This window comes from Kitasatospora sp. GAS204B, assembly GCF_029892155.1.
Taxonomy (GTDB): domain Bacteria; phylum Actinomycetota; class Actinomycetes; order Streptomycetales; family Streptomycetaceae; genus Kitasatospora.
Genome location: NZ_JARZAG010000015.1, coordinates 1 through 57,671 on the forward strand (window position 1 = coordinate 1; position 57,671 = coordinate 57,671).

Sequence of the window (57,671 nt, forward strand, 5' to 3'; positions counted from 1 at the left end):
AGATGTCCAACTGGAAGCTCAAACGCACCGAACATCGCAACCCGACGGCACCCGACACTCCAACCGTCCGGCTGGTCGCACCCACCAGAGCCAGCCCGACCAGCCGGAAAACGACCTAAATCACCGGTATTGGCCTTAGGACCTCTCTTACGGATCTTGCCGGGCGCGCAGCCGCACAGGCTTTGACGCACCGGCTCGGCGCGCGGTCTGGCGCGCGAGCGATCAGTCGCGTCACAGTGGCGGCATCCGGGCGACCGGCTCCCGGGCGCCCACCCGGGTGGAGTTCCGCGCCGCGTCAGCGCGCGAGCCGCAACGGGCCGGCCGCAAGCGCGGCGGCAACAGACGAGGGAGTGGCAGATGACCGAGATCGCCGCACTACTGGCGGACCTGCGCGCCGAGAGCGAGGAACTGGCGGCGCTGGTGGTGCCGTTGGACGAGGACCGGTGGACGACTCCGACGCCCGCGCCGGGTTGGACCATCGCCCACCAGATCGCCCACCTGGCCTGGACGGACGACTGGACGCTGCGGTCCGTCCGTGATCCGGCCGGGTTCCATTCGGCGGCAGTCGAACTGCTGGCCGGCCCGGTTGAGTTCGACGGGATCGTGGACCGGGGCGCGGCCGACGGCGCGGCGCTGCCGCCGACCGAACTGCTGGAGCGGTGGCGGACCGGCTGCGCCGAGGTGCTGGCGGCGCTGGCCGAGGTGCCGCCGGGCAGCCGCCTGCCGTGGTTCGGCCCGCCGATGAAGGCCGCCTCGATGGCCACCGCGCGGATCATGGAGACCTGGGCGCACGGCGAGGACGTGGCCGAAGCGCTCCACGTCGAGCGCAAGCCCACCGCCCGGCTGCGGCACGTGGCGCACCTGGGCGTGCGGACCTTCGGCTTCGCGTTCTCCGCGCACGGCCTGCCGGTGCCGACCGAGCCGGTGCGGGTCGAGTTGGCCGGGCCGGATGGCGAAGTGTGGACCTGGGGGCCCGAGCAGGCGCTGGACCGGATCACCGGACCCGCGTTGGACTTCTGCCTCCTGGTGACCCAGCGGCGGCATCCGGACGACCTGGCACTGACGGTGACCGGCCCGGTCGCCACCGCCTGGGTGCCGCTCGCCCAGGTCTTCGCCGGCCCGCCGGGGGTCGGGCGGGAGCCACGCGAGATGTGACGACAAGTCAGCCACCGCCCCTACAGCAGGACCGGCGCCCGGGCGGGAACCTCACCACGAAGTGACGCCAAGTCAACTTCCGCTCATGGCGCGGCGTTGCCACCCTTGGGCACGAGCCCGTTGAGCAGCAACCGCAGGGCCAGCTCGAATCCCCGCTCGTCCAGGTCGCCGGGGCCACCGCCCCGGACGGCCGAGGCGGACAACGCCTCGGCCAGGTCCGGGTACTGCCTGCGGTACTCCTCGGCCGGGCGGGCGAAGCCCTCGGTGAACGTCTCCAGCGCTGCGCCGAGCACCAGGTAGTCGAGCGCGGCGGCGGCCTCGGCGGCGTCCGCCGGGTCGAGACCGGCCCGGCGCAGCGCGGCGAGCAGCGCGTCGTAACCGAGCAACTGGCGCTCGGCCTCGACCCGGCGGCGGGCGAGGAGCGCGATGGTGTTGGGGTGACGGAGGAAGACCCGCCGGTAGCCGCGGGCGTACTCCGCCACGCCCGCGCGCCAGTCCTGCTCCGATGCCGCCGCTCCGGCGTCGCCACTGCGGCCGCCGGCGCCCGGTCGCAGTGGACCGTGGTCGATCTCGGCGTTGACCAGCTCGGCCAGCGCGTCGAGCAGTTCGTCCTTACCGGCCACGTGGTTGTAGAGCGAGGCGGCCTTGACCCCGAGCCGCTCGGCCAGCGCCCGCATGGTGAGACCGGCCGGGCCGTGCTCGTCGACCAGATCCAGCGCCGCCCGGGCGATGACCTCCCTGCTCAGCAGCGCCTTGCCCGGTCGCCCCACGCCCCGCCCTCTCGTCTGGCCACGCATCCATCCGGCACCCGTCGTACCGGTCCGGTCCACCTCACACCCGCCGGGCGCACGTGACACCCGTCCGTCGCAGGTCGCGCCCGTCCGGTCGACGTCAGGTTACAGCCCGGTGTCGAGGGCTTCCGCCGGCCGGGGTCGGTGGTCTACGGTCCCCGACTAACTAAGTTAGTTTTCCCTCGCGACCCTCACAGGCGGACCGTATGAGTGAACTCCCGACGCCCCCGGCCACCGGCGACAGCGAACGCCTGGCCGCCCTCGGCTATCGCCAGGAACTGCGCCGCAGCCTGGGCATCCTCGGCAACATCGCGATGGGCTTCGCGGTGGTCTCCCCCGTGGTCGGCCTCTACGCGGTCGCCCAGGTCGGCATGAGCATCGACGGCGGCGCCTGGGTCTGGGCGCTGCCGATCTGCCTGCTCGGCCAGGCCCTGGTGGTGTGCGTCTACGCCGAGTTGGCCAGCCAGTGGCCGCTGGCCGGCGGCGCCTACCAGTGGACCCGGCGGCTGGCCCGGCCGTCGTTCGCCTGGCTGAGCGGCTGGCTCTGGCAGTTCGCCGTGATGTTCGCCAACACCACCGTCGCCTACCTGGCCTCCCCCTGGGTCTTCGCACTCTTCGGCGCCACCCCCACCGCGACCCAACTGGTACTGGTCTCAGCCGCGTTCACGCTGCTCTGCGCGCTGGTGAACGCCTACGGGATCAACATCCTGCGCTGGTTCGTCTCGCTCGGCATCGCCGCCGAGGCGGTCGCCTCGGTGCTGGTCGGGGTCTCGTTGCTGCTCTTCTTCCGCAAGCACGGCCTCTCGCTTCTCACCGACACGCTCGGCGCCCCGTCGGCCAACGGCACCAGCGGCACGCTGGCCTTCCTGGCCGTGATCGCGGTCGGCGGCTGGGCGTTCATCGGGTTCGACGCCTGCGTCTCGACCGCCGAGGAGACCAAGGACGCGGGCCGCCAGGTGCCGCGCGCGATGTGGTACGCGCTGCTCAGCGTGGGCGCGGCGGTGATCCTGAACGCGGTGGGCGTCGCGCTGGCCCACCCCGACCCGGCCGCCGTTGTGGCCGGCAAGGACCTCGACCCGGTGACCACGGCGGTGACCAGCGCGTTCGGCGACTGGTCGGCCAAGCCCTTCGTGGTCGTGGTCCTGGTCAGCTTCACCGCCTGCCTGATGGCCTCGCAGGGCGGCGCGGCGCGCGGCCTGTACTCGCTGGCCCGAGATGGCGTCTTCCCGTACTCGGCCCAGGTGCGCAAGGTCAACAGGCACCAGGCACCGATCGGCGGGCTGGTCGCGACCACCCTGATCAGCTGTGCGGCACTGCCGCTGGGCCTGAAGAGCGCCGCGATGGGCAGCCTGATCACCTTCGGCAGCGCGGCGACCTTCCTGCCGTTCTTCCTGCTCACGCTGGCGGCGCTGATCGCCCGGGTGCGCGGCAGTTGGCGGCCGGCCGGCCAGGTGGGCTACGGGCGGTTCGGGACGGCGCTGAACGCGCTGGCAGTGCTCTGGACCGGTGGCGAGGTGCTGAACATCTGCTGGCCCCGGACCATCCTGGCGCCGCCCGGGGCACCGTGGTATCAAGTGTGGGCCGCCCTGATCGGCGTGGGCACGGTCACCCTGATCGGCGTCGGCTACCTGCTGGTCAGGCGGCCGCAGGACCGGATGTCGGCGGACCACATGACGGCGAACCAGGCTCCGGCAGCCAGGCCGGCAGACCAGGAGCGCCGACCGAACATCCCGTTGACCTGATCATCACAAGATCTACTTGAAGAGGGGCAGCCTAGTGTGTCGCGAGGGGAATGTGTGCGAGGTTTGCCCACACTCGGCCGCTGAGCTGCCGCTTCGGGTATCCATAGGGGCGGAAAGGACGTCTCTGTGATCTTCGACCGGATACGCGCCCGCAAGGCCATCCCCACCCCCGCTCCAGTCGCGCCCGGTTGCCCGGTGAGCCACGACCGTCCGGCCACCGCCGCATGGGCCGCCGTGCCGACGGTCCCGGAGCAGGCCCGACGGATGCCGTCGAACCTCTTCACCCCCGCGTTCACCGATCCGGACCGGGCGAGCGAGTTCATCCGGCAGTACCACGCGGAGATCCCGGGCGCCGGCGACCCGACGGCGCGGCTCGACGAGGTGCTGGACGAGATCTCGCGGACCGGCACCTACCGGCACACCACCGAGGAACTGGCCTTCGGGGCCAAGGTGGCCTGGCGCAACTCCGCCCGCTGCATCGGCCGTCTCTACTGGCGCAGCCTGCTGGTCCGCGACCTGCGCGAGGTCGGCTCGGCCGACGACATCGCCGAGGAGTGCTTCGAGCACCTGCGGCTGGCCACCAACGGCGGCCGGATCCGCCCGATGATCAGCATCTTCGCCCCGGACCGTCCCGGCCGTCCGGCCGCCCGGATCGTCAACGCCCAACTGGTCCGCTACGCCGGCTACCCCGACGGCTACGGCGGCTGGATCGGCGACCCGGCGGGCGGTCAACTCGCCGCCCGGGCCGCCGATCTGGGCTGGAAGCCGGGCGAGGGCCGGTTCGACGTGCTGCCCCTGCTGGTGCAGGAGCGGACCGGTGAGCGGCCGTACTGGTACGAAGTGCCGGACGACGCCACTCTGGAGGTGCCACTCAGTCACCCCGAGTACGCCTGGTTCGCCGCGTTGGGCCTGCGCTGGTACGCCGTGCCGGCGATCAGCGACCAGACGCTGGAGATCGGCGGCATCCGCTACCCCGCCGCGCCCTTCAACGGCTGGTACATGGGGACCGAGATCGGCGCCCGCAACCTCGCCGACGCCGACCGCTACGACCTGCTGGCCGAGGTCGCCGGGCGGCTGGGCCTGGACACCTCCAACGAACGCACGCTCTGGAAGGACCGGGCGCTGATCGAGCTCAACCGGGCCGTGCTGCACTCCTACGAGGTGGCGGGCGTGACGATGACCGACCACCACACCGAGTCGGAGCGGTTCCTGAAGCACATCGCCCAGGAGAAGCGGCTGGGGCGGGAGACGCCGGCGGACTGGAGCTGGATCGTGCCGCCGGTGTCGGGCGGGGTCACGCCGGTGTTCCACCGCTACTACGACCCGGTGGACCCCGAGACCCGGCCCGCGTTCGTGGCGCGCGAACCCTGGTGAGGCGGTTAGGGCCTCTCTTACGGATCTTGTCGGATCAGCGTGCGGCGTTGGGCGCCCGGCTGGGCGTGCCGGCGGATCGTCCTCGTACTGGGTCGTACTTGGATGATTCGCCGGTGCGTCCGTGGGGGCACCTCCCGGCCGAAGGCTGGGGGAGGGATGCCCAGCGTCGCGCGCCCGGCAAGATCCGTAAGAGAGGCCCTAGGCGGGCCCGCTGACTGAGTGCGGGGAGGGCGCGGTCGGTGCCGTTGCGGTCGGACCTTCGGAGCCGTTGTGGTCGGTGCCGCCGCGCTCGAAACGCAGTGCCAACCCGTCCAGCAGCGCCTCCAGACCCGTCTCGAACGCGCCCTCGTCGACCGCGCGCCGGTGCTCGGCCAGCCGGTGCGCCTCGCCCAGGTGCGGGTAGTCGCCCGCGTAGAGCTGCACGTCCTCGGGGAAGCCGGCCGCGAAGGAGCCGAGCGCCGAGCCGGTGATGAAGTAGCGCATCAGCGCGCCGATCCGGGTGGCCTGGCCACGCGGCCAGCCCGCCTCGACCAGGCACCCGTAGACCGCGTCGGCCAGCCGTAGCGCGTTCGGGCGCCGGCCGGGACCTTGGGCGAGTACCGGGACGATGTGCGGGTGCCCGGCGAGGGCGGCCCGGTAGGAACGGGCCCAGTCGCGCAGCGCGGTGCGCCAGTCGCCGCCGCTCCCGGCGCCCCCGCCGCTCCGGGTGTCCGGGGCGAACATGCCGAGGTCGACCTCGCCCATCACGCTGTCCACCACCGCGTCGAGCAGCTCGTCCTTGGTGGCGAAGTGGTTGTAGAGCGACGGACCGCTGACCGAGAGTTCGGCGGCCAGGCGCCGGGTGGAAAGCGCTTCCAGCCCCTCGGCGTCCACCAGCGCCAGTGCGGCCTCGACGATCCGCTCGCGACTGAGCAGCGGGGTGCGGGGCCGGGCCATGGGGGGCTCCTCCGGTCGGGTGGTGGGGCGGCCATTCTCGCAGGGGCCCCTTCCCAGCGGGGTCGCGGCCGAGCTAGAGTCCAAAAAACTTGCACCGCTAGTTTAAGGACCCCAGGGCGACCCCAGGAAGGGACCTGACCGATGGACTTGGCACTCACCGAGGAACAGGCCGCGGTCCGCGCGCTCGCCGCCGAGTTCACCGACCGCGAGATCGCCCCGTACGCCACCGACTGGGACCGTGCCGAGTCGGTCGACCGGGCCGTCATCGGCAAGTTGGGCAAGCTCGGCTTCCTCGGCCTGACCATTCCCGAGGAGTACGGCGGCAGCGGCGGCGACCACCTGGCGTACTGCCTGGTGCTGGAGGAACTGGGCCGCGGCGACTCGGCGGTGCGCGGGATCGTCTCGGTCTCGCTCGGCCTGGTCGCCAAGTCGATCAACAGCTATGGCACGCAGGAGCAGAAGCGGCACTGGCTGCCCCGGCTCTGCGACGGGCAGGCACTTGCCTGCTTCGCGCTCACCGAGCCCGGCACCGGCTCGGACGCCGCGAACCTGACCACCCGCGCGGTGCGGGACGGCGCGGACTGGCTGATCAGCGGCACCAAGATGTTCATCACGAACGGGACTTGGGCCAATGTCGCACTGGTCTTCGCGCGTACCGGCGAGGCGGGCCACAAGGGGGTGAGCGCCTTCCTGGTCCCCACCGACACCCCAGGACTCGAACGGCGGGAGATCCACGGCAAACTCGGCCTGCGCGGTCAGGCCACCGCGGAACTGAGCTTCGACCAGGTCCGGGTGCCGGACAGCGCCCGACTCGGCGCCGAGGGCAAGGGCTTCTCGGTGGCGATGTCCGCGCTCGCCAAGGGGCGGATGTCGGTGGCCGCCGGCTGCGTCGGGATCATCCAGGCCGCACTGGACGCCGCCGTCCGCTACGCCACCGAGCGTGAGCAGTTCGGAAAGCCGATCGCCTCCTACCAGTTGGTGCAGGAGCTGATCTCCGACATCGCGGTCGACCTGGACGCCGCCCGGCTGCTCACCTGGCGGGTCGCCGACCACATCGAGCGCGGGCTGCCGTTCGCCACCGAGTCCTCGACGGCCAAGCTCTTCGCCAGCGAAGCCGCCGTCCGGGCGGCCAACAACGCGCTGCAGGTGTTCGGCGGTTACGGCTTCATCGACGAGTACCCCGTGGGCAAGCTGGTGCGCGACGCGCGCGTGATGACCCTGTACGAGGGGACCAGCCAGGTGCAGAAGCTGCTCATCGGCAGGTCCCTGACCGGCGTCAACGCGTTCTGACGACCGAGCCGGTCGTTCGACCGAGCCAGCCGTTTCCCGTACCAGCCGTTTCCCGTACCGGCCGTTCCCAGTACCAGCCGTTCCCAGTAGAGGAGCCCAACGAAGTGCGTCCTGTCTACTTCGCCGCCGCCCGCCGCACCCCGATCGGGCGGCTGCGCGGCGCGCTGTCCACCGTCCGACCCGACGACCTGTCGGCAGCCGTACTGCGCGGCCTGCTCGCCGAGGTCCCGAACCTCGACCCGGCCCGGATCGACGACGTCTACTGGGGCGCCGCCAACCAGGCCGGCGAGGACAACCGCAACGCCGCCCGGATGGCCGTGCTGCTCGCCGGCCTGCCCGACAGCGTCCCCGGCGCCACCGTCAACCGGCTCTGCGCCTCGGGCCTGGAGGCCGTCACCATGGCCGCCCGGACCATCGCGGCCGGCGAGGCCGAGATCGTGGTGGCCGGTGGCTGCGAGTCGATGAGCCGCGCGCCGTTCGTGCTGGCCCGGCCGGACGAAGCGCTGCCGCACACCATGTCGACCTACGACACCCGGCTCGGCTGGCGGCTGACCAACCCGCTGATGAAGGACCTGCACGGGGTGCTCAGCATGGGCGAGACCGCCGAGGAGGTGGCCGGCCGCTTCGGCATCGCCCGCGAACGGCAGGACGCCTTCGCGCTGCGCAGTCACCAGCGCGCGGCGGCCGCACGCAAGGACGGCCACTTCGACGCCGAACTGCTGCCGGTCACCCGTCCGGACGGGGTGACGGTCAGTCAGGACGAGGGCATCCGCGAGGACACCAGCCTGGAGCGGCTGGCGCGGCTGAAGCCGGCCTTCCGCCCCGGCGGCACGGTGACCGCCGGCAACGCGTCCCCGATGAACGACGGCGCGGCCGCCCTGCTGCTGGTCAGCGAGCAGGCGCTGGGCGAGCTCGGCCTGGAGCCGCTGGGCCGCTACGCCGCCGGTGCCTCGGCCGGCGTGCACCCGGACGTGATGGGCATCGGCCCGGTGCCGGCCACCCGGAAGGCGCTCTCCCGCCTCGGCTGGCAGATCGGCGACCTGGACGAAGCCGAGCTGAACGAAGCCTTCGCCGCCCAAGTACTGGCCAGCATCGACCAGTTGGGCATCGACCCGGAGCTGGTGAACCCGACCGGCGGTGCGATCGCACTCGGCCACCCGCTGGGCGGCTCGGGCGCCCGGATCCTCACCACCCTGCTGCACCGGATGCGGCGCACCGGCGCCCGCCGGGGTCTGGCCACCATGTGCGTCGGCGTGGGTCAGGGCAGCGCAGTCCTGATCGAGAACAGCTGAAGGAGCAATCGGAGATGTCACGTTTCACCGGCAAGGTCGCCATCGTGACCGGTGCCGCCCAGGGCATCGGTGCCGCCACCGCCAAGCTGCTGGCCGAGGACGGCGCAACCGTCGCCGTCCTCGACCTGAGCGCCGAGCGCGCCCAGCAGACCGCCGACGCGATCACCGCCAAGGGCGGCACGGCCCGCGCCTACGCCTGCGACGTCAGCGACTACGACGCCGTGGAAAACGCTTTCGCCAAGGTCGTCGAGGACCTGGGCGGCCTGCACATCCTGGTCAACAACGCCGGGATCACCCGGGACAACCTCTTCTTCAAGATGCCCAAGGCCGACTGGGACGCCGTCCTGACGGTCAATCTGACCAGCGCCTACAACTGCAGCCACGTGGCGCAGAAGTACCTGGTGGCACAGAAGTACGGCAAGATCGTCTCGCTCAGCTCGCGTTCCGCCCTCGGCAACCGCGGCCAGGCCAACTACGCCGCGGCCAAGGCCGGTATCCAGGGCCTGACCGCGACGCTGGCCATCGAGCTGGGCCCGTTCAACATCAACGTCAACGCGGTGGCCCCCGGCTACGTCGTCACCGCCATGACCGCCGCCACCGCCGAGCGGGTCGGCGCCAGCCCCGAGGACCACCAGGCCGAGGTCGCCGCCCGCACCCCGCTGCGCCGCCCCGGCCGACCGGAGGAGATCGCCGCGGTGGTGGCCTTCCTGGCCAGCGAGGAGGCCTCGTACGTGAGCGGGCAGACGCTCTACGTGAACGGCGGGGCGCGCTGACCGCCTCGACCTGGAGGACCGGCCCGTAGTACCTCGGTACTACGGGCCGGTCACTCTTCAGCCCTGGAGTACCACGGTTTCGGGGCCTGCGGCTCCTAGCGTTGAGCTTGACGCCGGCCGGAACGTCCGTCGGCCCGAGGCTAGGGGAACACCCGATGATCGAGGCGCAGCAACTGACCAAGCGGTACGGGGAGAAGACCGCCGTTGACCGGCTGGACTTCACCGTGAAGCCGGGCATGGTGACCGGCTTCCTGGGCCCCAACGGGGCCGGCAAGTCGACCACGATGCGCATGATCGTGGGCCTGGACGCGCCGAGCAACGGTTCGGTCACCGTCAACGGCCGCCGCTACGCCGAGCACGGCGCCCCCTTGCAGGAGGTCGGCGCGCTGCTGGAGGCGAAGTCGATCCACCCGGGGCGCTCCGCCTTCAACCACCTCAACACCCTGGCGCTGACCCACGGGATCCCGCGCCGCCGGGTGGACGAGGTGATCGAGCTGACCGGTCTGCAGTCCGTGGCACGCAAGCGCGCGGGCGCCTTCTCGCTGGGCATGGGCCAGCGCCTCGGCATCGCGGCCGCGCTGCTGGGCGACCCGGCCACCGTGATGCTGGACGAGCCGGTCAACGGCCTGGACCCGGAGGGCGTGCTGTGGATCCGCAACCTGCTCACCGGGCTGGCGGCCGAGGGCCGCACGGTCTTCGTCTCCTCGCACCTGATGAGCGAGATGGCGCTCACCGCCGAGCACCTGATCATCGTCGGGCGCGGCCGCCTGCTGGCCGACACCACCGTCAAGGACCTGATCCGGCAGTCCGGCGGTGACACCGTGAAGGTGGCCAGCTCCGACCCGGCGCGGCTGCGCGAGGTGCTGGCCGGTCCCGGCGTCGACATCACCGGACGCTCCGGCTCCGAGGAACTCCTGGTCACCGGGCTGGCGGCGCGGGCGATCGGGCTCAAGGCCGCCGAGCACAACATCGCGCTGTTCGAGCTGGCCACCAAGGGCGTCTCGCTCGAGGAGGCGTTCATGGAGCTGACCCGGGACGCCGTCGAGTACCACGGCAACACCACCGCCCCGAGCCTGCAGACCGCCGAGCCCGCCGAGAACACCGAGACGGCCGAGCCCGTTGGGAGCGCAGCATGAGCACCGCCACCACCACGCAGGTCGCCCCCGTGCGCGCCGAGCGTCCCGCCTACAAGGTCACCGCGGCCCGCGTGCTGCGCTCGGAGTGGGCCAAGTTCTGGTCGCTGCGCTCCAGTTGGATCACGCTGACGCTGGCGCTGGTCTTCGTCCTGTTCTTCGGGCTGATCCGGGCCTGGCGCTACAAGGTCAACATCACGGCCGGTAACCCCATGGACGCCCCCGAGATGCTGGCGGCCAATGCGGTCAGCCTCTCGCTGTTCGGGCTGAACTTCGGCCAGCTGGCCGTCGGCGTCCTGGGCGTGCTGGTCGCCGCGGGCGAGTACTCGACCGGGATGATCCGCTCCACCCTCGCCGCCGTGCCGCGGCGCCTGCCGGTGCTCTGGTCCAAGGCCGCCGTCTTCGCCCTGGTCGCCTTCGTCGTCGGCATCGTCGGCGCGTTCGCCGCCTTCGGCTTCGGCAGCGGCATCGTCTCCGGCACCCGGGCGGCCCTGACCTTCTCCGACGCCGGGGTGCTGCGCAGCCTGGTCATGGCCGGGGTCTACCTGGCCCTGATCGGAGTGTGCGGCGTGGCCCTGGGCGCGCTGCTGCGCTCCGTTGCCGGCGGCATCGCCGTCCTGGTCGGCACCCTGCTGCTGGTCCCCGGGCTGATCACGCTGCTGCCGACCAGCTGGCAGAACAACGTCAGCCAGTACCTGCCCAGCCACGCCGGTGACTCGATGTACGCGCTGCACCAGGACGCGCACACCCTCTCCTCCGGGATGGGCCTGCTGGTCCTCGGGCTCTGGACGGCGCTCGCGCTGGCCGGCGCCGCGTACCGGCTCAAGCGCGCCGACGCCTGACCGGCGTGACCGCGACGGCGGCCGGGGCCGCGGGTGGCCCCCGGGCCCCCGGCCGCCGTCGCGCTGCCGACTGCGCTCCGCGGTTGCGGCTGGCATGACGGACAGGCTGCGATGATGGACGGGTGACACCCATGACCAGCGCGACCACCGCGCCCACCGCCTTCGACGGCGACACGGGGGACCCGATCTGGGGTCACCCCCTGGTGGCCGGTCTGATGCGGGTGTGCCGACGGCTCCAGCGATCCGACCGGGCCCGGCCCTGGCTGCTGGACGCCACGCTGGTCACCGCCGTCCTGCTGCTGTTCGGCCTGCCGGACCTGCTGCACGGCGAGAACCGGCCGGGGATCGTGCACGCCAACGGTCTGCCGGTGGGCGCGGTGGTCGGCCTGCAACTGGGGTTGGCACTGCCGCTGCTGTGGCGGCGCCGCCGCCCCACCGCGGTCTTCGCCGCCATCGCGGCCGTCTTCGTCGCGCAGTGGTCGCTGAACGTGTGGCTGCACGCCGACATCGCCCTCTTCCTGGCCCTGTACAGCGTGGCCCGGCACGACCGCCTGCGTCGGCTGCCCTGGGTGGGCGCGGCGACGGCGGCCGCGCTGCTGCTGGCCGCCGCCCGGGTGTCGGTGGTGATCTCCCCGCTCGTCGCGCTCTTCTTCCTGTGCTGCACGGCCACCGCGGCGGCCGCCCTGGGCCTGGCGCTACGCGTCGGCACGGCCTACCTGGCCGCGCTGCGCGAACGCGCGGCACGGCTGGAGATCGAGCGCGACCAGCGCAGCCGGCTGGCCGCCGCCACCGAACGGACCAGGGTCGCCCGCGAGATGCACGACATCATCGGCCACAACCTGTCCGTCATCATCGGCTTGGCCGACGGCGGCGCCTACGCCGCCGAAGTCGCTCCACAGCGCAGCAAGGAGGCGCTGCAGCTGATCGCCGGCACCGGGCGCCAAGCCCTGGGCGAGCTGCGCCGGATGCTGGGTGTGCTGCGCGAGGAGCGAACGGACGGTCCGGAACTCACCCCGCAGCCGGGCGTCGCCGATCTGGCGGCTCTCTGCGCGCGGGTACGAGCGGCCGGCCCCGAGGTCACCTACCGGACGGTCGGCGACGTGGAGGCGTTGGACCGCGGGCTGCAGCTGACGGTCTACCGGATCGCGCAGGAGGCGCTCACCAACACCCTCAAGCACGCGGGCCCGGAAACCAGCGCGAAGCTCACGCTGCGGGTGACCGACCGCGAGATCCGGATCAGGATCGAGGACAGCGGCCGTGCCAGCGGCGCGGCTCCCGCCACCACCGGCCTCGACGCGAACGGGAACGCGAACGGGGACGGCAGCGGGGACGGGGACGGCCAGGGCATCACCGGAATGAAGGAGCGCGCCACCCTGTACGGCGGGCGGGTGACCGCGGGCAGGCGCCCGGGCGGCGGCTGGACCGTGGAAGCCGTACTCGATCCCGCGCCCCTCGGCCAGCCCGCCGCCCCCACCACCGTTCAGGCGGCGTCATGACGACCGTGGTCATCGTCGACGACCAGCCCCTGCAGCGCTTCGGCTTCCGGATGCTGCTGGAGAGCGCCCCCGGCACCGAAGTGCTCGGCGAGGCGGAGAACGGAGTCCAGGCCGTGCGGCAGGTCGCCGAACTGCGTCCGGACGTCGTGCTGATGGATGTGCGAATGCCCGGCATGGACGGCATCGAGGCGACCCGCCGGATCGTCGCCGCCGGCGGCCGCTCGCGCGTGCTGGTGCTCACCACCTTCGACCTCGACGAATACGCGCACGCCGCACTGCGCGCCGGAGCCAGCGGCTTCCTGCTCAAGGACGCCCTCCCCGAGGAACTGCTGGCCGGGATCCGGGCGGTGGCGTCGGGCGACGCCGTGATCGCCCCCGGGCTCACCCGACGCCTGCTCGACACCTACGCCCACCGCCTGCCCGCCCACTCGGCCGACCAGCAGCCGAGCGATCCGCGGCTGCGCGCACTGACCGAGCGCGAGCACGAGATCCTGCTGGCCATCGGCCAGGGCTGGAGCAACGGTGAGATCGCCGAGCGCCTGGTGCTCTCCGAGAGCACGGTCAAGACCCACGTCGGCCGGGTGCTGGCGAAGATCGGTGCCCGCGACCGGATCCAGGCCGTGATCCTCGCCTACGACCTCGGCCTGACCCGACCCCAGCCGGACCGGGCCGCCGAGCGCTGAGCCGCCGGCGGCGCAACCGTCAGCCGACCGGGCGTCCAACGCCTGGCCTCCAATTGTCCGAGCGGGCTGCGATGCTGTGATCCGCGAGGCCCATGGTGGGCCGGGTAAGGGGATCGACATGTCGACCGGACAGCCGGAGTCGAAGCAGCGAGCACTGGTCCTGGGCGGCGGCGGACTGGCCGGGATCGCCTGGGAGACCGGGGTGTTGGCCGGGCTCGCGGCGGCAGGGGCGGACGTCACGGGGGCGGACCACATCGTCGGGACCTCGGCCGGGTCGGCGGTGGCCGGGCAGCTGGGCAGTGGGCTGCCGCTGCCGGAGCTGTTCCGGCGCCAGGCCGAACCTGAGCTGCAGAACGCCGAGTTGACGCCGACCGGGATGACGACGGCCGAACTGTTCGCGTTCTGGGGCAAGCTGCTGGAGGAGGTCACCGACCCTGCCGAACGGCGCAGGCGGGCAGCCGAGTTGGCGCTGACGGCGCGGACGGTGACACCCACGGCGCGACGCCGGGTGATCGAGAACCGGCTGCCGGTGCACACGTGGCCGCAGCGGAGCATCACGCTGGTCGCGGTCGACACCCGCGACTGCGAGCCCCGACTGTTCGACCAGGCCGGCGGGGTCGGCCTGGTGGACGCGGTCGCCGCCAGCTGCGCGGTACCGGGGATCTGGCCGCCGGTCACCATCGACGGCTCGCGGTACATGGACGGCGGTGTCCGTTCCTCCAACAACGCCGACCTGGCGGCCGGTTACCAGCGGGTGCTGGTGCTCGCCCCGATGGCGGACCCGGCTCTGGCCGACGAGGTGGCCCTGCTGGAGCGCTCCGGCCGGGTCGAGGTGATCACCCCGGACGAGGCATCCCTGGCCGCCTTCGGCACCGACCCGCTGGATCCCGCCTCCCGCACCCCGGCCGCCCACGCGGGCCTGGCTCAGGGACGGCAGCTGGCCGAGACGGTACGCGCACTCTGGAGCTGAGGGGGCCGGACATGGATCCGCCCCGTCCGGGATCAGGGCGCCGGGCGGGGCGGATCGGTTCATGGCGGGCCGGGGGCGACTGGCTCAGCCCTTCGGGCCCTTGGTGACGGTGGACGGCGCGGCGACGGCAGCGGCTGACGCCGCGCCGTCGCGCACCTTTCCTCGGGTGCGGCGTCCGCGAGGTGCGCCACAGATCCCAGAACGGCGAACGCAGCCGCGCCCAGCAGCACGGCAGCCGCTACACGAACCGGAGACTCCGGCACGCAGACCACCTGGGATTCACACCTGTTTGGCCGTTACCCGATGTGGTTCATTGTGGCTTACTCACCGTCAGTTGGTCCAGTGCGGCTTCAGAGTGACGCTCAGAATGGTGCGGTACTCGGCCGGCTGCACGGCCGGGACGGTGAACTGGGCCGCCAGGTCGGTGCCGTAGACGCTGCCGGTGCCGGGCAGCGGCTTGGGGGTCGAGTAGCCGGCGAAGAGCATGGTGAGGCTGCCGTTGTCGTTCTGCACCACGGTCGGGTCGTAGACCCGGCCGCTGTAGTAGCCCGAGACACCGAGCGCGCCGCCGGTGGCCGCCTGCTGGGTGAGGGCCGAGAAGCCGTAGTCGGTGGAGATCAGCTTCTGCGGGGCCGACCAGGTCTTCCCGTCCCTGGAGGAGGAGTAGAAGATCTGGTTGAACGCGTCGCTGTCGCCGTCCGCGGCGTAGGCGCCGGAGAGGAAGAGGCCGTAGCTGCCGTCGGGGTTGGTGATCACGGTGCCGCGCGAGCCGATCCAGCGCAGCACGGAGTCGCTGTTGCTGGTCGGGTCGGCCAGGCCGTTCACCTGGCCGAGGTCCGTGAAGTGCAGCCCGTCGGTGGTGTAGGCGGCGCGCACCACGGTGTAGTCCTCGTTGTTGCCGAACAGCGACTTGGGCTTGTTCTTGCCCTCACCGATCTTCGCCAGCTGCGCGTACGGGGCGACGGCCGCGCCGGGCGCTGCCACGTCGCTGCCCTTGGCGACCGTCCCGGTTCCGCCGGTGCAGCCGGTCAGTTGGGCGGCGTCGGCACCGGTGCAGGTGACCTGGACGATCCCGGCGGCGGTGCCCAGGCTGACGGTGACCGAGGCACCGGCGGCCGGCTTCAGCGCGGAGCTGTCGGCCACCGGGAGGGTGGCGGCCGGCAGGGTGACGGCGGCCGTGGTGGTGGTCGGCGTGAAGTAGTTGACGATCTTCTCGGTGTAGAGCACCGCGACGCTGCCCTTGGGCGCGCCCGGGTAGCTCGGGACCGTGCTGATGATGCCGTCGGGCGCGATCAGGCCGCTGGTCTGCTGGGCGGTGGCGGGGATCACGCGGTCGGCGGTGACGGGGTCGCCGGCCTTGATGGTCACGCCGCCCGGGGTGCGGGTGGTGCAGCCGGTGAAAGCGCTGGCCGTGGCGCTGGCGTCGTTGCAGTCCACCGTGACGCCGTCGACCGTGAAGTGGCCCGGCTGCTCGAACGCGGCGGTGCTGCCCACGGTGATGGTGACGCCCGCGCCGCCGGGGCCGGCCGGCACGCTCACGCCGGCGGTCGCCGCGGTGCTGCCGCCCATGCCGACCGGCTCGGCGGCCGGCAGGCCGGCCAACGGGTCGCCGCCCTCGGGCGTGAGGTGATGGACGATCAGGTTGGTGCCGAGCGTGTCGCCCGAGGGACGGGAGAGCGTGTACAGCACCTGGCCGTGGTGGCCGGTGCCGGCGTAGTTCGGCACGTTCAGCACGAAGGCGTGGCCCTGGCCGTCGTCGTTGGTGTTGCCGTTCGGGCACAGGCCGGCGTTCTGCTCCAGCGCCTGGCCCGCGTACTTCCAGGTCTTGCCGTGGTCCGTGGAGGTGGCCGCGACCACCGCCTCGTCACCGTCCTTGGGGCGGTAGTCAAAGAGCCCGGAGAGCGTGTCGCCGCCGTCCTGGCTGGTGACGAAGGGGAAGTAGTACGGCTGCATCGGCAGCACGCTGCCCTTGGGCTGCCGCACCACGCTGCCGGTCTCGGGCGTGGCGCCACCGCTGGAGCAGTAGCCGTCGAGCGGACCGGGCGTGCCGGTGACGCCGCTGGCCGCCGGCACGCTGCCGGAGCCGGCCGGGTCGAGGGCCAGGTTCGGGTACGTCACCCCGCCCACCGTGACGTTGCCGCTGCCCCCACCGGCGTAGACCGGCAGGCTGTTGCCGTAGGACGCGCCGAGGGTCAGGTCGCCCTGGCCGAGCGTCCACGGACCGCCCTTGACCTTGTCGACCACCGGCGTGCCGACGCTGTAGGTCAGCGAGCCGTGCCGGTGGTGGTGCCCGCCCCAGCCCGGGACGCCCTGGGCGTCGAAGGTGTTGCCGTCGGCGTCGGCCAGTGCGGGGCCGGCGGTGGCGGTGAGCGCGGCGATCGTGGTGACCGCGAGCGCGGCGGTGGTCGCGATACGGCGACGTGGCATGAAGTCTTCCTCCCGATAGCGCCCGCGCGGGGGAAGACGGCGCGGGCCGATGCGACCGTGCGGGGAGTTGCACGGGTCAGCCGAGATCCTGCACACCGGCGCCGACCGGTGGGAGCGGATCGAACGAGAGTTCACCGACCGTTCCCCGAGGGTCCGCCGTTCGCCCCCGCGATGGTCCCGACACACCGGAGAGACCGCCGTCACGTCCGGTCAGCGGCGTCCGGTTGCACCAAGTGGACGTTCCTTGACCGGCACTTGACGGTCCGTCGGGCGATCCCGGCCGGACCACGAAGACCGACGCGGACCCCACGAAGACCCCGCTGGGACCCGGGAAGGCCCCGCGAAGGCCTACGAGGACTCGCGGAGAGCGCCGCCGACCTGGGCCGTTCGGTCCATTGCGAACACTCGCACGGATTTTTTCGGCATGCTCTCAGGGCATGTCAAGAGTCCGAAATGACTATAGATCCATCGGCTCTCCACACGATGGGATATCCGGGCCGACATGGTTTCGGCACGACCCTCCCCCATTCGAAGGAGTTCCATGGGAACCTCCCCCGCCACCGCGGGCCCCCGACGCTCCGCGACCGCTCGTGCCCTGGCCTTCCTTGCCGTCGGGGCGACCGCCCTGACCGCGGGCACGGTCACCGCGCAGAGCACCGCGGCCTTCGCGGCCGGCGCCCCGGTCCAGGCCGCGTTCAAGCTGCACCCCGCCTCCGAGGGGCACATCGACGCGACCGCGCGGACGGCACCGATCAGCACCAGCGACTGCGTGGCGCAGATCGGCATCCACTGCTACTCCCCGCTGCAGTACCGCGCCGCGTACAACCTCAACCCGCTGTACCAGCAGGGCATCACCGGCAAGGGCCGGACCATCGTCATCGTGGACTCCTTCGGTTCGCCGACGATCCAGCACGACCTGGAGACCTTCGACAAGCAGTGGGGCATCCAGGACACCAACGTCGAGGTCGTCAAGTGGGGCAACGTCCCGACCTTCGACCCGAAGAACGCGGACCAGGTCAGCTGGGCCGGTGAGACCACCCTCGACGTCGAGTACGCGCACTCGATCGCGCCCGACGCCCACATCGTGCTGGTCGAGACCGCGGTCTCGGAGAACGAGGGCACCAGCGGCCTGCCCGAGATGATGTCCGCCGAGCAGTCGCTGATCAAGCAGGGCAAGGGCGACGTCATCACGCAGAGCTTCGGGGCCACCGAGAACACCTTCCCGGGCTTCGACAAGGGCGACTACTCCTCGCTCACCGACCTGCGGTACGCGTTCAAGGCCGCGGCCGCGCACAACGTCACGGTGCTCGCCTCCTCCGGCGACAACGGTGTGACGGACTCGGACAACAACAACACCCTGTACCCGTACAAGGTGAACTCCTGGCCGTCCTCCGACCCGCTGGTCACCTCGGTCGGCGGCACCCAGCTGACCCTGGACAACAACGGCAACCGCACCGCGCCCGACCAGGTCTGGCACGACGCGTACGGCGCCGGCGGCGGCGGCGAGTCCGCCGTCTTCGACCGCCCGTGGTACCAGACCGGCGTGGCGAACGTGGTGGGCGACCACCGCGGCACGCCCGACATCAGCATGAGCGCGGCGGTGGACGGCGCGGCCTGGACGTACGACTCGTACGACCCGACCGCTGTCGGCTGGCACCTGACCGGCGGCACCAGCGAGGCCTCGCCGCTCTTCTCCGGCGTCGTCGCGCTCGCCGACCAGGCCGCGGGCCACCGCCTCGGCCAGATCAACTGGCGGCTCTACGGCCTGTCGATGCTCCCCTCCCAGTGGAGCGGCATCAACAGCGTGACCAAGGGCGACAACGGCTGGAACAACGTCGCGGGTTACCAGGCGACGCCGGGCTACAACATGGCGGCGGGCCTCGGGACGATCGACGGCTACACCTTCGTGCACGCGATCGCGGGTCGCTGACCTAGGACCGCTTGCCCGGTCGGGGCACTCGCCGCTGTGCGGCGGGTGCCCCGTTCGTGCTGTCTGCCCAGGGGGTTCGGGCGACTGCCTACCCGGCCTGCTCGGCCCTACTCGGCTGCCCGGCCCTACCCGGCCTGCCCGGCGGCGCCGGTCAGCTTCGCCAGATAGCGCTCGGCCGAGCGGAGCTTGCGGCCGTCCTCGCCCGGCAGTTGGGCGCGCAGTTCCAGGATGAGGGCGCCGACCTGCAACGCCCGGCGCGGGTCCGCGATGGCCCGCCAGCACGCCTCGGCATTGGTCGCCACCCGATGCACTTCCGGATCCTCCGGCCCCTCCACCGCCAGCAGCACCAGGGCCACTTGGCGGTAGAGCTCGGCCGCCAGCACCGGGTCACCCGCCAATCTGGCTACATGGGCGCGTACTTGACGAACCATCAGCACCGGTGGAGCGATGGCACCGTGGACGGCCACCACCTGCTCCTCGAGGGCGAGGGCGAGTTCGGCGGCGGAGTCATGCGCGCCCGCGTCGGCGGTGCTGACGATCCGGCCGAGCGCCTCGCGGTAGTCCTCGGGGGGCGCGGCAGGCGCGTCGGTGGGCGGGGCGGCAGGCGTGTCGGTGGGAACGTCCCCGGGCGGGTCGACAGGTGCTGCGGCGGGCGGGTCGAGGGGCGCCGCACCGGCGGGCGGCACGTCGACCGGCGATGGCGTGTCCACCGGCGATGGCGTATCCGCCGGCGACTCCGCGACCGCCGCTGCCTTCAGCAGCGAGACCGGACGGCTGGACCGGACCGTCGGCGGCACGCCCGGCTTCAGCAGCGACACCGGCCCACGGTCCGCCGCCGGCCGGGGCAGCGGAACCGTCGCCGCTGTCGCGGCGGTCGCGGCGGTCACAGCCGTCGCCACGCTCGGGGCACCCGACCCGGCGGCGAGCGCCTGAGCCTGCACCCCCGGCGCGGCCTGCTGGCGCGCCGTGTTGCGGAACACCGGGCGCTCCGGACCGTAGGAGCCGAAGATCAGCGCGTTCGGACGGAGCACCGAATGCACCTGCCCGCGCAGCTGCTCCGGCGTCAGCAGCGGCCCGGCGCCCGGGCGGCCGCCGTGCAACGCCTCGATCAGCGCTCTGGTGAAGGTGCCGATCTGCTCCACGTCCGGTCCGATCACCGCCCAGAGCGGGATCGCCTCGGTGAGCAGCGCCGGTCCGCCGCCGCCCTGAAGCAGCGGCCAGGCGCCCGGGTCGGCGCTGAGGTCGGCGATCACCAGGGTGTCCCAGTCGGTGGGCCGGGTGCGCAGCTCGCCGACGATCGCCGACCACGCCACGCCCTCCTGGCGGATCGTCGCGGCCTTGGACTCACGCAGCGTCAGGTGCAGCCCGCCACCGCGCTTGTCGGCCACCAGCTGGCCGCCGAGGTGGACCAGCAGCGGCCCCGGATGCCGGGCGGCGGCGCGCAGGTGGGCGAGGACGGTCTGCGGGTCGCTGGCCGCCGGCAGGTGCACGGCGTCGACCGCCTCGGCCGCGAGCAGGGTCTGCGGGGCGACGGCGGCGAGCATCGCGGAGAGCACCTGCGGCTGCCCCGAGCCACCGCGCGCCCAGGGACGGCGGCCGCCGCTGCCGTAGCCGCCCTCGACCGCGAGGATCCGGCCGCGCAGCCCACCGCCGACGGTGGCGCCCGTGGCTGCGGACGCGGGCACGGACGTGTCGGGTCTGTCGGACGTGCCAGCCAGCGACGCGAGCGCGTCGGGCGACGGGAGCGGCAGGGTCGCGGCGAGCGGCGGGAGCGGGACGGTGACGGTCCACCCGGTGGAGACCGGGGGCTCCGACGGCGCCCCGGTCGACGCCGCGTCAGCGACCTCGGCCTCGGGCGCGGGCACAGACGCGTGGGACGGCGCCGCGGCAGGGGAAGGCTCAGCGGTGGGGGAAGGCGCGGGCACCGCACGGAGCACCGCCGTCGCCGCACTCGGCATCACCGCGCGCAGCACCGCCGTACCTTCGCTGCCGCCTCGCGCTTGGCGGTGCGCCTCCGGACTCGCGTCCTCGATCACCGGCAGCACCCGGGTCTCGACCAGCTCGTCCGCCGGTCCGTGGGGCAACCACCCGGGGGCCGCGTCCTGGACCTCCGGCGCCGGGAGCGGCGTCGTCCGTTCCGCGTCGTACCCGGTGTTCGCGTCGTGGGGGCTCTGCCGAGGGTCCAGCGGAGCGTCCGGCGGCGGCACCGCACCCCCGGAGATCGATGCACTGTCCGCCAAAGCCGGTCACCACCCCGCCCGCCACCGTGGGCGTCTCGTCCGCAGGTCACGGCTGGCTCCACCGCTCCCCCTTCCGCGCCACCTTACGGGGTGTCCGACCTCCCGTTCCAGGCCGGGGCACCGACCCCGGCCGAAACGGGGGGCGCGGAACGCGCGGTTCCGGGTGCCTGGTTGACTGTGTCCGGCCCGACGCGCTCCACCCTCACCCACCGGCCCCCGCGACGACGGGACTTGACGCACCCTCGAGGACCCATGCACGCGCTCCAACCCCTGCTGGCCGCCTTCGTCCCGATCTGGGCGCTGACCGCCGTCGGCTACCTGGTCAGCCGCACCGGCCTGCTGGGTGAGCAGGCCGAGCTGGTCCTCGGCCGCTTCGTCTTCCACGTCGCGATGCCCGCCGCGCTCTTCACCATGCTCGCCAAGGCACCGCTCGGGACCTTCGCCAACGCCTCGATGCTCGCCTTCGCCACCGGCACGCTGGTGGCCTCGTTGCTCGGCTGGGCCGGCGCACGCTGGCTGTTCGGACGCGCCCCCGCCGACCGGGCGATCAGCGGGATGGCGGCCGGCTACGTCAACTCGGCCAACCTGGGAATCCCGGTCGCGGTCCAGGTACTCGGCGACGCGTCGTTCGTCGGCCCGGTGCTGCTCTTCCAGGTACTCCTGGTGACGCCGGTGATCCTCGGCCTGCTCGACGCCGGGACGGATGGCGGCGCAGATGGCGGGGCAGATGGCAGTGCTGCCCGCGCCACTCGGTCCGCGCGAGTCGGACGAATGCTGCGGCTGCCACTGCGCAACCCGATCATCCTGGCCTCGGCGCTCGGCGCACTCTGCTCGGCCGTCGGCTGGCACCCGCCCGCAGCACTCGGCCAGTCCTGCCAGTTGCTCGGCAACGCCGGCGTGCCGACCGCGCTGATCACCCTCGGCATGTCGCTGCACGGCCGCCCGTCCACCGAGGGACACACGCTGCGGGCGGAAGTCGGCCTCGCCGTGGTCGCCAAGAACCTGATCCAGCCCCTGGTCGCCTTCGCCGTGGGCAGCCTGCTGCTGCACCTGACCGCGCACCAGCTACTCGCCGTGGTGATCTGCTCGGCGCTGCCGACCGCGCAGAACGTCTTCATCTACGCCCGCCAGTACGGGCTGAACACCGCGCTGCCGCGCGATTCGGTGCTCTGGTCGACGCTGCTGTCGATGATCACCCTCTCCGCGATCGACTGGACCCTGGCTCCGACCTCTCACTAGCGCCGGCTCAGCGGAGCCGACTCAGCGGAACCGACTCGGACGAGCCGATCCCTCGTTCGGACCGAATGGCCCCGGCGAGCCATCAGGCCTGGTCGGCGGCCTATTGTCCGAAGTTGATTGACCGGCGGCGCCAAGGGTCGTGGACAACCGCACACCCGACTAGAACGGTTGATGTCACCCGATGTCAACCGTCTGGAGAGGGCGTACCGATGGAGTTCGGGATCCTGGGGCCACTGCTGGTGCGGGACGACGCCGGCCAGCCGCACGGCGTGCCGGCGCCCAAGCAGCGAGTGCTGCTGGCGACCCTGCTGCTCCGGCGGGGCCAGGTCTGCTCGCCGCCGCTGCTGGCCGAGCGGCTCTGGGACGGTTGCCCGCCGCGTGGCGCGACGGCCGCGCTGCAGAACGCGGTGCTGCGGCTGCGGCGCTGCCTGGGGCCGGCCGGTGGCCGGCTCGAGACCTGCGCCGGCGGCTACCGGCTCGCCGTGGACCCCGAGGAGTTCGACGTCCATCGCTTCACCGAGCTGCGGACCAGGGGTGCGGCTGCGCTGCGCGCCCGCGAGTACGAACGCGCCCTCGGCCTGCTCGACGCCGCCCTGGACGTCTGGCGCGGCGAGGCCTTGCTCGACGTCCCCTCGGACGCGCTGCACCGCGAGGAGGCCGGTCGGCTGGCCGACGAACGGCTCCACGCCGTCGAGGCCCGGGTGGAGGCGGAACTCCAGCTCGAGCGCCACTCGGTGGTCCCCGAACTGCAGGCGCTGACCGCCGCCCACCCCGGGCGCGAGCGGTTCTGGGCCCAGCTGATGACCGCCCTCACCCGCGAGGGCCGCCAGGCGGAAGCGCTTTCCGCCTACGGCCGGGTCCAGCAGCTGCTCGACGAACAACTCGGCGTCCACCCCGGCCCCGAACTGCGCGAGCTGCACCGCCGGATCCTGCGCGCCGACCGCCCCGTCACCGGCCGGGTGCCCGCCCAGCGCACGGTCCGCGCCGTCCTGCGCCAGCCGCGCACGCTGGTCGGGTAGGCCGCCGGTCCGCTGGTGCGGCGGTCCGGCGGCGCCTCAGGTCGCGATCGTCCAGTGGTTGGTCGACAGCGAGCGTCCCGCGAACTCCGTGCGCCGCTCACCCTGGAAGGTGAAACCGAGTGAGCGGCAGATGCCGTTCGACGCGGCGTTGGTGGTGGCGGGGAAAGCGCTTACCAGCCCCCAACGGCCGTCCGCACGGGCCAAGCGCAGCAGTTCGCGGACCGCGCACTTGGCGAGCCCCTGCCCCTGGAACTCCGGCAGTACCATCCAGCCGATCTCCGAGTAGGGTGCGCCGGCCGCCTCATGCTCATGCGTCCACAGCGTCACGGTGCCCGCGACCACACCCGTCGCGGCGCCGTCCCCACCTCCGCCGCCATCGCCCCCGTGGCCGCCGTGGCCGCCGTCGCCCATGTGGCCGCCGCCCAGCACGATCATCTTGATCCACTGATCATCCGCCAGAACCCGCTCCACATCCCGTCCGACCTTGTCCGGCATACCGTCAGCCGGTAGTGGCCCGCCGAGCTCCGCCATCATCTCCGGATCACAGCGCATCCTCAAGTAGGCTGGCAGGTCAGCGAGTTCGACATCACGCAACCGCACATTCAACTCCTCATCCGCAGGGCACACTTCGCTGCGTACCGATTATCGGCACGGGACGGCAGCTGTCGTCCGACTGTTAAGCCACTTGTCATGTGCGCGGACTTCACGCGTCATCGACGCCGTGCCTTACTTGGAGAGCTACGCGCGTTGCACGTCGGAGCTACGCGCGTCACATCTCCCCGTCTACCCCCCACGGAGACTTGAATGAGACTCACGCGTCGCGCCTTGATCAGCCTCGCCGCCGGGGCCACCGCCGCCGCCGGCATGCTGGCGCCCGTGACCGCCGCGCACGCCGCGACCGGGACCTACTCCCTGGTGATCCTGCCGGACCAGGGTGAAAGCGCGATCTACAACTTCGTCAACTCCGCGACGAAGTCGATCGATGTGACGATCTACGAGCTGCGCGACACCACCCTGGTCAACGACCTGGTGGCCAAGGAGAAGGCGGGCGTCGCCGTCCGCGTCATCCTGGACTCCCAGCACTCCTCCATCGACGGCGCCGCCTACAGCGCGCTGTCCGCAGGCGGCGTGGGGGTCACCTACTCGTCCTCCGCCTACGTCTACACGCACCAGAAGACCATCACCGTCGACGGCGCCAAGTCCTACATCAGCACCGGCAACTTCGACACCACGTACTACGCCACCTCGCGCGACTACGGAGTCTTCGACACCGACGCCAACGACGTCAGCGCGATCGAGAAGGTCTTCGCCGCGGACTACGCGAAGACCTCGATCACCCCCGGCGACGGCGACGACCTGGTCTGGTCGCCGACCGACTCGCAGACCCAGTTGCTGAGCCTGATCAACGGGGCCCAACACTCCCTGGACGTCCAGGAGGAGGAGTTCGGCGACACCGCCCTGATCAACGCGATCGTCGCGGACCAGCAGCGCGGCGTCACCGTCCGGGTGGTGGCCGAGAACGAGAACAACAGCTACACCTCGCAGCTCAACCAGATCACCGCCGCGGGCGGCAAGGTGACCACTTACACCAGCTCGACCGGGTTCTACGTCCACGCCAAGGCGATCGTCGCCGACTACGGCACCTCGACCGCCAAGGCGTTCGCCGGCTCGGAGAACTTCTCCGACAACTCGCTGAACCACAACCGCGAGTTGGGCCTGATCGTCAGCGACCCGGGCGTGGTCGGCGGCCTGGAGTCGACGATCACCGCCGACTTCAACCAGACCAGCAGCGCCGGCGTGACCGTGGCCAACCCGGGCAACCAGACCGGCACCGTCGGTGGCGCCGCCAGCGTGCAGGTCTCGGCGACCGACACCACCGGCGGCACCCTCTCCTACGCGGCCACCGGGCTGCCGGCCGGGCTGTCGATCGACTCCTCGACCGGGCTGATCTCCGGCACCCCGACCGCCTCGGGCACCTCGAACGTGACCGTAACGGCGACCGACTCGACCGGCCCCTCCGGCTCCACCACCTTCAGCTGGACCGTCGACGCGGTCGCCGGGAACACCGTGACCGTGACCAACCCGGGCACCCAGACCAGCACGGTCGGCTCCGGCGCAAGCCTGCAGATCGCCGCCGGCGACTCCGCCTCCGGCCAGACCCTCACCTACAGCGCCACCGGACTCCCGGCCGGCCTCTCGATCAACTCCACCACCGGCCAGATCACCGGCACCCCCACCACCGCCGGCACCTCCAGCGTGACGCTGACCGCCACGGACACCACCAACGCCAGCGGCTCCACCACCTTCAGCTGGACCGTCGACCCCAGCTCGGGCGGCGGCTGCACCCCGGCCCAGCTGCTCGGCAACCCGGGCTTCGAGACCGGCACCGCCGCCCCGTGGACCACCTCCACCGGCACGGTCAGCAACGACAGCAGCGAGCCGGCACACAGCGGTAGTTGGGATGCCTGGCTGGACGGTTACGGCACCACGCACACCGACACCCTCGCCCAGACCGTCGCCGTCCCGAGCGGCTGCTCCAGCTACCAGCTGAGCTTCTGGCTGCACGTGGACACGGCCGAGACCAGCACCACCACCGCGTACGACACCCTCAACGTCCAGGTGCTGAGCAGCTCCGGCACCGTGCTCGGCACCCTGCACACCTACTCGAACCTGGACCACCTCACCGGTTACGCCCAGCACACCTTCGACCTGTCGGCCTACGCCGGTCAGACCGTCACGCTGAAGTTCACCGGAACCGAGGACAACGAGTACCAGACCTCGTTCGTCCTCGACGACACGGCGTTCAACGTCAGCTGACACATCGTCAGCTCGGTTGACTCCCGGGCTCCCGGGCTCCCGCCTCGCCGTCGAAGCGAGGCGGGAGCCCTGTCGTCGACCGGCGCACGCTTCCAGCCATGGGCACGAAGACCTGCGCGCCTCGCCGAAGACGTTGGTGACCCGGTTCACGGGCCGGAGCCGGGCGACATCCGCGGACCTGCGGGCCACCGTCCGACCTGGGCTCCCGAACCAGGCGGTCGCCGTCTCGCTCGATGGACTGGACAGCGCAGGCGAGGCGGCGCTGCCGCCCAGAAGCCCGCCGCTCGGGGTTCTGCCCCAGGAGCTGAACCGCAACACCCTCCGCGTCAGCCGACCCAGCGCGCGGCCGCCGGGACAAGGGGACACCGGCTATGGACTAATGTTCCTGCGGTGAAGGGTATACGACGGCGGTCGCCCGCCAAGCGCGGTGGCGAGCGCACCTCGACCGCAGGGTCTCGATTGGGTTGGCTGGATGCTTTGCGCGGCCTCGCCGCGCTGGTGGTGGCGCTGTATCACTTCGGCATCCTCGAACTACTGCCGTTCGGCGGGGCGGTGTGGGCGCACTTCGACCTCGGCCTGTACGGGGTGATGATGTTCTTCCTGGTCAGCGGGTACATCATCCCGGCCTCACTGGAGCGCCGGGGTGACGTGCGGGCGTTCTGGGTGGGGCGCATCTTTCGGATCTACCCGGCACTGATCGGCACCTACGTGGTGGCCATCATGATCCTGCCCAAGGGGGACGGCGCTGTCGCGCTGTTCCGGACCGGTCACAACGTGATCTCGCTGACGGCCAACGCCACCATGCTCCAGGACATGCTCAACGTGGTGAACGGCATGGGCGTGACCTGGACCCTGACCTACGAGATGACCTTCTACTTCCTGGTCACCGGCCTGTTCACGCTGGGCTGGCACAAGCGCAGCAGCCTGTTCGCGGTGGGCTTCGCCGCAGTGGGCCTGGTGTTCGGCGGCACGCTCACCTCCGACCTCTTCGCCCATGACCTCAACTCCACCCGGCACCTGGTGCTGGCGGCCGCGCTGATCGTGCTGATGGGCTTCGTCTGCATGCTCAGCGGCAACCCGGCACTGACCCGGATCGGCGGCCTGCTGGTCGGTGCCCTGGCCGCCGTGCTGCTGTTCACCAACGGTCGAGCGCCCATCTTCGAGACCCTGCTGATCTTCGCCACGATGTTCGCCGGCACGGTGATCTACCGGGCCGAGCACGGGCAGCTCGACAAGACGCAGGCCTGGCTGGTCTGCGGCTTCGTGGTGGTCTCCGGCGTGGCCATCGGTTGGATGTACAACCGCAACGGCATGGAGAACCAGACCTGGAACGCCGGCTGGATCGCCTGGTGCGGCTCCTACACCGGGGCCTGGGCGACCTTCCTCGGCGCTATGGCGCTGCGCAAGCGGCGCTTCCCGAAGGTGCTGACCTGGCTCGGCGCGGTGAGCTTCTCGGTGTACCTGCTGCACGTCCACCTGCTGCACACGCTCGGCCCGATGTTCGGCATCCCGCCACGGCCCACCGCGGTGGGCGCCAAGGTGCTCTGGACGGCCACGTTCCTGGCAGTGACGCTGGCGGCCGCCTACCTGATGTACCGGCTGGTGGAGCTGCCGTGCCAGAAGCTCGGCCGGAAGGTGCTGAAGACGCTCGAACGGGTCCTGCCGGCACCACCCGCGCCGCCCGTGCCCGCGCCCGCGCTGTCAACCCCGGGCACACCTGCCGCGGTGCCTGCGACCGAGCCGAAGGTCCCCGCCGAGGCGGGTTCACACAGCGGCTGAGCCGCTGGCCGCAGACATCGAGTTTTCTTGGGCTCGGTACCGTCCTGCCTGGACGGTGCCGAGCCCTCTGCAGTCCCCCCGGCGGAAGCTCGGGAAGGTCTCGTGACTGACGGTTACAGCCTGGAGTCAGCGCGCAGCCGATCCCGGATCTGCGCATGCATCGCGCAGCATCCTCCGACGTTGCGCACCGCAACGCTGAACCTGCGAACCGCAGCCGCTCAGGGGCTGGAGAGCAGGTCGCGCAACAGGGCGACCGTGTCGGGGGCGAGGCTGCGGCCGGTGCGGCGGCTCAGGGCGTCCAAGCGGTTGACGGCCTTGAGGAGTTGGTCGCGGGCGCCGGCCGAGGCGTAGGCGTAGAAGAGGTCGCGGTGCAGGAGTTCGACGTCCGGGGCGACGGCGAGGCCGCGGAACACGGCGGCCTCGGCGCTGCGGTGGTCGCCGTACTGCAGGCGGCGGGCGGCGAGTTCGTGGGCGGTGTCGACGATGGCGGCGAGCATGTCCTGGCGGAATGCCTCGGCCCAGGTGTAGCCGCTGTCCGGGGTCTCGGCGAACGGGGCGCCACGGACCAGCGCGAGGGCGTGGGCCAGGGCGGCGTCGGCGGTGGTGCTGGTGCTGCGCATGCCGCGGCGGTAGAGGCTGCGGAACTCGTCCCAGTCGCAGGTGACGGTCGGGGCGAAGGTGCAGCTGTCGTCGGCGTCCTGGCGCAGGAAGGCGCGGCCGTCCGGGTCGCTGCCGATCCAGTCGGCCAGCGCGGCGAAGGTGGCGGGCAGTGCCTGGTCCGGGCGCGCGTGATCGCCCGGGTGCAGGGCGCGGTCGGCTGCGGCGGGGTCGGAGCCGGGGTGCAGCGCCAGGTAGGCGGCGAGTTCGGTCAGGCCGGGCACGGTGGCCGGGTCGGTCGGGCCGCACGCGCCGAGCACGTCGACCGGGCCGAGCAGCCGCACCCGGGGGGTGGTGCGGATCGCGTGCGCCTCCGGGGAGCGGAGGATCGCGAGCAGGTCGTCGGCGTCGGTGCGGACCACCGCGGGGCCCGGGATCGGGGTACCGGCGGCTGGGGTGGCGGAGTCAGGGGCGGCGGCCGTCGGAGTCGGGTCGGCCTGGACCGGCTCGGGGCGGAACGGGACGCGCGGGTCGGGCAGTACGGGCGACGGCTCGGGGGCGGCGTCGTGGATGGGGGCGGGCTCGGGGGCTGCGGGGGGTTCGGGGGCTGCGGGGGGTTCGGAGACTGTGCGGGACTCAGGGACCGCGGGCTCAACCGGCGTGATGACGGGCCGGGGTGGCACCGGCTGACCGCTGATCGCCTGCAAACCGCGGCTGTTGATGCTGTGGCGGGCCGAACCGGTCGGCGCGGCAGCCGGGTTGACGGTCGCGAACGGGCTGCTTCCGGTTCCGATCAACCGGCTGATCAGGCGCGGCCCGTCCTCCGGCGGTCCGTCGGGCAGCGCATCGCCGACGAACGCGGCGGTGCCCGCGCCGACACCGGCCAGCACCGGTACCGGCTTGGGCAGATCGGCCGGCTCCAACTCCTCGCCCTCGAAGGTCCAGGAGGGCGCGGGGTGTTGCTCGGTGGACTCGGCGGTGCTCACCAGCTCGCCCCAGTGGCCGAACTGTTCGTCGGTCAACCGCTGCAACTGGAAGGCCAGGTGCAGGCCCGGCAGGGTGGCGGGGCCGGTGCTCGGCAGTGTCCAACGGGCCACCGGGCCGGCGCCGCGTTCCGGGGCGCGGGCGATCACGGCCAGGCAGGTGCGCGGCCTGCCGTCGAGCAGTCGGCCGAGTTCTGCCGGAACGTCCCCGGTGGGCGGCTGCGCGGAGAGCACGATCTCGGGCACCCAGGCGTCGCCGGCGTGGCCCCGGCTGCGGGCGTCGCGCGGATGGGCCGCGCCGACCTCGACCAGTGAGGTGCGGGCCTTGGCGATCCGGGGTTCGAGGGCGGCGAGCGCGGTCTCCAGGGTCGGGTAGCGGTGCACCCGGTCGGCGACGGTGTCGGAGACCGGCAGGTCGTCGGCGAAACCGACCAGGTGCAGGCTGAGCTTGTCGGCCAGCGGACTGTGCGCCAGCTCCAGGGCGATGGTGCGCAGCACCCCGCGCGCGTCGTCCGGGTGGCCGGCCAGGTGGAGCAGCCGGACCGTCTCCAGGTCGGCCAGCACGGCGGCGCCGTCGGTGGCCGTGCCGAGGGTGACCAGCGCCGGGTAGGGGGCGGGCACCTTGGCGGCCTGCTGGACGGAGAGCAGAGCGGTGGAGTCGGCCGAGCACCACCACACGTTGGGCGCGTGCGCGGCGCGGAACGGCGCGATCGGGACGGCGGGGGCGGCCAGGTGCAACTCGACCGTGCCACCGGTGGTGACCCGGACGGCCGCGAGCGCGGGCAAGCGCTTTCCGGTGCGGCTGACGTTGCGGGCCAGGGTGCGCAGCGAGCGGTTCAGCAGGTCGAGCCCGGTGCTGTTCTGCCTGACCCGCAGTTCCGCCTCGAAGGTGGCGGCGGGCAGCGTGGGCATCGGGATCCGGTGCCGGGGGCGGCGGGCTCGCTGCTGTGCGCCACGCCGGTGGGCGACCGATCCGATCAGCACGGCGGCGAGCAGCACCCCGATGCCTGCGGCGGCGAGCGCGGCGGTGTAGTCGCCGGCCGGCTCCTCCATGGAGGCCTTGGCCTGGTGAGCGCTTTCCTGCACGCTGCCACCCGCCCCCTCGTGAGCGCCCGGGCCGGGGGCGGCAGCGCTCGGGTGTGGGGCCGCATCGACGGACGGGCCGGTGGAGGGGTGCGCGACCGGCTGGGTGGTGGGGTGCGCGGACGGCGTCGACGCGGCCGGCGCGGATGCCGCGAGCGCGGGCGCGGACTGCGTGGGAGCCGGCGTGGCGGGCGTCGCGGACGCCGACTGCGGCACTGCGGCCGGGGCAGGAGCAGGAGCAGGGGTCGGCGCAGCGGCCGCCGGCTGGGCAGCCGCTGCGGCCGGAGCGCCCGGGACGGTCAACACCATCCCCGGCACGACCACGTTCGGATCGGTCAGCGTCTCCCCGTCCGGTGCCCGCACTCCCTTGTTGGCGTCGAACAGCTGCTGCCAGTCGTCCGAACTCCCCAACTCCCGTTGCGCGATGGCGGAGAGGGTGTCACCCGAGCGGACGGTCGTGGTGGCGTCGTGCGCCCCCTGCCCCTGCGGGCCGCCGGCCGCCGAAGCCGACTGCGCCGCTTGCGCCGAAGGCGTGCCGGAGCCGTCCGGCTTGGCGTCCGACGGCATCAGCAGCTGCCACCCCGGCTGGATCGGCCGGTCGGCGTCGAAGCGCTCACCGGAACTGTCCATCACCCGCCCGGCGTTGAGCTTGGCGATCTCCTGCCAGCGCTCCCCCGAGCCGAGTTGGCGCTCGGCGATCGACCAGAGGCTGTCGGCCGGCCGGCTGTCCCGCACGGTGTAGCCGGGGTGCTGGGCCTGCGGTTGCGGGTCGGCGGCCGGCAGCGCGAGGGTCGGCGCGGCGGCCGGTGCAGCGGTCAGAGCGGCGTACCGTGGTGCGGCCGTGAGCTGCGCGGGCGCGGCGGCCGCGGCGATCTGCCCCGGCGCGGCGGCGGCGAAGGAGGCGCCGGCCACCGGCAGCAGCGCGATCACCGCGCCGACCAGGCCGGCCGCCATCCGCTGGCTCCAGCCGAAGGCCGGGATCCGCCGGGCCACCCGGCCGCGCAGCTGGGCCGGGATCTCCAGCAGCACGGAGAGCGCGAAGCAGCCCCACCCGAGCCAGCCGATGCCGACCAGCGCCCAGAGGAAGAGCTGCCCGTTGTCCGGACTGGAAAGCGCTTGCCAGATGCCGTCGTGGCCCACCCCGCCCATCGCGGCCACCGCACGGGTGCCGTAGAGCAGCAGCGCGGGCACGCCGACCAGCAGGCCGGCCAGCACCAGCAGCGCACCGAAGGCGGCCGGCAGCGAGCGCAGCGGGTTGCGCCGGCGCCCCGGCGGGCGGGCCGCCGTTCGGGCCCGAGCGGCAGCCGGCCCGCTCTTGGGGCGCCCCGCGGTGGAAGAACTCTCCGGGCGGGTACGGACCTTGGCTCGTGGCGCGGCCATCAGGCGCCTCCCGCTTTCTGGTTGCCGGTCACCGGAGTGGCGGTGCCGATGCCCTGGACGGGCAGGGTGGGTGTGTTGAAGAGCCCGAGCAGCGCGGTGTGGTACGTGGTGTTGATCACGAAGGTGACGCTGGTCGCATCGGCTGGTGGCGGGTGGCCGGGGTCCGGCCAGTCCGCGGTCAGCCCGCCTCCGTAGGTCTGCCGCAGATAGGCGTTCGCGGCCTGGCGGGCGGCGTTCGTGTCGATCAGCAGCCCCTGGCCGCCGAGCAGCGCGCCCTGGTCGATCTGCTGGCCACCGACCCGGGCCGCCTCCTCGGCCAGCGCATCGGCCCGTTCCAAGGCGTTCAGGCGGCCGCCGCAGTCCAGCACGATGCCCATGAAGAGCATCATCACGCTGGCGCTGAGCGCCACGAAGATCGAGATGGTGCCGCGGTCGCGACCCCCCCGATGGACCCTCACGTCCCCTCCCCAGGGCCTGATGTGTGCACGCGCTCGGTCACCGGATCACAGGCGGCCACCGGATCACTGCGGTCGGTAGTAGTCGATGGCCGATGTGAACGACTGGTCAAACTCCATCTCGCCCGGTACCCCGGTCACGAACAGATCATTCACCTGAACCGTGCACTTGATGTCGACCCGGACCATCTGCAGCGGTATGTTCCCGGTCTGCAGCGAAGTTCTGCCGGCCTGGACCGTCAACCTGTGGCAGCTGACGCCGCTCTGTGCGAGTGACTGCGCAACCGCCGTGCCGGCCACCTGGTTCAGCTGCTTGTCGGACTCGCTCGCCACGTAGTTCAGGGTCACGGTGCGCGCGCCGACCCTGGCGGCCTCCTGCACGCTGCCGGAGGCCGTCTCCAGCTGACCGATGATCACCACCAGGCTGAAGAGCGCCGCGATGGCCGGGATCAGGATCGCCGCCTCGATCGCGAGACTGCCCCGTTCGGTGCCCGCACGCTCGATAGCCGCACGCTCGCCGACCTCGCCCGCGCTGCCCGCCCGCCCGCTGACCTCGATCGCCCGCTCCTCGTGCTCGCTCATGGTCCGACATACCGTTCGATCGGTTCCTGCACCTGCTGGTCGACCTTCAGGCCGTCCAGCCAAGGCAGCACGAACAACGGCGTGAACTCCACCTTCACCACGATCGTGTTGCTGCCCGCAGGCCGCCGGACTCCCACGGTCGGCGTCCCGAGAACCCCGTTGAACGGTGCCAGGAAAGCGCTTGCCCGGTCGCCGGCGGCCTGGTCCGTGCCGCCGTACGCGCGCCCCGCGTCCGCCCCTTCGCGCGCCGCGGCCAAGGCCACGCTCTCCGAGTACCAGAGCAGCGCGACCTGGACCACGAGCAGCACCAGCAGCACGATCAGCGGGAAGACGAGCGCGAAGCTCAAGGTGAGGACCCCACGGTCAGCGCGGTCGTCCACCCACCGTCGCCACCCCGTCAGTTGGGCGTGATGTTCTTCGGCAGGGTGCTCGGGACGGTGCTCTTCACCGTGTTGCTGAAGCTGGTGACCGCCGCCAGGATCGCGCCGGCGATCGCCACCACGACGATCACGATCAGTGCCATCTCGATGCTCAGCGCGCCACGGTCGCCCGCGGCCCGGGCCGACCGGGCGCGGCCGGCGTGGACCCGCAGCACCATCGCCCCGAGTTGCAGGGGCAGTAGCAGTGGCAGCAGGAACAGCTGTGTCAGGGTCCGCAGGGTCTTCATGGTTCGGTCTCCTCGGGGGACGGAAGTCCGGTGGGCCGGACGGGCATTCAGAACACATGGAGCATCTGGTAGAGCGCGGGATAGACGATCAGGACGGTCATCAGCAGGGTGAGCGCCGCGCCCGGCGCCACCATCTGCTCGCTGGTGGAGCCGGCCTCGGCCAGTTCGGCGGAGAGGAGTTCGTCGCGCAGACCCTTGGCGCGGGCCCGCAGGGTGTCGTACACGGCGGCGCCGTCGGTCCCGGAGAGCCGCATGATGTCGGCCACGTCCTGTAGGGCGGTCAGGCCGAGTTCGTCGGCGAGCGCGTCCAGGCCGTCCCACGGCGGCAACCGGTCCGTGGCGGCGCGTTCCAGGGCGTCGCGCAGCCGGCGGAACACCGTGCCCCGACCGACCGCCGCCGCCCGCCGCATCGCCTCGGCCGGGCCGTGGTCGGCCGCCCGTTCCAGCGCCACGAGTTCGAGGTACGCGGCGATCCCGTGCAGGTACTCGGTGCGGGCCTCCTTGGCCTCGCTCTGCACGATCGCGTCGGGAAGCACCCAGCCGCCGGCCGCGAGCGCCACGCCGAGCAGCGCGGGCAGTGCCACCGGCATGGCGAGGCCGGTGAGTTGCGCCATCGCCGAGAGGTAGCCGGGCAGCACCAGGCCGATCAGCGCGAAGAGCAGCTTGTGCGCCATGAACCGCGCCGGGGTACGGCCGATCAACGCCAGCGACTGCAGCGGCACTCGGGAGCCGGCCAGCGCGAGCGAACGGTTGCCGAGCCGGTCGTACCAGGACCCGTCCAGCGGCGTCTCGCCGTCCCGCTGCTCCACCGGGGCCCGGTGCAGCCGCTCCAGCGCCTGCCCCAGGTCCGGTGGGGCAGGCCGCAGTTCGGCGATCAGCAGGGCGATCCCGGCGGCCGCCACGCACCCGGCGAGCACGGCCCAGGGGGAGATCATCGCGGCTCCTTCGACAGGGACGGCTCGGCACCGCCACGACCGCCGCCAGCACCACCGCCAGCACCACCGCGGGCACCGGCAGCGGGCGCGGCGGGAGCGTCCTCGGCCGGGTCGGCGGGCTCGGGCAGCCTGCCGACCCGGCTGCGGCGGTCCGCCTCCAGCAGGCGCGACAGCGGCTTGTGGGCGGCCAGCGACCGCATCCAGGCGATCACCGCGACGAACAGCGCGGCCAGTGCCGCCAGCACCAACTGCCCCTGGAGCGTGCCGTACGGCGCGGTGTACCGGTCGTTGAACGAACCGACCACGATCACCAGGAAGATGATCGTGACCAGCCAGCGGATGGTGGTCCGGTGCTTGGCCCGGTCGGCCTCGATCGCCCGCCGCTGGCGGACCTCGTCACGCACCGACTCGGCCATGTCGGCCAGCGCCCGGCTCAACCCGGGCCCGCTGTCGCCGGCCCGCAGCAGCAGGGCGGCCAGCACCTTGTCCGCGGTGGCGTCGGCCAGGCTGTCGGCGAAGGCGCGCAGCGCGTCCTCGGCATTCCACCGGGACTGCAGCCGGGCGACCAGGTCCTCCACCTCGTCCTTCAGCGCGGCGGGCGCGGTGCGCCTGCTGGTGATCAGCGCCTGGTTGAGGCCGGTGCCCAGGAGCAGCACGTCGGAGAGCCGCTGGGTCCAGTCGGCAAGCGCTTCCAGCCGGACGATGTGCCGGGTGTCGGAGCGGGTGACCGCGAAGAGCCAGGGCAACCCGAAGATCACCAGCGGGACCAGCACGACGGTCACCGCAATCCGGCTGAACAGCCAGGTCAGCGGCCCGGCGACGAGCGAGAGCGCAAGCTGGATCCGGCGCAGCCGCACGACGCCGGGCGCGGGCACTCCCGGCGCGCCGTACCAGAAGACGTGGGCGCGGGTGGCCAGCGGACTCGGCTCGGCCCGCTCGGTCCTGCCCCCCGCACCGGCCAGACCGGCCACCAGGGCGAGCAGGCCACCGACCAGCAGCACTCCGCACAGCGCGTACAGCAGCATCATCGCAAGCCTCCGATCCGCAGCGGCAGCGGCGCGCTCCAACTCCCGTACGCGGACTGCAGCAGCCCCGCGTCGAACCCGGCCCGGCGCAGGTCGTCCAGGCAGTTCGGCGGCGTGTGCGGAACGGCGCGCGGCTCGCCCAGGTCGGGGCGCGGGCCGAAGACGGTGTTCAGCGCGGGCCGGCCCTGCTCGCCGAGCCCGGTGATCTCCAGCACATGGGACACGAAGCGGTGCCGACGGCCGCCCACCGGGGTCTCGTCGACCATCGAGACGTGCACGATCAGGTCGAGTGCGTTGGCCGTCAGCCGGTAGGCGAGGCTGTCGGTCATGTGCGCGCCGTACTCCAGGCAGAGTTCGGCGATCCGGTCCACCACCATGTGCGGACCGCGGGCGTGCAACGTGCACATCGACCCGCCCTCGCCGTTGGTCATCACCCGCAGCATCGGCACCACCTCGCCGGAGCGGACCTCGCCGACGATGATCCGGGAAAGCGTCATCCGCAGTGCGGCCGGGATGAGTTCGCCGATCGTCAACTCGCCGGCGAGCTTGCCGTCGACCCGCTCGCCGTTGCCCTCGCGCGCCTCCATCGGGACCACCTGGCGCAGGTGGCCCAGGGTGTGCAGCCAGAGCTCGAACTCCGACTCCAGGGTGCCGATCCGCTCGTCCGGCGGGATCTCGGCCGCCATCGCGCGCAGCAGGCTGGTCTTGCCGACCCCCTGGGTACCGGTGATCATCACGTTCTTCCGGGCCCGGATCGCCGAGGCCAGGAAGGCGGCGATGGTCGAGTCCACGGTGCCGAGGTTCACCATGTCGGCGAGGGTGGCCGACGCGACCCGGTGCCGCCGGATCGCGACGTACGGGCGTGGGGTCACCTCGGTCAGCGCCTGCAAGCGCATTCCACCCTCCAGGCGCAGCGCCAGGGTGGGGTTGGCGGTGCTCAGGGTGCGCTCGCCGCCGCCGTGCTGACGAGCCAAGTCCTGCAGCAGCTCGACCAGTTCGGCGTCGCTGTCGGCCACCGGGGGGACCTTGCGCAGCGGTTGGTGCACTCGGGAGACCCAGACGTCGTCGCAGCCGTTGATCAGGATGTTCTCGATCTCCGGGTCGTCCAGGTAGGGCTGCAGCCGCCCGGCCCGGAAGAGCAGGTCGAAGACGGCCTCGGCGAGCGCCCGGTCCTGCTCCCGGGTCGGGGGCACGCCGTGCAGCTGCGCGTGGTTGTCGGACCAGCGGGCCACGGCCTCCTCGATCAGTGCCCGCCCACGCTGCCGGCGGGTCGCACGATCGACGTCCGATCCCTGACCACCCGTCAACTTCGAAAGCTGATGGTGGAGTTCGTTCGCCACCTGCCGCTTCAGTTCACGGGCCACCCGGGTATCCACGGCGGGTGCGGTGCCCGGGCCCCACTGCTCGGGGACGGGGAGCGCGGGGAGACCCGCCGGGGACGCGGTGGGGGTTGGTGTCGGGACGGGGGGCGGCGTGGGAGTGGGGGGCGGCGTGGCGGTGGGCGTGGGGGGCATGGGAGGCATGGCCGACCAAGGCTGCCCGGCGGCGAGGTGGCCGGCCGTGGGAGCCGCCGGCCCCGGCACGCCGGCGCCCGGCGGCACCGGGCCGGGAGCGAGGCGCAGCGGCACGCCGGTGGCGGTGGCCGCCCCCGCGCTCGGCGCCACCTGGACCACCGGGGTCGGCCCAGGGCCGCCGAAGGTCGCGGCCCGGCGCACCCAGCCCGGGGCGGCCTCCTGCGCCGCGAAGCCGTCCGCCGTCACACCTGCAACCGCGCCGGCAGCCGCCGGGAACGGGCCGCCGGGCGCGAACGGCCCGACCCCCGAGTCACGTTGCGGCGCCGACGGCGGCGCCGGCTGTTGCTGTTGCTGGAACTCGGCCGGATCAGCCGGGGCTGTGGATCGGTCACGCATGGGGCTACCGCGCACGGAGGACCTCCCCCTGAGTCTCGGCTTCCTCGGTCGGGCCCGGGAACGGCTCGGGGGCCGCCGGGTGCGGCGCTATCCCGGCCAGCGGCGGATACGACTGCCCTGGCGGCACCGGCCCGGGCACCACCTGCACCGGACCGGCCGATGGCACGTAGACCTGCCCCACCGGCGACGCGAACGCCTGACCACCGGGCGCCGGTTCGGGGAACGCCGGCGCCGGGTACGTCGGTTCGGGGAACGGCAGCGCCGGGTACATCGGTTCCAGACGCGCCGGCTCCGGGTACGGCGGCGCCGCATACGCCGGTGGCATGTGCCCGGGCTGCGCAGGCGCCGGCGGCACCGGGGCCGACCACACCGGGGCCGGCGCCACCGGCGCGACCGCCGCAGGCTGGTACGGCTGCTGGTACTCCGGCGGCACGAAGACCTCCCCGGACGGCGGCGCGTACGGCTGCCGGTAACCGTCCCCCTGGTCGATCGAGGTCATCGCCGCACCCGCGTAGTCGGGCGACTGCCGCTCCGGCGCCACCCCCCAACCGGCGCCGGCCGCCGGCATCGGCACGCCGGCATCGCCGACCGCACCGACCGTACCGACAAACAACTCTGACGGCTCATCAGCGATCAGTGGCACCAGCCGGCTCAACCGCGCCCGGCGCTGCTCGACCAGACCCTGGATCCGGTCCGCCGCCGTCCGCGCGGTGCGCATCAGCTCCGACCTGATGAACCGTCGATCGGTACTGTCCCCACCGTCCGAGAGCACCCGGGCGGTGCGGACCGCGTACGGGAGCACGCCGAGGACCGGCAGGTCGAGTTGACGCGTGACGTCGGCCGCCGGATACGGACCCTCGGCGATCAGCAGCAGCCCGAGTGCGTCGCCACCGGTACCCGCGCTCTCCAAGTCCTCGCGCAGCGCGGCCAGTCGCGGGCGGGCCGCACTGAGACCGCGCAGCGTGGTGCGGACGGTGGCGACCACCGCGTCGGCCCGCCGGGCCAGCACCGCGCCGGCGCCGAACGCGCCCGAGCGGCCGAGGTCCAGCAGCACGTCGTACCCCTGCGAGTCGAGCGCGTGGAGTTCCTCGACCAACGGTTCCCAGGTGTAGGCGAGCCCGGCGGCCTGGGCGGGATCGGTCAGCCCCGGCAGCAGCAGCCGGCTGCCCTCCCCGTCCGGCGAGATGTCGATCAGCTGGTCCCAGAGGCTCTGCGCGAGCAGCCCGCGCCGGTCGGCGACCGCCAGGTTGCGCAGCCCGTAGACCGCCTCGACCCGGCCCTCCAGGGCACCGGCCAGCACGGCGCCGCCGTCCGGGTCGCACTCGGCCAGCAACATCTTGCGGCCTGCCGCCAGCGGCCAGGCGAGCAGCAGGGCCAGCGCCGAGGTGGTGGCACCGGGGGCGCCCAGGCCGCCGGTCACCGCGATCACGGCCATCAGGCGCTCCCTGCGGCGCGCGAACCGGCGGGCACCGGACTCCCGGTCGGCGAGGTGAAGGAACCGGACGACGCCGACGAACCGGACGACGCCGACGAACCGGACGGCGCGCCCGACGCGCCGGTCTTCGGCGCCAGGATCACCTGGTACCTGCCGGCCGCCGCCCAGGTCGCCAAGGTCGGCGCCTGGCTGGGCGGCACCGCGACGTCGATCACCTGGCTGCCGTCGCCACCGGCCTTGCCGAGCTGGGCGACCACCGCGTTCATCGTCACGGGGCCCGCTGAGGCGCCACCGGAGCCGGTCGTGGGCTGGTCGCCGCCGATCAGCACGATGACGATCTGCTGCCCCACCTGGACGCCCTCGGCGGGCAGTTGGGACGTGTGCACGGGCAGGCCGACCTCTTGCATGCCGGGCTGCACCACCAGGTCCCTGGTCAGGTCGGCCGCCAGCAGCAGCGAGCCCTGGTGCAGGTCGGTGGTGGCCCGCTGGCCGACCGCCAGGCTCAGATCGGCGGCGGTCACCGGTGCCAGCGCCGGGTCACTGGCGATCCGGGCCACCACCAGATCGTCACTGGTAAGCGCTTTCCCGTACGGCACGTCCCGGGCCAGCGCCAGCACCGCGATCCGCTGTCCGGTGCTGTTGTAGAGCACCGCACCGCCGAGCCCGCCGGCCGCGACCAGCGCCGCCGCCATCGCGATCACGGCAGGCCGACGCCGCCGGGCCCGTAGCGACCGCGACGGGGCGAGCGGCCCGGGCCGGGCCTCGGCACGCACCGTCGCGGGAGGCGCGGAAGTCGCGGCCGCCTGGTCCTGGCCGTAGCCGGCGGCTCCCGGTGCGCCGAGGGTCGGCGACGAGAAGGTGCGGTTCTCCATCGGACTTCGGCCTTCCTGACGAGCGGGGACGAGCGGGGCGAACATGTTTGGGGTGACTGCTAGTTGAGTACCTGGAGGCCGCTGACCTGGAGCGCCATCGGGTTGCTGGAGACCGAGACCTGCACCGGCCCCCAGGGCTCGCCGCCGTTGATCATGTCCTGGGTGTGGACCGTCCAGGTCTGGGTGACGACCAGCGAGAAGCTGCCCGCCGGCACCCCCGAAGCACCGGCCGACGCCTTCGCCGTGGGCGCGGGCGAGCCGGACGCGTTCACCGACAGCGAGCCGAAGGTCGCCAGGCAGGCGTCCGCCGGCGGGTTCTGCTCCAGCCCCGGCTGGTACGGGTGTCCGGCGCCCTTGCCCGGGCAATCCACCACTGCCTCCTTACCGGTGGCCGGATCGCGGTAGCCGAGGTCCCAGGACACGTCGGTCAGGGTGGCGGTGGCGTCGACCGAGACGCCGTCCAGCGAGGCGTTGATGGTCATCGGGCCCACCGTCTCGGCCTGCGTGCCGTTCGGGACGTCGTACCAGAGCCAGACCGGCACCCCGACCAGTGCCTGGCCGGTCGGCGCGCTGTGCGGTGTGGGCTGGAGGAACGGGAGCTTCTTGAACGCGATCAGGGCGACCGTCGCGGGGGAGGGCGGCGGTGCGCCGATGTTCGGCGGCTTGTTCAGGAACTTGGTGGACACGGTCCCGTCGACGCAGCTGACCAGGTAGACCGAGCCGTCGTTCGGGCTGTTGCCGCCCCAGGACTTGTCGTCGGCCGGCGGCTGCGGGTCCTCCGGCGTTTCGTAGCAGCCGTGTTCGCTGTCGAACCACCCCAGGTCAGCGTCCCAGCACGGGTACTGCTGCTTGTTGAACGTGCAGGTCGCCTCGCCGCCCCCGGAGCCGGGCGATCCGGTCGGTCCGCCGGTCGAGCCGGGGCTCCCCGGAACTCCGACCACCAGGCAGATCGCCTGGACCACGCAGGGATTGAGCCCCCCCGTCGGCGTGGCCGCCTGCGCGGGGATCGTCGCCGCGGCCACCAGGCCGATCGGCAGCAGTAGTTGGCCAAGGAATCGACGCATTGTGCTCAGCATGTCCGGCCCGCCTCGCGATTGAACTCGAACACCATCCAGAAACTTCCGTCCAACCGCAGCACGGCCTGCGCCGGATATCGGGTCAGCCGCTGCGGTGCGTCCTTCAGCGAGCCGTCCCCGGCATCGGCCTGATGCCAGCCGGAGACGTCCACGCAGTCCTCGATCACCGCGCTCTGCGACGAGCCGTTCAGATCGAGGCTCTGCACCACGGGAGAAAGCACCGGCTTTCCGGTCATCACCAACTTGGCAGCGTGCAGCGAATGAAGGCTCAGCAGGATGTTTCCGAGTGCGGTCCCGTTGGAATAGACCCTGGCTTGGGCGCCGTTCGGATCGGCTCCCGAGTAGGCCGCCACCTGTGCGGCCCACCAGTCCTGATACGTGCTCAGCACCACTCGGCCGACCGCCCCCGGCGCCCCCGTGGTGGGCGCGACACTCCCTTTCGACGCCCCGCCCGAGGACCCGCTCGCGGCGGCACCCGGCCCCCCGGCCGTACCTGTGCCCGCCGCACCGCCGGACGGTCCCGGAGTCGGCAGCAGCCCCCCGCCGACCGCATCTGCCCCACCGGGCGCACTCGTTGAAAGCGACCCCGCCACCCCCGGCGAACTCCCCGCGCAGCCGGCCACGAAAAGCGTGAGCAGAACCGCCGCACCGACCCCGACCGCCCGTCGGCGTAAGAAAGCCCTGTAACGGCGCATAGCCCCACCTAGTCGCGACCACCCGACCCGGCCCCGAAGTTGGCAGAAAACACCTGCCGGCTGCCGAAGTGCGGTGTGGGGCACGATTCTTCGCCAACCCCACCACGTACGGCAACACCTTGGGCCCCTGACCTTACGCGGAAGGCGGATCCGTTGGGGCACTTTCGCGCCACAGAACAGCCAACAGTTCTTCGGAAACCGACAATCCGGCCAGCGCACCGCGCACCGCGGCCCGATTTCGCAGCAACAACCGGCCACCCGAAGGGGGGACCAGCAGGCGCGCTTCCAGGCCTGACGCCAGTTCACCCCACGCCAGCTCGGCGGCGACGGTGGGTTGCAGCTCAGCCGGCGCGAGCGCGGGGGGCGCGCTCGGCACCCCGCGCTCCAGCACTCGCCCGAGCGCCCAGCTGAACGACCCCTCACCACCCGGCAGCACCGCCGAGCGCCCCCGCCGCCCCCCGGGGTAGGGACCGACCCGCCCCCAGAGCGGCACCCGCGAGTGGGCCAGCAGCTCCGCCACCCCCTGCTCGCCGTCCAGCCCGCCGATCGCCGCCCAGGTGTCCGGCGCGGCCACCACGTCGACCAGCAGCAAGGCCTCCTCCTGCGCGCCGTGCACCATGCAGCTGACCACCCAGTCCCAGGCCAGCCCCCGCCGGTAGGCGTTTTCCGGGGTGCTGCCGCCGGTCACCAGCGCCAACCGGCGACCGCGCGGGTCGGCGACCAGCTGCCCGAGCAGGCAGACCACCAGCCAGCGGCTCTCCTGCCGGGCCGCCTCACGCAGCGCGGTCAGCATGGTGTTCGCATCGGCCTCCGGCGGCACCACGGTCACCCGGCAGCCCCGGTTGCCGGTGTCGAAGCAGACCGGCGGCAGCGCCTGGGCGAGTACCTGTGCCCCGTGCGCCGCCTGGGCCGAGCCGCCGTAACTGCGCTCCGGCCCGCCGTTCGCACCTATCACCACCAGGTCGACACCGCCGGACGGCCCGGTGGCAGCCGCATCCGTCCCTCTGACACCCACGCCCACACCCGTCACTGCCGCACCCCTCTTAGCCGTACTCGTCCCCGTTGGTCGCCACTCTGCCGCACCGGTCCGCCTTGACGTGCGGGTATCCACCCGCAGCCGGCCCGCTCGCCCCCTGGTGCCGGCCGCACACCCCCGCCGCCGCACCCGGACAGCCGAGCTGTCGCCCCGGGTCCGGGACCATGGGCCCTACTGGCCCGCCCGCGAGGAGCGCACCATCGGGTTTATGGACCTGGTCGACCGTATCGAGGATCTCAGCGAGGCAGAATGCCTGCGGCTGCTCAGCACCGTGCCCATCGGACGCGTGGTGTACACCGAGCACGCGTTGCTACGGGTCCTCCCGGTCCCCTTCACGCTGAACCCGGACGGCCGGCTGGTGCTCGCGATGCTGCCCGGCACCAGCCTCGCCCGTGCCCTGGACGGCACGGTCGCCGCCTTCCAGGCCGACCACCTCGACGCGCCGAACCGGACCGGTTGGAGCGTGGTGGTGCACGGGCCCGCCGAGCTGGTCCGTGACGCCGAGCGGCAGGCCGCACTCGTGCGCAGCGGCCCGCGACTGTGGGTGACCGGGCAGGAGCCGATGTTCGTACTGCTCAGCGCCGAACTGGTCTCCGGGCGCCGCCTGCCGCCCCCGGACGCACCGCCGCAGCCAACCCGGAGCGCTCCGCCGCTGCCCGCGCCCAGCTCACCGCCCGGGCAGCGCCACCCCGGCGCCAGCTGACCGGCCGGTAGGACTACGCTCCCGGGGACGGGTCCGGGGCCTGGGGCCTGTACGGCCCTTGGCCGGCCGGCCCGAGCCCCCGACGAACCTCAGGAGCGCAGCATGACGATCTTCGCCACCCTGGACGAGCTGACCGCGGCGGTCGGCTCCGAGCTCGGCCGCAGCGCCTGGCACACCGTCACGCAGGAGCAGGTCAACCTGTTCGCCGAGGCGACCGGCGACCACCAGTGGATCCACGTCGACCCCGAGCGCGCCAAGACGGGCCCGTTCGGCGGTCCGATCGCACACGGCTACCTGACGCTCTCGCTGATCCCGCTGCTGGCCAAGGAGTGCTATGGCGTGGAGGGGATCAAGATGGCCCTCAACTACGGCTCGGACAAGGTGCGGTTCCCGGCCCCGCTGCTGGTCGGCACGCCGATCCAGGCCACCGCGGAGCTGCTCTCGGTGACCGAGGTGGCCGGCGGGCAGCAGGCCGTGGTGCGGTTCACCATCGCCAGCGAGGCCAGCGCCAAGCCGCACTGCGTCGCGGAGGCGATCACCCGCTTCTACCTCTGAGGCGACCGGCGCGGGCCCGACCGGGACGGGCCTGTCAGGGCGACCCTGACCACCTGCGGTGCAGGCGACCTGACGCATCGTCGGCGATCGTCCGCGATCGCCGGCCGACCCGCCCCGAACGGCGGGCCGATCATGCGATCCACCGCGCTCGGCCGGTTCGCGCCCGGTAGTCTCCCGATGAGGTGTTGATCGTTTCGAGCGGGCACCACGCCACACCGGTGCCCGCTCGATGTGGTGCCGCTGGCACAGCGGCACCGTTGACGTCCCGCTCCTAGGAGGCGCCGTGCCCGGCCCCGTCCCCAGCACGTCCCGACTCACCGACCTTCGTGGTCTGACGGCCGCCGGCTGGCGACGGATCCGGACGGACGCCTTCGGCGCCGTTCCCGCCGGCGCACGTCTGGAGCGGATCCTGCGCAGCCCCAACTTCGTGGAAGGCGCGTTCCGCAACCCGGTGCCGACCCGGCGACTGGTCTACGAGCGCTCGCCGCTGGAGATCACCCGCGCCCAGCTCGCTTCCGACAAGGCCCGCCGGGTGCCCGGCCGCCCGATCCCGGTGCACCGGCTGCACCCGGCCGAGCTCGCGACCGCGCCCGCCTCGGGGCTGCGGCTGACCTGGCTGGGCCACGCCACCGTGCTGGTGGAGCTGGACGGCCGCCGGGTGCTCTTCGACCCGGTCTGGGGCGTGCGCTGCTCGCCGTTCCCGGGTATCGGCCCCAAGCGGCTGCACCCGATGCCGATCCGGTTGGCCGACCTCGGCCCGGTGGACGTCGTGGTGATCTCCCACGACCACTACGACCACCTGGACATGACGACGATTCGGGCCCTGATCGGCTCCGGCGCCCGGTTCGCCGCCCCGCTCGGGGTGGGCGCGCACCTGGAGCACTGGGGCGTACCGGCCGAGCGGATCACCGAGCTGGACTGGTGGGAGTCCGCCGAGCTGGCGGGCCTGACGCTGACCGCGACACCCGCGCGGCACTACTGCAGCCGCGGCCCGCGTACCGACCCGCAGATGCTGTGGGCCTCCTGGGCGGTGGCCGGCCCCGAACACCGCGTCTTCCACAGCGGGGACACCGGCTACTTTCCCGGCTTCGAGCGGATCGGCGAGTTGCTCGGCCCGTTCGACGCGACGATGACCCAGGTCGGCGCCTACAGCAAGTTCTGGCCCGAGGTGCACATGACCCCCGAGGAGGGGGTGCGGGCCCACCTGGGCGTGCGGGGCGGTCTGCTGCTGCCGATCCACTGGGGCACCTTCAACCTGGCGCCGCACCCCTGGGAGGAGCCCGCCGAGCGCACGGTGGCGGCCGCCGCGGCGCTCGGCGCCACGGTGGCGGTGCCGCTGCCGGGTGCGCCGTTCGAACCGGCCGACCCGCCGGCACTGCGTTCCTGGTGGCGGACGGTCGCGGCACTGCCCGAGCGCACCGACGAGCAACTGGCCGACCAGCAACTGGCCGACCACGCGGCGGACCTCACCCCGACGCCGACCACCGAGCCCGCTCGCACCCACGAGGACGAGGTCCCGGCCTGACGCCGCCTCAACCGCTCCGCTCGGCACGCGGCGCGGCGGCCCCGCTCAGGCGCCGCGCCGCAGCACCGCCCGCTGCACCGCCCGCTGCACCAGCAGCGTCAGCACTCCCGCGAGGGTGATCCCACACAGGTTGAGCAGCAGCTGCGCGGCCGACCCGCGGGCCTGCCCGAAGTCCGCGTAGGCCAGCGCCACCGCCGCGTTGGCCGCCGCCGGCACGGTGGTCACCGAGATCGCCACCCCCACCAGCGCGCCGGACTTGGCCGAGGTGAGCGAGAGCAGTCCGGCGACGCCGGCCAGGAAGGCCACCACGAATGAGAGCGCGTCCGGCTGGAAGATGAACGAGGTGTTCGGGCGCGCCCCGTCGAACTCCGCCTCGGTGAAGAGCCCGAAGGCGTCCATCATCAGGGCGAACAGGATGGTCAGGGCGATCGCCGAGACGAAGCCGCCGAGCAGCGCGGTCAGCGAGCGCACCGCCGGATGGGCCCGGCGCTGCACCAGAGCCACGCAGAGCCCGGCCAGCGGGCCGAACTCCGGCCCCACCACCATCGCCCCGACGACCAGCACGGCACTGTCCAGCACCACGCCACAGGCGGCCAGCATGGTCGCGGTCACGATGAAGGCCAGGTAGGTGTACGAGAGAGCGCTCTCCTCGTGGGTGACCTCGACGACCTCCTCCCAGACCACCGCGTCCGAGCCCTCCCCCGGCGCCGCGCGTTTGGCCTCCTGGGCCGCCGCCGAGATGCTCAGCTGCAGCTGCGAGACGTCGATCGCACCCCGCTCGGCGATCCCGGTGGCGCGCAGCCGCTCCAGCAGGTCGTTGGCCGACTCGCGGGCCACGTCGCAGAGCAGCACGTCCCCCGGCGGGCGCAAGGCGGCGTCGGGCAGTCCGACGACGTGCGTGACGCCGACGCTCTCCTCCAGCACGGCGCGCACGGCGCGGCGCAGGTCGACGGGGACGATCAGGCGCAGGTGCAGCACGGGGACGCTCCAGGTCAACGGCGGGTAACCCACTTCACAGTGCCCGGCGGAGCGGTCTGCCACTATGAGCGGATGGCAGACGCACCGGCACGGGACCACCGGACGGACCAGACGGAGCCGGCCCGCGCACAGGTCGCCGCACAATCCGACACCCGGGCCGACACCCGGGCCGACGCGCAGGCCGGCGGCGGCGAGGTCCGCTCCTTCCTCGATCTGCTGCGGATCGAGGAGCTGGACCAGAACCTGTACCGGGGCCAGTGCCACGCCGGTGCCCCGCTGCGCGCCTTCGGCGGCCAGGTCGCGGCCCAGGCGCTGATCGCGAGCGGTCGCACGCTGCCCGCAGGCCGCACGGTGCACTCGCTGCACGGCTACTTCCTGAGGCCCGGCGACCCCACCAGGCCGATCATCTACCAGGTGGAGCGGATCCGTGACGGCCTCTCCTACGCCACCCGGCGAGTGACGGCGATTCAGCGCGGGGAGGCGATCTTCACCCTCTCCGCCTCCGTCAAACGGCCCGAGGCCACCGGCGAGCGCCAGCGCACCATGCCGCCGGTGCCGGCCCCGGAGGAGCTGCCCGACCCGCTGGCGGGCTGGGCCGAGGCCGCACCGGAGGACTTCGACCAGGCGGCCGGCTTCCACTCGCTGGACATCCGCTTCATCCCGCCGGAGACGCCCGGCCTGCCGCCCGAGATCGAGGGTGTGCCGCAGCAGTTCGTCTGGCTGCGCACCGGCTCGCCGCTGCCCGCCGACGACAGCCTGCTGCACGTCTGCGCGCTGACCTACCTCTCCGATCTGACGCTGGCCGCCACCAGCGCGCTGCACCTGCAGCCGCACCGGTTCCAGCGCAGCGAACCGTCGGTGCTCACCATGGCCTCGCTGGACCACGCGATGTGGTTCCACCGGCCGTTCCGGGCGGACGAGTGGCTGCTGTTCGCCCAGCGCAGCCCGTCGGTCTCGGACGGGCGCGGACTGTCGCTCGGCGAGTTCTACAGCCGGGACGGGCTGCTGGTCGCCTCGGCGGTCCAGGAGACCCTGCTCCGCGAGCGCCGGGCGGCACCACCCACCTCCGCCTGACGGGGCGGCAGGACGGCCGGAACTCCGCTCCACCGTCCGGGTGAAAGCCGGGACGGCGGTGCCTCGGGCCCGTTCCCTTGGCGCCACTGGGCACCGGCCCGACCTGCTGATCTGACGCAGCGTCAAGACGGCCTCACGCACCGTCAGGATCATGGCATGCTGGCAGACGTTTTCCGGTTCCCGGTAACCAGCCGAAAGCACACCAGTCATGTCCGTCCAGACGGTCGGCGCCACCGCCCCTCGCCCGCACCCGCTCTCCTACGGGCGGCGCGGAGCGGCCACCGACCGCGCCGTGCGGGCCCGTCTGGTCCCCGTCACCGTGCTGGCCTGCGTGGCCGGCTGCGTGCTGCACGGCCCGGTCACGCTGCTGCGGCACTGCCACCCGCTGCCCGGCGTCACCCCGCCGATGCTGATGCTGGTCACGGCGATGTTCATCGGCGGCTTCGAGGTGCGGCTGGCCGACCTGGCCCGGGCGCTGCTGCGACCCGGGCTGCTGCTGGCCGGGCTGGGCGTCGCGCTGGTGCTGCGGATGGTGGTGCTGCTCGGCGCCGAGCGGGCCGCCTACTGCTGGCCGGAGCAGCACCAGGCGCTCTGGCTGGTGGTCGGGCTCTCGCTGACCGCCACCATGCCGGTGGCGGGCGCCGCCCAGACCTGGGGTGCCAAGGCCTCGGCGGACGCCTCGCTGAGCCTGGGCCTGGTGCTGGCCACCACGCTGCTCAGCCCGTTCACCGTGCCGCTCGGCCTGGCGCTGGCCGAGGAGCCGGAGACGCCGGGACCGCGTGCGGTGCTCGACAGCCTGGCGCAGGCCGACGGCACCTGCCGGTTCATGCTCCTCTGGGTGGCCGCGCCCTGCGTGGCCGGGCTGACGGCCCGTCGGCTCACCGGCCGGGTGCGCGACGGGCGGCCCAGGGCCCGGGCGCTGCCCTGGGTGCGGCTGTCGGGCCTGCTGAACGCGCTCGGTCTGACCGCGCTGAACGCCGCCGGCGTCTTCGGTGAGATCGAACTCAAGCCCAACCCGGCGCTGGTCACGCTGGCGCTGCTAGGGCCTCTCTTACGGATCTTGCCGGGCGCGCGACGCCGGGCATCCCGCCTGGACGCACCGGCGAAACGTCCAAGTACGACCCAGTACGAGGACGCTTCGCCAGCACGCCCAGCCGGGCGCCCAACGCCGCACGCTGATCCGACAAGATCCGTAAGAGAGGCCCTAGCCGGCGCCACGGTCTGCGCGGCGCCGTTCGCGGTCGGCTGGTGCGCCTGGTTCGCGGCCCGGCGCGCGCACCCGGGCCCCGGCGAGGCGGCGGCGCTGACCCTGGCAACCGGGATGAACAACACCAGCGCGGCCGCTGCGCTGGCCGGCAGCCAGTTCGGTGGCCACCCGGCCGTGCTGCTGCCGATCTTCTTCTACGGGATGGCGCAGCAGTTGCTCGCCGCCGCGGTGCCCACGATGCTGCGGCGGCGCACCGCTTGAGCCGGACTCGAGGGTCCGGGTCCACCCTCGGCCGGGCGGTTCGGTCCACAGGCTCGGGTCCAGCGGCGCGTTCCAGTGGATTCGGCCCAGTGGATTCGGCTCAGTGGATCGGCCCAGGTGGCGACCGCGCTGACCGTTCCGAATCGCCGTGTCCTGCGGGTACGGCGTTCACCCCTCTGTAGTCATCGTTTAACACCTGACTGGAATGCTGACCATCATGGACGAATCGCTCCCGCCGCTCCGCCGCCCGGTGGAGCCCCTCACCCCGGAGGACCCGGGCACGCTCGGCCCCGCGGACTCCGTCGCGCAGGCTCCGCGCTTCCCGCTGCCCAAGCGCCATCGCCGCATGCTGGCCTGCGCCGCCGTGGCCGCCTCGGTCGCGCTCGGCACCCTCGGCGTGGGCGCCACGGTGGAGACCGTCCAGCACGGAACCAGTGTCACGGCGGAGGCCGGGGCGCACTGACGGCACGTCGGCTGACGAACAGTCAGCCCCCATCGTCGCTGAGCGTTCCTCAGCGCCGCGAGTGCCGTCCGGTACCGCCCGCCGCGCCCAGGTCGAGCGGGGCCGCGTAGCGGGCGGCCGGGGCGAGCAGGGTCCATCCGCCCCGGGCCTGTCCGCAGCCGGCGTCCGCCGGGGTGTGCGGGGCGATCAGCCGCATCGCGTGCAGCAGGGCGAGCACCTCGCGCCGGAAGGCGGCCCGGTCGGCCAGGTGGGCTCGGCGCCAGTGGGCGACGTGCTGCTCCCGGACCCGGTCGTCCGTGTCGTACTCGTCGGCCAGGTCCCCGAGGATCCCGTCTATCAGCGCCTCGGCGATCGGCACACCGGTGGGCGTGGCGGGCTGGGCCCGGGGCGCGGGTTCCTCGCCGGGCAGCGGGCGGAGCTCGTCGACCAGGCGCTCGACCAGCAGCAGTGCGGCGTGTGCGAGCGGGTCGGGGCCGGGCAGCCGCAGGTCGGTCAGCTCGCCGGCCGGGTCGAGCAGCGCGATGCCCTCGCGGCGGATCTCGGTGCTGAACCCGAGGAAGTCCCCGAACACCACCGCCTCCCGCTCCCGGGACTCCCAGAGCCACTCCCGCTCCAGCCCGGTGAGCTCCTCGAAGAGCACCGCCGGGGTCTCGACCAGCCGGCGGCGCACCGCCACCGGGATCGTGGTGCGCGGCGGTGGCGGGTCCTGCGGCCGGGCCGGGCGGCAGCCGGCCAGCACGGCCCCGAGCAGTTCCCGGTCCACCACGAAGACCCGCGCGGGGAGCTCCTCGGTGAGCACCTGCCACCGCGTCAGCACGTCGAGCACCACGCCGACCACGTCATCGGCGGGAACCCGGTCACCTGTCGCCGCCGCCAGCTCGTCGGCGGGCCGGCGCGGCGAGCCGGTGAGCAGCGCGGCCAGGGTCCGGGTCAGCGCGGCGTACTGCGCGGGGGTGCACGGGGTGCCGGCCACGCTGAGGCGGCGCAGCGCGGTGGGGCCGAGCGCGGCCTTGGTCAGCCGGGCGAAGCTGTCGGTGACGGTGAGCGGGTAGCCGAGCAGCTCGGCGAAGCGCCCGGTGAGCCAGTCGGCGTGACGGCGGATCAACGGGAAGGCCTGGGCGTGCGGGCCGGTCGCGGTGACCAGCGGGTGGGCGAGCAGCATCCGGGCGGCGGCGCGGCGTTCGGCCGCCAGCGCCGCCGGCGCGGCGCGGCCGGCCGCCGCGGGCGGCTCCGGCTTGCGGTGCCGCCCGGGGACGGCGGAGTCGACGGCCGCCCGGGTGGCGCGACGGGCCCGGCGGGCGCGACGGGCTCCGGGCAGCGAACGCTGACCGACCGTCGGCCCGTGCCACCAGCTGACCTCGCCGAGGTCGGCGCGGTGCGGCTCGGGGGCGATGCCGAAGTGCCGCGCGCCGTAGAGGCGGAAGGCGTCGGCGAAGAGGTCGTGCGCCTCGTCGGGAGTGGCGGCGGCGAACCGGTCGGCCAGCGCCCGCAAATGGCTCGCGGTCCGCGCGGTGGCATCCGGTTCGCCAGCGGTGGCGGAGGCGACAACGGTGACAGCCGCGCCATCCGGTGCCGCAACGGCCGTGGTGGGCGAAGCCGGTGGGGCCAGCACCGGCGGGTGCCACGAGGTCAGCTCCAACGTCACCTCGCCGTCGGGCGCCAGGGCGACCGTAGCCGACTTCCCGCCCAGCGCTCCGCCCCCGTTCACGCGCCCCTCCGCCGTGCTGCCCACCGTGTCGGGGACAGCCTAAAGGAGGAAGAGGGGCGGCCCTTCCGGTCCCCCGCCCCGTCGCCTATCGTGCCGGACATGCTGAACACGATCACCACCGCCCGCCGGGCCCGCGGCCTGCTGACCGCCTTCACGGCGACCGCCGCCACGCACCTGGGCTCGCTGCTGACGGAGTCCAAGGTGGTCGAGCAGGTCACCAAGCCCGCCCTGATGCCGCTGCTGGTCGGCCACGTGCGGGGCGCCGCGAGCGCCGCCACCGGGCGCCCCGCGCCCCGCCTGCTCACCCCGGCGCTGCTCACCAGCGCGGCGGGCGACGCGCTGCTCCAGGTGGACGACGAGCGGGCCTTCCTGGCCGGCATGGGCTCCTTCGCGGCGGCCCACATCTGCTACGTGACCATGTTCGCCAAGCAGGGCGCGCTGACCGACCGTCGGCGCACCGCGCTGGTGGCGGCCGGATACGCGCTGGCCTGGGCGGTGATGATCCATCAGCTCTGGCCCGGGCTGGGCGAGCTGAAGGGCCCGGTGGCCGGCTACAGCCTGCTGCTGGCCACGATCGCCGTGACCTCGGCGGGCCTGGGCCGGCGCGGCGGTCTCGGTGGGGCGCTCTTCCTGCTCTCCGACACGCTGATCGCGACCCGGCTGGCCGGCTGGAAGCAGTTGCCGGGCCACGAGTTCTGGATCATGTCGACCTACCTGCTGGCCCAGTACCTGCTCGCCACCGCCGCGCTGAAGGCGGCGGCGGCCGAGTAGCAGGCCTAGGGCCTCTCTCACGGATCTTGCCGGGCGTCGGTGAGCCGGGACAGCGGATGCGGCGGTCGCTGAGCTGCCGCAGTCCGTCCACGAAGGCGCGTCAGCCGTGGTGGCCGTGCCGGCCGAGGGTCTCCACGGGGGTCGCGCCGGGGCGGGTCCACTGCGGCACGGGCCGGCTGGTCGGGCCCCAGGTGGCGACGCCGTCGGCGTCCGAGCGCCAGTACCAGCAGGCCTGGCGGCTCTCGGACGGGTAGCCCTCGGGCTTGTCCTCCCACGCCTCGCCGCGGCCGTAGGGCGTCATGTCGAGCAGGCCGAGGGACCCGTTGACCGGCTCGTTGCCACGGCCCGTCGTGGAGTAGGTGAGGAACACGCGGTCGCCGTCGCGCAGGAAACAGACGAGGTGCCCCATCCCTCCGCCGATCGGCGCCGGCACGCCCCGCACCGAGTACCACGGCTGGGTGTACCCCATGAACTCGACGTAGGAGGCCACCTCGTCCCACGGGCCCGAGGTCAGGACGGCGAACGAGACGCCCCGGGCGTTGAGGTACACGGCGTCCTTCACGTGCCAGGCCGTGGTGGTGCAGCCCTCGCACTGCCCCTGGTGCGGCGCGCCGTCGTACCACATGTGCTGGTAGACCACGAGCTCCTCGCGGCCCTGGAACAGGTCCAGGAACGGGACCGGGCCGTCGGGCCCGACCACCTCGACCGTCCCGTCGAGTTCCACCATCGGCAGCCGGCGGCGGGCCGCGGCGAGGGCGTCGCCCTGGCGGGTGTGGGCCTTCTCGCGGACCAGCAGCTCGTCCCGGGCGGTCTGCCAGGTGGCCAGGTCGACGACGGGCGGCCGGCCGGGCAGCGCGGTGGTCGAGTCGTCCGGGGCGCTTGTCATGGTGTCCTCCGTGGTGTCTCGTAGCGGGCAGCGTCGCACGACGTACGACGGTCACCGGAGCAGACTCGCGGCCCGGCCGGCACTCGTCGCGGCGCGGAACGCCTTCGGCCGAACCCGCACGGACCACGTCGGCCCGACAGGTTCACGGACCCGCGCTCAGAGCGTCAGGTCCACCACCACCGGCGCGTGGTCCGAGGTGCCCTTGCCCTTGCGCGCCTCGCGGTCCACGTAGCTGTCGGTGACCGCCTTCCCGAACGCCGCGTTGCCGTAGACCAGGTCGATCCGCATGCCGCGGTTCTTCGGGAAGGCCAGCTGGCGGTAGTCCCAGTAGGTGTACGGGTGGTCGTACTTGAGCGGGCGCGGCAGCACGTCGGTCAGGCCGGCCTCGCGCAGCCCGGCCAGTGCGGCCCGCTCGACCTCGGTGACGTGGGTGGCGTCCACGAAGTCGGCCATGTCGTAGACGTCCTCGTCGCTCGGCGCGACGTTGAAGTCGCCGAGCACGGCGAACGGGCGCTCACCGGCCGCGTCCTCCAGCACGGAGGCGCGCAGGGCCGCCAACCAGTCGAGCTTGTAGCGGAAGTGGGCGTGCCCGACCTCGCGGCCGTTGGGCACGTAGACCGACCAGACCCGCACCGGGCCGCAGGTGGCGGCGATGGCGCGCGGCTCGACGGCGGGCAGCAGCGCGTCGTCGGCCAGGTAGCCCGGCTGGCCGGGCAGATCGCGCACCACGTCGGCGAAGCCGAGCCGGGAGAGGATGGCCACCCCGTTCCAACGGCCGTTGCCGTGGGCCTCGGTCTCGTAGCCGAGCGCGCGGACCTCCTCGTAGGGGAAGGCGTCCGAGGCGCTCTTCAGCTCCTGCAGGCAGAGCACGTCGGGCGCGGCGCTCTCCAGCCACTCCAGCAGCTTGGGCAGCCGCGCGGTGACGGAGTTGATGTTCCAGGTGGCGATGCGGACGGTCACGACCAGGCCTTCCAGCGGTACGGGAACGGATGCCGGCCCTGGCACCCGTCCCGAAGATACCTCCCGCCACTGACGAAGCCGGGCCGCGCCGAGGAGGCGGGGCCCGGTGGAGAGGGCGGGGCCTGGCGCCAGGTCGGCGGTTAGCGCGAGGGGGTGAACCCCGGCGGCGCGCGCGGCTGTCGCGCATCGGGCCCGCCGCGCCCGCGATAAGGCTGTCTCGCACGGGGGGCGACAGTGGCGGCGGACGAGAGGTACGGATCGGATGCGGCGTTCGCGGGCAGCGGCGATGGAGCGGGCCGCGGTGGCGCTGGACGGCCGGCTGCCGTTCCTGGACGCGGCCAGGGGGCAGGTGCGCAAGGTCTTCCCCGACCACTGGTCCTTCCTGCTCGGCGAACTGGCCCTGTACAGCTTCACGCTGCTGCTGCTCACCGGCGTCTACCTGACCTTCTTCTTCAACCCCGCGATGACCGAGGTCGTCTATGCGGGGTCGTACGCGCCGCTGCGCGGACTGCGGATGACCGAGGCCTACGCCAGCACCCTGGCGATCAGCTTCGACGTGCGCGGCGGGCTGCTGATCCGACAGATCCACCACTGGGCGGCGCTGGTCTTCGTCTCCGCGATCGGCGTGCACCTGCTGCGGATCTTCTTCACCGGCGCCTTCCGCCGGCCGCGCGAGGTGAACTGGCTGATCGGCCTGACGCTCTTTCAGCTGGCGCTGGTGGAAGGATTCGCCGGCTACTCGCTGCCCGACGACCTGCTCTCCGGCACGGGGCTGCGCACCGCGCAGGGGTTCATGCTGGCGGTCCCGCTGGTCGGGACCTACCTCAGCTTCTTCGCCTTCGACGGCCAGTGGCCGGGCACCGCGATCATCCCGCGGCTGTACACCACCCACATCCTGCTGCTGCCCGGCCTGCTGGTGGGCCTGGTGACGGCCCATCTGATCCTGGTCTACTACCTGAAGCACACCCAGTGGGCCGGGCCCGGGCGCACCCGGCACAACGTGGTCGGCCGGCCGCAGTTCCCGCACTTCATCACCAAGACGGCCGGCCTGGCGGCGATGGTCTTCGGCCTGATCGCGCTGCTGGCGGCGGTCGCCCAGATCAACCCGATCTGGAAGTACGGCCCCTACCGGGCCGACCAGGCCTCCACCGACGCCCAACCGGACTGGTACATGGGCTTCCTGGAGGGCGCGCTACGGCTGATGCCGGGCACCGAGACCCGGCTGTGGGGCCACAGCGTCTCGTGGAACCCGCTGCTCCCGGCGGTGCTCTTCCCGGTGGTGCTGTTCACCGCGCTCTACGCCTACCCGTTCCTGGAGCAGTGGATCACCGGCGACCGCGCCGAGCGGCACCTGTGCGACCGGCCGCGCGACCGGCCGGTGCGCACCGCGATCGGGGTGGCGGGGGTGACTGCCTACGCGGTGCTGCTGCTGGCGGGCGGGCAGGACGTGCTCGCGCTGCTCTCCCACTTCTCGGTGAACCAGCTGGACTGGATCCTGCGGGTGGCGCTCTTCGTCGGCCCAGCGCTTGCGTTCTGGCTCACCCGCCGGATCTGCCTGGCGTTGCAGGCACACGATCACGACCGCTTCACCGCCGGCTCGACGCCCACCGGCCTGGTGCGCCAGTCGGTCGAGGGCGGTTACCAGGGTGAGCGGGAGCCGCTGGCGGTGGTGGACCGGTACCAGCTGACGCTGGCCGACCGCCCCGAGCCGGTGGCCGCCGCGGACGGTTCGCGGCCGGAGCGGCTCCGGGGGGCGCTGAGCCGCTGGTTCTACCGCGACCGGGTCCAACCACCGCAGCCGCCGCGGCCGGACCCGGCGCCGGCCCCCGATGTCGAGCAGGTCTGAGCCGGGCTCAACGCTCAGCCGGGCTCAACGCTCAGCCCGGCTCAGCGCTCGGCGCGGCTGCGCTTGACGGTGCGGAACCGCCGGGCCAGCGCGCGGGCCAGGTCGGCAGCGCCGATCAGGCCGGCCTCGTTGCCCAGGGCGGCCGGCACGATCTGCGCCTCGGGGCGGAAGCCGCGCCCGGTGAGGGTGCGCCGGAAGGCGTCCTGCGCGGGGGCGAGCAGCAGGTCGCCGGCGGCCGAGACGCCGCCGCCGACCACGAAGCGTCCGGGGTCGAGCGCGGCGGCCAGGTTGGCCAGGCCCACGCCCAGCCAGGTGCCGATGTCGTGCAGCAGCTCGGTCGCCATCGGGTCGCCGGCCCGGGCCGCCTCGGTGACCAGCGGCCCGGTGATCGCCGCCACCTCGCCGCCGACCCTGGCCAGCAGCGGCTGGGCCACCGGCGACTCGGCGGCGGCCAGCTCGCGGGCCTCGCGGACCAGCGCGTTGCCGGAGGAGTACTGCTCCCAGCAGCCCCGGTTGCCGCACGGGCAGCGGTGCCCGCCGGGGACCACCTGCATGTGGCCGAACTCGCCGGCCAGCCCGTGGCGACCGCGGTCCACATAGCCGTGGCGCACCACCGCGCCGCCGATCCCGGTGCCCAGGGTGATCATCACCAGCAGGTCCTCGCCCCGCCCGGCGCCGAACCGCCACTCGGCCCAGGCGGCGGCGTTGGCGTCGTTCTCGACCACCACCGGGAACTTCAGCCGGTCGCTGAGCGCCTCGCGCAGCGGCTCGTTGCGCCAGTTCAGGTGCGGGGCGAAGAGCACCCGGGAGCGGTCGGCGTCCACCCAGCCGGCCGCGCCGATGCCCACCGCGTGCACGTCGTGCCGGTCGGCCAGCTCCAGCACCAGCTCGACGATGACGTCCTCGACCACCTTGGGGCTCTTGCTCTTGTGCGGGGTCTCGGCGCGCAGTTGCTCGACGATCCTGCCCTCGCCGTTCACCACTCCGGCGACCACCTTGGTGCCGCCGATGTCGATCCCGATCGTGGGCAGTCGCAGCACGCCGGCCGGCAGGGTGCGCCGGCGCCGGTCCGCGCCGTACCGGTCGGCCCCGCGCGGAGCGAGGGTTCGCTGGCCGAGACCGCGCTGGCCGAGGCCGAGCAGCGCGGGCAGGACGGGTTGGCCGGTGCGGCCGCCTGGCTGTGTCACGACGGGAACGATACGCCGCACTGATCGTCCCGGCAGGTGCTCGGGGCACCCCCGGGCAGGTGACAGACTGGGGTGCGGACACTCAGCCGGCTCCCAGCTGCGGGTGATCTTCCTCTCAGGTTTCCCTCAGCATCGGCGGAACCCGGGAGTCCGTTCACACCGTCGTTCTTCATTGTCGTTACGCACCGGGCATGCGGGGTCCGGGCACGCCAGCAACCCGGATACGAGACATTCATGCAACTGACAGGCCAGCCGTTCCTGATTCTCACGATCATCCTGGTCCCGGTCTCCATCGCGGTCGCCATGCTGCTCTGGGGCCGGGTCCGGGGGCCGAAGCCGCTGCAGGCGCTGGTCCGGCTGGTGATGCTGCTGTTCTGCCAGGCGACGGCCGTGATGATGATCTTCGTGATGGTGAACAACGCCAACCTGATCTACGGGAGCTGGGGCGACCTGCTGGGCGACGACGGCCACGTGCAGTCGGTGCCGACCGTGCCGACGGCGGGCTCGGCCGCCGGCACCGGCCAGAACGGGGCGGCCGGTCAGCCCGGCAACGACGCCAAGCCGGCCGCCGCGAAGGCGCTCCAGCAGTTCAAGGGTGTGAACGACCCGCTGGTGCCGAAGGACGTGCAGACCACCGACCTCAAGGGCCAGGTCTCCGGGGTGGACGGCGAGGTCAACGTCTGGCTGCCGCCGCAGTACAACGACCCGGCCTACAAGAACACCAAGTTCCCGGTGGTCGAGCTCTTCCCGGGCTTCCCCGGCTCCTCGAAGACCTGGTTCGGCTCGCTGAACGTGTCCGAGCAGCTCAAGCCGCTGATGCAGTCCGGTCAGATCACCCCGTTCATCCTGGTCTCGCCGCGGACCCAGCTGATCAGCACCACGGTCGAC

At 72.9% G+C, this 57,671-nt stretch carries 48 protein-coding genes (1 of these 48 running past the window's edge); 25 read left to right on the forward strand and 23 right to left on the reverse strand.

What is annotated here, in order from left to right:
• The first annotated feature begins 357 nt into the window (after positions 1-357).
• Positions 358-1,155, forward strand: coding sequence for a TIGR03084 family metal-binding protein (locus P3T41_RS20850; protein WP_280691486.1), 798 nt, complete (start codon positions 358-360; stop codon positions 1,153-1,155).
• A gap of 83 nt (positions 1,156-1,238) precedes the next feature.
• On the opposite strand, the gene P3T41_RS20855 is transcribed toward P3T41_RS20850, so the two are convergent.
• Positions 1,239-1,952 (reverse strand): TetR/AcrR family transcriptional regulator C-terminal domain-containing protein, encoded by a 714-nt coding sequence (locus tag P3T41_RS20855; protein WP_280691487.1) that lies wholly within the window; start codon positions 1,950-1,952, stop codon positions 1,239-1,241.
• 200 nt (positions 1,953-2,152) lie between these two features.
• On the opposite strand from P3T41_RS20855, the gene P3T41_RS20860 reads away from it, so the two are divergent.
• Positions 2,153-3,688 (forward strand): APC family permease, encoded by a 1,536-nt coding sequence (locus P3T41_RS20860; protein ID WP_280691488.1) that lies wholly within the window; start codon positions 2,153-2,155, stop codon positions 3,686-3,688.
• Between the two features lie 264 nt (positions 3,689-3,952).
• A complete protein-coding gene (locus P3T41_RS20865) occupies positions 3,953-5,062 on the forward strand; it encodes a nitric oxide synthase oxygenase (RefSeq protein WP_280691644.1) in 1,110 nt (369 codons plus the stop codon).
• A gap of 198 nt (positions 5,063-5,260) precedes the next feature.
• Here P3T41_RS20865 and P3T41_RS20870 read toward each other — a convergent pair whose 3' ends face one another.
• Entirely contained in the window at positions 5,261-5,998 is a 738-nt protein-coding gene (locus P3T41_RS20870; RefSeq protein WP_280691489.1) for a TetR/AcrR family transcriptional regulator, read from the reverse strand.
• Between the two features lie 141 nt (positions 5,999-6,139).
• On the opposite strand from P3T41_RS20870, the gene P3T41_RS20875 reads away from it, so the two are divergent.
• The 8 genes from P3T41_RS20875 to P3T41_RS20910 all read left to right on the forward strand — a co-directional run bounded on the left by P3T41_RS20875 (position 6,140) and on the right by P3T41_RS20910 (position 14,477).
• Positions 6,140-7,288: an acyl-CoA dehydrogenase family protein gene (locus P3T41_RS20875; RefSeq protein WP_280691490.1), complete on the forward strand. Its 1,149-nt coding sequence runs from the start codon at positions 6,140-6,142 to the stop codon at positions 7,286-7,288.
• Positions 7,289-7,392: 104 nt separating this feature from the next.
• Positions 7,393-8,580 carry an acetyl-CoA C-acyltransferase gene (locus P3T41_RS20880; protein WP_280691491.1) on the forward strand — a complete coding sequence of 396 codons (1,188 nt, stop codon included), beginning with the start codon at positions 7,393-7,395 and terminating at the stop codon, positions 8,578-8,580.
• Between the two features lie 14 nt (positions 8,581-8,594).
• Positions 8,595-9,353, forward strand: a complete 759-nt coding sequence (gene fabG / locus P3T41_RS20885; protein ID WP_280691492.1) for a 3-oxoacyl-ACP reductase FabG — start codon at positions 8,595-8,597, stop codon at positions 9,351-9,353.
• A 155-nt stretch (positions 9,354-9,508) separates the two neighbouring features.
• On the forward strand, positions 9,509-10,489 hold the full coding sequence (locus tag P3T41_RS20890; protein ID WP_280691493.1) for an ATP-binding cassette domain-containing protein: 981 nt from the start codon (positions 9,509-9,511) through the stop codon (positions 10,487-10,489).
• Positions 10,486-11,328 carry an ABC transporter permease gene (locus tag P3T41_RS20895; RefSeq protein WP_280691494.1) on the forward strand — a complete coding sequence of 281 codons (843 nt, stop codon included), beginning with the start codon at positions 10,486-10,488 and terminating at the stop codon, positions 11,326-11,328. The genes P3T41_RS20890 and P3T41_RS20895 overlap by 4 nt, the downstream gene beginning before the upstream one ends.
• Positions 11,329-11,459: 131 nt before the next feature.
• On the forward strand, positions 11,460-12,824 hold the full coding sequence (locus tag P3T41_RS20900) for a histidine kinase (protein WP_280691495.1): 1,365 nt from the start codon (positions 11,460-11,462) through the stop codon (positions 12,822-12,824).
• A complete protein-coding gene (locus P3T41_RS20905) occupies positions 12,821-13,507 on the forward strand; it encodes a response regulator transcription factor (protein ID WP_280691496.1) in 687 nt (228 codons plus the stop codon). Before P3T41_RS20900 ends, P3T41_RS20905 begins: the two co-directional genes overlap by 4 nt.
• A gap of 118 nt (positions 13,508-13,625) precedes the next feature.
• Positions 13,626-14,477, forward strand: a complete 852-nt coding sequence (locus P3T41_RS20910; protein WP_280691497.1) for a patatin-like phospholipase family protein — start codon at positions 13,626-13,628, stop codon at positions 14,475-14,477.
• Positions 14,478-14,807: 330 nt separating this feature from the next.
• Here the strand turns inward: P3T41_RS20910 and P3T41_RS20915 are convergent, their stop codons facing one another.
• The gene (locus tag P3T41_RS20915) at positions 14,808-16,904 is read right to left on the reverse strand and encodes a hypothetical protein (RefSeq protein WP_280691498.1); all 2,097 of its coding nucleotides are present in this window, start codon (positions 16,902-16,904) and stop codon (positions 14,808-14,810) included.
• 541 nt (positions 16,905-17,445) lie between these two features.
• On the opposite strand from P3T41_RS20915, the gene P3T41_RS20920 reads away from it, so the two are divergent.
• Positions 17,446-18,834, forward strand: coding sequence for a S53 family peptidase (locus tag P3T41_RS20920; protein WP_280691499.1), 1,389 nt, complete (start codon positions 17,446-17,448; stop codon positions 18,832-18,834).
• A 125-nt stretch (positions 18,835-18,959) separates the two neighbouring features.
• Here P3T41_RS20920 and P3T41_RS20925 read toward each other — a convergent pair whose 3' ends face one another.
• Positions 18,960-21,074, reverse strand: a complete 2,115-nt coding sequence (locus tag P3T41_RS20925) for a hypothetical protein (RefSeq protein WP_280691500.1) — start codon at positions 21,072-21,074, stop codon at positions 18,960-18,962.
• Positions 21,075-21,326: 252 nt separating this feature from the next.
• On the opposite strand from P3T41_RS20925, the gene P3T41_RS20930 reads away from it, so the two are divergent.
• Both P3T41_RS20930 and P3T41_RS20935 read left to right on the forward strand, forming a co-directional pair.
• On the forward strand, positions 21,327-22,313 hold the full coding sequence (locus P3T41_RS20930; RefSeq protein WP_280691501.1) for an AEC family transporter: 987 nt from the start codon (positions 21,327-21,329) through the stop codon (positions 22,311-22,313).
• Positions 22,314-22,522: 209 nt separating this feature from the next.
• Positions 22,523-23,332, forward strand: coding sequence for an AfsR/SARP family transcriptional regulator (locus tag P3T41_RS20935; RefSeq protein ID WP_280691502.1), 810 nt, complete (start codon positions 22,523-22,525; stop codon positions 23,330-23,332).
• A gap of 36 nt (positions 23,333-23,368) precedes the next feature.
• Here the strand turns inward: P3T41_RS20935 and P3T41_RS20940 are convergent, their stop codons facing one another.
• Positions 23,369-23,932 (reverse strand): GNAT family N-acetyltransferase, encoded by a 564-nt coding sequence (locus tag P3T41_RS20940; protein WP_280691503.1) that lies wholly within the window; start codon positions 23,930-23,932, stop codon positions 23,369-23,371.
• Between the two features lie 204 nt (positions 23,933-24,136).
• On the opposite strand from P3T41_RS20940, the gene P3T41_RS20945 reads away from it, so the two are divergent.
• Positions 24,137-26,149, forward strand: a complete 2,013-nt coding sequence (locus P3T41_RS20945; RefSeq protein WP_280691504.1) for a putative Ig domain-containing protein — start codon at positions 24,137-24,139, stop codon at positions 26,147-26,149.
• A 390-nt stretch (positions 26,150-26,539) separates the two neighbouring features.
• Entirely contained in the window at positions 26,540-27,928 is a 1,389-nt protein-coding gene (locus P3T41_RS20950; protein ID WP_280691505.1) for an acyltransferase, read from the forward strand.
• 218 nt (positions 27,929-28,146) lie between these two features.
• On the opposite strand, the gene P3T41_RS20955 is transcribed toward P3T41_RS20950, so the two are convergent.
• The 13 genes from P3T41_RS20955 to P3T41_RS21015 form a co-directional block, all read right to left on the reverse strand.
• Positions 28,147-31,971 (reverse strand): LysM peptidoglycan-binding domain-containing protein, encoded by a 3,825-nt coding sequence (locus tag P3T41_RS20955; RefSeq protein WP_280691506.1) that lies wholly within the window; start codon positions 31,969-31,971, stop codon positions 28,147-28,149.
• The gene (locus tag P3T41_RS20960; protein ID WP_280691507.1) at positions 31,971-32,429 is read right to left on the reverse strand and encodes a hypothetical protein; all 459 of its coding nucleotides are present in this window, start codon (positions 32,427-32,429) and stop codon (positions 31,971-31,973) included. The genes P3T41_RS20955 and P3T41_RS20960 overlap by 1 nt, the downstream gene beginning before the upstream one ends.
• A 63-nt stretch (positions 32,430-32,492) precedes the next feature.
• On the reverse strand, positions 32,493-33,008 hold the full coding sequence (locus P3T41_RS20965) for a hypothetical protein (RefSeq protein WP_280691508.1): 516 nt from the start codon (positions 33,006-33,008) through the stop codon (positions 32,493-32,495).
• A complete protein-coding gene (locus P3T41_RS20970) occupies positions 33,005-33,388 on the reverse strand; it encodes a TadE/TadG family type IV pilus assembly protein (protein ID WP_280691509.1) in 384 nt (127 codons plus the stop codon). Before P3T41_RS20970 ends, P3T41_RS20965 begins: the two co-directional genes overlap by 4 nt.
• Positions 33,389-33,405: 17 nt before the next feature.
• Positions 33,406-33,675, reverse strand: coding sequence for a hypothetical protein (locus P3T41_RS20975; protein ID WP_280691510.1), 270 nt, complete (start codon positions 33,673-33,675; stop codon positions 33,406-33,408).
• A gap of 47 nt (positions 33,676-33,722) precedes the next feature.
• On the reverse strand, positions 33,723-34,610 hold the full coding sequence (locus P3T41_RS20980) for a type II secretion system F family protein (protein WP_280691511.1): 888 nt from the start codon (positions 34,608-34,610) through the stop codon (positions 33,723-33,725).
• Positions 34,607-35,638, reverse strand: coding sequence for a type II secretion system F family protein (locus tag P3T41_RS20985; RefSeq protein ID WP_280691512.1), 1,032 nt, complete (start codon positions 35,636-35,638; stop codon positions 34,607-34,609). The genes P3T41_RS20980 and P3T41_RS20985 overlap by 4 nt, the downstream gene beginning before the upstream one ends.
• A complete protein-coding gene (locus tag P3T41_RS20990; protein WP_280691513.1) occupies positions 35,635-37,545 on the reverse strand; it encodes an ATPase, T2SS/T4P/T4SS family in 1,911 nt (636 codons plus the stop codon). Before P3T41_RS20990 ends, P3T41_RS20985 begins: the two co-directional genes overlap by 4 nt.
• Positions 37,546-37,549: 4 nt before the next feature.
• A complete protein-coding gene (locus tag P3T41_RS20995; RefSeq protein WP_280691514.1) occupies positions 37,550-38,980 on the reverse strand; it encodes a hypothetical protein in 1,431 nt (476 codons plus the stop codon).
• A complete protein-coding gene (locus tag P3T41_RS21000) occupies positions 38,980-39,852 on the reverse strand; it encodes an SAF domain-containing protein (RefSeq protein WP_280691515.1) in 873 nt (290 codons plus the stop codon). Before P3T41_RS21000 ends, P3T41_RS20995 begins: the two co-directional genes overlap by 1 nt.
• A 59-nt stretch (positions 39,853-39,911) precedes the next feature.
• The gene (locus tag P3T41_RS21005; protein WP_280691516.1) at positions 39,912-40,916 is read right to left on the reverse strand and encodes a hypothetical protein; all 1,005 of its coding nucleotides are present in this window, start codon (positions 40,914-40,916) and stop codon (positions 39,912-39,914) included.
• Between the two features lie 5 nt (positions 40,917-40,921).
• Positions 40,922-41,320 (reverse strand): hypothetical protein, encoded by a 399-nt coding sequence (locus tag P3T41_RS21010; RefSeq protein WP_280691517.1) that lies wholly within the window; start codon positions 41,318-41,320, stop codon positions 40,922-40,924.
• A gap of 436 nt (positions 41,321-41,756) precedes the next feature.
• Positions 41,757-42,638: a hypothetical protein gene (locus P3T41_RS21015; RefSeq protein WP_280691518.1), complete on the reverse strand. Its 882-nt coding sequence runs from the start codon at positions 42,636-42,638 to the stop codon at positions 41,757-41,759.
• A gap of 229 nt (positions 42,639-42,867) precedes the next feature.
• Between P3T41_RS21015 and P3T41_RS21020 the strand changes: the two genes are divergently transcribed.
• From P3T41_RS21020 to P3T41_RS21030, 3 genes are all read left to right on the forward strand, one after another.
• Positions 42,868-43,362 carry a pyridoxamine 5'-phosphate oxidase family protein gene (locus P3T41_RS21020; RefSeq protein ID WP_280691519.1) on the forward strand — a complete coding sequence of 165 codons (495 nt, stop codon included), beginning with the start codon at positions 42,868-42,870 and terminating at the stop codon, positions 43,360-43,362.
• 102 nt (positions 43,363-43,464) lie between these two features.
• Positions 43,465-43,917 carry a MaoC family dehydratase gene (locus P3T41_RS21025; RefSeq protein ID WP_280691520.1) on the forward strand — a complete coding sequence of 151 codons (453 nt, stop codon included), beginning with the start codon at positions 43,465-43,467 and terminating at the stop codon, positions 43,915-43,917.
• 331 nt (positions 43,918-44,248) lie between these two features.
• A complete protein-coding gene (locus P3T41_RS21030) occupies positions 44,249-45,442 on the forward strand; it encodes an MBL fold metallo-hydrolase (protein WP_280691645.1) in 1,194 nt (397 codons plus the stop codon).
• Between the two features lie 45 nt (positions 45,443-45,487).
• Here P3T41_RS21030 and P3T41_RS21035 read toward each other — a convergent pair whose 3' ends face one another.
• Positions 45,488-46,420, reverse strand: coding sequence for a DUF389 domain-containing protein (locus tag P3T41_RS21035; protein WP_280691521.1), 933 nt, complete (start codon positions 46,418-46,420; stop codon positions 45,488-45,490).
• Between the two features lie 72 nt (positions 46,421-46,492).
• Here P3T41_RS21035 and P3T41_RS21040 point away from each other — a divergent pair, with 72 nt between their 5' ends.
• From P3T41_RS21040 to P3T41_RS21050, 3 genes are all read left to right on the forward strand, one after another.
• The gene (locus tag P3T41_RS21040; RefSeq protein ID WP_280691522.1) at positions 46,493-47,494 is read left to right on the forward strand and encodes an acyl-CoA thioesterase II; all 1,002 of its coding nucleotides are present in this window, start codon (positions 46,493-46,495) and stop codon (positions 47,492-47,494) included.
• Between the two features lie 208 nt (positions 47,495-47,702).
• Entirely contained in the window at positions 47,703-48,962 is a 1,260-nt protein-coding gene (locus P3T41_RS21045) for a hypothetical protein (protein ID WP_280691523.1), read from the forward strand.
• A gap of 217 nt (positions 48,963-49,179) precedes the next feature.
• Complete coding sequence (locus P3T41_RS21050) at positions 49,180-49,425, forward strand: hypothetical protein (protein ID WP_280691524.1); 246 nt, start codon at positions 49,180-49,182, stop codon at positions 49,423-49,425.
• A gap of 49 nt (positions 49,426-49,474) precedes the next feature.
• Here the strand turns inward: P3T41_RS21050 and P3T41_RS21055 are convergent, their stop codons facing one another.
• The gene (locus P3T41_RS21055) at positions 49,475-51,133 is read right to left on the reverse strand and encodes a DUF2398 family protein (protein ID WP_280691525.1); all 1,659 of its coding nucleotides are present in this window, start codon (positions 51,131-51,133) and stop codon (positions 49,475-49,477) included.
• A gap of 99 nt (positions 51,134-51,232) precedes the next feature.
• On the opposite strand from P3T41_RS21055, the gene P3T41_RS21060 reads away from it, so the two are divergent.
• Complete coding sequence (locus tag P3T41_RS21060) at positions 51,233-51,904, forward strand: lysoplasmalogenase (protein WP_280691526.1); 672 nt, start codon at positions 51,233-51,235, stop codon at positions 51,902-51,904.
• Positions 51,905-52,004: 100 nt separating this feature from the next.
• Here the strand turns inward: P3T41_RS21060 and P3T41_RS21065 are convergent, their stop codons facing one another.
• Positions 52,005-52,790, reverse strand: coding sequence for a DUF899 domain-containing protein (locus P3T41_RS21065; RefSeq protein ID WP_280691527.1), 786 nt, complete (start codon positions 52,788-52,790; stop codon positions 52,005-52,007).
• A 156-nt stretch (positions 52,791-52,946) separates the two neighbouring features.
• A complete protein-coding gene (locus tag P3T41_RS21070) occupies positions 52,947-53,750 on the reverse strand; it encodes an exodeoxyribonuclease III (protein WP_280691528.1) in 804 nt (267 codons plus the stop codon).
• Positions 53,751-54,012: 262 nt separating this feature from the next.
• On the opposite strand from P3T41_RS21070, the gene P3T41_RS21075 reads away from it, so the two are divergent.
• Positions 54,013-55,596 (forward strand): cytochrome bc complex cytochrome b subunit, encoded by a 1,584-nt coding sequence (locus P3T41_RS21075; RefSeq protein WP_280691529.1) that lies wholly within the window; start codon positions 54,013-54,015, stop codon positions 55,594-55,596.
• A gap of 41 nt (positions 55,597-55,637) precedes the next feature.
• On the opposite strand, the gene P3T41_RS21080 is transcribed toward P3T41_RS21075, so the two are convergent.
• Complete coding sequence (locus P3T41_RS21080) at positions 55,638-56,783, reverse strand: ROK family glucokinase (protein ID WP_280691530.1); 1,146 nt, start codon at positions 56,781-56,783, stop codon at positions 55,638-55,640.
• Positions 56,784-57,017: 234 nt separating this feature from the next.
• On the opposite strand from P3T41_RS21080, the gene P3T41_RS21085 reads away from it, so the two are divergent.
• A protein-coding gene (locus tag P3T41_RS21085; RefSeq protein ID WP_280691531.1) for an alpha/beta hydrolase-fold protein crosses the window boundary here: on the forward strand, positions 57,018-57,671 show its 5' portion. It continues 507 nt past the right edge of the window; the window shows 654 of its 1,161 coding nt (coding positions 1-654); its start codon is at positions 57,018-57,020; its stop codon lies beyond the right edge, outside the window.

Bases quoted from the DNA above. Each gene is read 5' to 3' on its own strand.
- P3T41_RS20875 (WP_280691490.1), top strand. From the start codon at position 6,140: ATGGACTTGGCACTCACCGAGGAACAGGCCGCGGTCCGCGCGCTCGCC.
- P3T41_RS20860 (WP_280691488.1), top strand. From the start codon at position 2,153: ATGAGTGAACTCCCGACGCCCCCGGCCACCGGCGACAGCGAACGCCTG.
- P3T41_RS20980 (WP_280691511.1), bottom strand. From the start codon at position 34,610: ATGATCTCCCCCTGGGCCGTGCTCGCCGGGTGCGTGGCGGCCGCCGGG.
- P3T41_RS20905 (WP_280691496.1), top strand. From the start codon at position 12,821: ATGACGACCGTGGTCATCGTCGACGACCAGCCCCTGCAGCGCTTCGGC.
- P3T41_RS20915 (WP_280691498.1), bottom strand. From the start codon at position 16,904: ATGCCACGTCGCCGTATCGCGACCACCGCCGCGCTCGCGGTCACCACG.
- P3T41_RS21025 (WP_280691520.1), top strand. From the start codon at position 43,465: ATGACGATCTTCGCCACCCTGGACGAGCTGACCGCGGCGGTCGGCTCC.
- P3T41_RS20890 (WP_280691493.1), top strand. From the start codon at position 9,509: ATGATCGAGGCGCAGCAACTGACCAAGCGGTACGGGGAGAAGACCGCC.
- P3T41_RS20990 (WP_280691513.1), bottom strand. From the start codon at position 37,545: ATGCGTGACCGATCCACAGCCCCGGCTGATCCGGCCGAGTTCCAGCAA.
- P3T41_RS20855 (WP_280691487.1), bottom strand. From the start codon at position 1,952: ATGCGTGGCCAGACGAGAGGGCGGGGCGTGGGGCGACCGGGCAAGGCG.
- P3T41_RS20865 (WP_280691644.1), top strand. From the start codon at position 3,953: ATGCCGTCGAACCTCTTCACCCCCGCGTTCACCGATCCGGACCGGGCG.
- P3T41_RS21045 (WP_280691523.1), top strand. From the start codon at position 47,703: ATGTCCGTCCAGACGGTCGGCGCCACCGCCCCTCGCCCGCACCCGCTC.
- P3T41_RS21050 (WP_280691524.1), top strand. From the start codon at position 49,180: ATGGACGAATCGCTCCCGCCGCTCCGCCGCCCGGTGGAGCCCCTCACC.
- P3T41_RS21040 (WP_280691522.1), top strand. From the start codon at position 46,493: ATGGCAGACGCACCGGCACGGGACCACCGGACGGACCAGACGGAGCCG.
- P3T41_RS20910 (WP_280691497.1), top strand. From the start codon at position 13,626: ATGTCGACCGGACAGCCGGAGTCGAAGCAGCGAGCACTGGTCCTGGGC.
- P3T41_RS20975 (WP_280691510.1), bottom strand. From the start codon at position 33,675: ATGAAGACCCTGCGGACCCTGACACAGCTGTTCCTGCTGCCACTGCTA.
- P3T41_RS20955 (WP_280691506.1), bottom strand. From the start codon at position 31,971: ATGGCCGCGCCACGAGCCAAGGTCCGTACCCGCCCGGAGAGTTCTTCC.
- P3T41_RS20920 (WP_280691499.1), top strand. From the start codon at position 17,446: ATGGGAACCTCCCCCGCCACCGCGGGCCCCCGACGCTCCGCGACCGCT.
- P3T41_RS20895 (WP_280691494.1), top strand. From the start codon at position 10,486: ATGAGCACCGCCACCACCACGCAGGTCGCCCCCGTGCGCGCCGAGCGT.
- P3T41_RS20995 (WP_280691514.1), bottom strand. From the start codon at position 38,980: ATGGCCGTGATCGCGGTGACCGGCGGCCTGGGCGCCCCCGGTGCCACC.
- P3T41_RS21065 (WP_280691527.1), bottom strand. From the start codon at position 52,790: ATGACAAGCGCCCCGGACGACTCGACCACCGCGCTGCCCGGCCGGCCG.
- P3T41_RS20850 (WP_280691486.1), top strand. From the start codon at position 358: ATGACCGAGATCGCCGCACTACTGGCGGACCTGCGCGCCGAGAGCGAG.
- fabG (WP_280691492.1), top strand. From the start codon at position 8,595: ATGTCACGTTTCACCGGCAAGGTCGCCATCGTGACCGGTGCCGCCCAG.
- P3T41_RS20935 (WP_280691502.1), top strand. From the start codon at position 22,523: ATGGAGTTCGGGATCCTGGGGCCACTGCTGGTGCGGGACGACGCCGGC.
- P3T41_RS20945 (WP_280691504.1), top strand. From the start codon at position 24,137: ATGAGACTCACGCGTCGCGCCTTGATCAGCCTCGCCGCCGGGGCCACC.
- P3T41_RS20930 (WP_280691501.1), top strand. From the start codon at position 21,327: ATGCACGCGCTCCAACCCCTGCTGGCCGCCTTCGTCCCGATCTGGGCG.
- P3T41_RS20900 (WP_280691495.1), top strand. From the start codon at position 11,460: ATGACCAGCGCGACCACCGCGCCCACCGCCTTCGACGGCGACACGGGG.
- P3T41_RS21020 (WP_280691519.1), top strand. From the start codon at position 42,868: ATGGACCTGGTCGACCGTATCGAGGATCTCAGCGAGGCAGAATGCCTG.
- P3T41_RS21005 (WP_280691516.1), bottom strand. From the start codon at position 40,916: ATGCGTCGATTCCTTGGCCAACTACTGCTGCCGATCGGCCTGGTGGCC.
- P3T41_RS21060 (WP_280691526.1), top strand. From the start codon at position 51,233: ATGCTGAACACGATCACCACCGCCCGCCGGGCCCGCGGCCTGCTGACC.
- P3T41_RS21075 (WP_280691529.1), top strand. From the start codon at position 54,013: ATGCGGCGTTCGCGGGCAGCGGCGATGGAGCGGGCCGCGGTGGCGCTG.
- P3T41_RS20985 (WP_280691512.1), bottom strand. From the start codon at position 35,638: ATGATGCTGCTGTACGCGCTGTGCGGAGTGCTGCTGGTCGGTGGCCTG.
- P3T41_RS20965 (WP_280691508.1), bottom strand. From the start codon at position 33,008: ATGAGCGAGCACGAGGAGCGGGCGATCGAGGTCAGCGGGCGGGCGGGC.
- P3T41_RS20870 (WP_280691489.1), bottom strand. From the start codon at position 5,998: ATGGCCCGGCCCCGCACCCCGCTGCTCAGTCGCGAGCGGATCGTCGAG.
- P3T41_RS21000 (WP_280691515.1), bottom strand. From the start codon at position 39,852: ATGGAGAACCGCACCTTCTCGTCGCCGACCCTCGGCGCACCGGGAGCC.